Origin of the sequence: Streptomyces sp. NPDC047043 (assembly GCF_040644055.1) — a bacterium.
Classification (GTDB): domain Bacteria; phylum Actinomycetota; class Actinomycetes; order Streptomycetales; family Streptomycetaceae; genus Streptomyces.
In genome coordinates, this window is the sequence record NZ_JBEYVO010000053.1 from 1 (window position 1) to 54,471 (window position 54,471).

General features: G+C 71.4%; 58 protein-coding genes and 1 pseudogene (1 of these 59 only partly in view). 24 read left to right on the forward strand and 35 right to left on the reverse strand.

The window, feature by feature from the left end; genetic code table 11:
• Positions 1–284 precede the first annotated feature (284 nt).
• The 3 genes and pseudogenes from ABZ880_RS50520 to ABZ880_RS50530 form a co-directional block, all read right to left on the reverse strand.
• Positions 285–974: a hypothetical protein gene (locus tag ABZ880_RS50520; protein WP_361277877.1), complete on the reverse strand. Its 690-nt coding sequence runs from the start codon at positions 972–974 to the stop codon at positions 285–287.
• Positions 975–1,307: 333 nt separating this feature from the next.
• Positions 1,308–1,886: pseudogene (locus ABZ880_RS50525) on the reverse strand (dihydrofolate reductase family protein); the annotation flags it as partial.
• A 374-nt stretch (positions 1,887–2,260) separates the two neighbouring features.
• Positions 2,261–2,914, reverse strand: coding sequence for a type III effector protein (locus ABZ880_RS50530; protein ID WP_361277879.1), 654 nt, complete (start codon positions 2,912–2,914; stop codon positions 2,261–2,263).
• 128 nt (positions 2,915–3,042) lie between these two features.
• Between ABZ880_RS50530 and ABZ880_RS50535 the strand changes: the two genes are divergently transcribed.
• The 3 genes from ABZ880_RS50535 to ABZ880_RS50545 all read left to right on the forward strand — a co-directional run bounded on the left by ABZ880_RS50535 (position 3,043) and on the right by ABZ880_RS50545 (position 4,475).
• Positions 3,043–3,474, forward strand: coding sequence for an Hsp20/alpha crystallin family protein (locus ABZ880_RS50535; RefSeq protein WP_361277881.1), 432 nt, complete (start codon positions 3,043–3,045; stop codon positions 3,472–3,474).
• A 102-nt stretch (positions 3,475–3,576) separates the two neighbouring features.
• Entirely contained in the window at positions 3,577–3,972 is a 396-nt protein-coding gene (locus ABZ880_RS50540) for a DUF2267 domain-containing protein (protein ID WP_361277883.1), read from the forward strand.
• Between the two features lie 65 nt (positions 3,973–4,037).
• Positions 4,038–4,475 carry a DUF2267 domain-containing protein gene (locus ABZ880_RS50545; protein WP_361277885.1) on the forward strand — a complete coding sequence of 146 codons (438 nt, stop codon included), beginning with the start codon at positions 4,038–4,040 and terminating at the stop codon, positions 4,473–4,475.
• A gap of 123 nt (positions 4,476–4,598) precedes the next feature.
• On the opposite strand, the gene ABZ880_RS50550 is transcribed toward ABZ880_RS50545, so the two are convergent.
• Positions 4,599–5,072 carry an STAS domain-containing protein gene (locus tag ABZ880_RS50550; protein WP_361277887.1) on the reverse strand — a complete coding sequence of 158 codons (474 nt, stop codon included), beginning with the start codon at positions 5,070–5,072 and terminating at the stop codon, positions 4,599–4,601.
• A gap of 808 nt (positions 5,073–5,880) precedes the next feature.
• On the opposite strand from ABZ880_RS50550, the gene ABZ880_RS50555 reads away from it, so the two are divergent.
• The 7 genes from ABZ880_RS50555 (at position 5,881) to ABZ880_RS50585 (ending at position 13,655) form a co-directional block, all read left to right on the forward strand.
• Positions 5,881–6,231 (forward strand): metalloregulator ArsR/SmtB family transcription factor, encoded by a 351-nt coding sequence (locus tag ABZ880_RS50555; protein WP_361277889.1) that lies wholly within the window; start codon positions 5,881–5,883, stop codon positions 6,229–6,231.
• A gap of 180 nt (positions 6,232–6,411) precedes the next feature.
• A complete protein-coding gene (locus ABZ880_RS50560; RefSeq protein WP_361277891.1) occupies positions 6,412–6,894 on the forward strand; it encodes an oxidoreductase in 483 nt (160 codons plus the stop codon).
• The gene (locus ABZ880_RS50565) at positions 6,891–8,924 is read left to right on the forward strand and encodes a proton-conducting transporter membrane subunit (protein WP_361277893.1); all 2,034 of its coding nucleotides are present in this window, start codon (positions 6,891–6,893) and stop codon (positions 8,922–8,924) included. The genes ABZ880_RS50560 and ABZ880_RS50565 overlap by 4 nt, the downstream gene beginning before the upstream one ends.
• A gap of 10 nt (positions 8,925–8,934) precedes the next feature.
• The gene (locus ABZ880_RS50570) at positions 8,935–9,894 is read left to right on the forward strand and encodes an NADH-quinone oxidoreductase subunit H (protein WP_361277895.1); all 960 of its coding nucleotides are present in this window, start codon (positions 8,935–8,937) and stop codon (positions 9,892–9,894) included.
• Positions 9,891–10,571, forward strand: a complete 681-nt coding sequence (locus ABZ880_RS50575; protein WP_361277897.1) for a hypothetical protein — start codon at positions 9,891–9,893, stop codon at positions 10,569–10,571. The genes ABZ880_RS50570 and ABZ880_RS50575 overlap by 4 nt, the downstream gene beginning before the upstream one ends.
• Positions 10,571–12,169 (forward strand): proton-conducting transporter membrane subunit, encoded by a 1,599-nt coding sequence (locus ABZ880_RS50580; RefSeq protein WP_361277899.1) that lies wholly within the window; start codon positions 10,571–10,573, stop codon positions 12,167–12,169. Before ABZ880_RS50575 ends, ABZ880_RS50580 begins: the two co-directional genes overlap by 1 nt.
• 4 nt (positions 12,170–12,173) lie before the next feature.
• Complete coding sequence (locus tag ABZ880_RS50585) at positions 12,174–13,655, forward strand: NADH-quinone oxidoreductase subunit C (RefSeq protein ID WP_361277901.1); 1,482 nt, start codon at positions 12,174–12,176, stop codon at positions 13,653–13,655.
• 13 nt (positions 13,656–13,668) lie between these two features.
• Here ABZ880_RS50585 and ABZ880_RS50590 read toward each other — a convergent pair whose 3' ends face one another.
• The 9 genes from ABZ880_RS50590 to ABZ880_RS50630 form a co-directional block, all read right to left on the reverse strand.
• The gene (locus ABZ880_RS50590; RefSeq protein ID WP_361277999.1) at positions 13,669–14,214 is read right to left on the reverse strand and encodes a GNAT family N-acetyltransferase; all 546 of its coding nucleotides are present in this window, start codon (positions 14,212–14,214) and stop codon (positions 13,669–13,671) included.
• Between the two features lie 224 nt (positions 14,215–14,438).
• Complete coding sequence (locus ABZ880_RS50595; protein ID WP_361277903.1) at positions 14,439–14,732, reverse strand: hypothetical protein; 294 nt, start codon at positions 14,730–14,732, stop codon at positions 14,439–14,441.
• A 43-nt stretch (positions 14,733–14,775) separates the two neighbouring features.
• Positions 14,776–15,213: a pyridoxamine 5'-phosphate oxidase family protein gene (locus tag ABZ880_RS50600; RefSeq protein ID WP_361277905.1), complete on the reverse strand. Its 438-nt coding sequence runs from the start codon at positions 15,211–15,213 to the stop codon at positions 14,776–14,778.
• Complete coding sequence (locus ABZ880_RS50605) at positions 15,210–15,707, reverse strand: hypothetical protein (RefSeq protein ID WP_361277907.1); 498 nt, start codon at positions 15,705–15,707, stop codon at positions 15,210–15,212. Before ABZ880_RS50605 ends, ABZ880_RS50600 begins: the two co-directional genes overlap by 4 nt.
• 282 nt (positions 15,708–15,989) lie before the next feature.
• Positions 15,990–16,169 (reverse strand): DUF6126 family protein, encoded by a 180-nt coding sequence (locus ABZ880_RS50610; RefSeq protein WP_361277909.1) that lies wholly within the window; start codon positions 16,167–16,169, stop codon positions 15,990–15,992.
• Positions 16,170–16,225: 56 nt separating this feature from the next.
• Positions 16,226–16,699 (reverse strand): ATP-binding protein, encoded by a 474-nt coding sequence (locus tag ABZ880_RS50615; RefSeq protein ID WP_361277911.1) that lies wholly within the window; start codon positions 16,697–16,699, stop codon positions 16,226–16,228.
• Entirely contained in the window at positions 16,696–17,034 is a 339-nt protein-coding gene (locus ABZ880_RS50620; protein WP_361277913.1) for a metalloregulator ArsR/SmtB family transcription factor, read from the reverse strand. The genes ABZ880_RS50615 and ABZ880_RS50620 overlap by 4 nt, the downstream gene beginning before the upstream one ends.
• Positions 17,035–17,039: 5 nt before the next feature.
• Positions 17,040–17,222: a hypothetical protein gene (locus tag ABZ880_RS50625; RefSeq protein ID WP_361277915.1), complete on the reverse strand. Its 183-nt coding sequence runs from the start codon at positions 17,220–17,222 to the stop codon at positions 17,040–17,042.
• A 109-nt stretch (positions 17,223–17,331) separates the two neighbouring features.
• Positions 17,332–17,613, reverse strand: a complete 282-nt coding sequence (locus ABZ880_RS50630; protein WP_361277917.1) for a hypothetical protein — start codon at positions 17,611–17,613, stop codon at positions 17,332–17,334.
• Positions 17,614–18,368: 755 nt separating this feature from the next.
• Between ABZ880_RS50630 and ABZ880_RS50635 the strand changes: the two genes are divergently transcribed.
• Positions 18,369–18,674: an ANTAR domain-containing protein gene (locus ABZ880_RS50635; protein WP_361277919.1), complete on the forward strand. Its 306-nt coding sequence runs from the start codon at positions 18,369–18,371 to the stop codon at positions 18,672–18,674.
• A 6-nt stretch (positions 18,675–18,680) separates the two neighbouring features.
• On the opposite strand, the gene ABZ880_RS50640 is transcribed toward ABZ880_RS50635, so the two are convergent.
• The 4 genes from ABZ880_RS50640 to ABZ880_RS50655 are packed head-to-tail and all read right to left on the reverse strand — an operon-like array spanning position 18,681 to position 23,093.
• Entirely contained in the window at positions 18,681–19,652 is a 972-nt protein-coding gene (locus ABZ880_RS50640) for a PDR/VanB family oxidoreductase (protein ID WP_361277921.1), read from the reverse strand.
• 17 nt (positions 19,653–19,669) lie between these two features.
• Positions 19,670–20,860, reverse strand: coding sequence for an acetyl-CoA C-acyltransferase (locus ABZ880_RS50645; RefSeq protein ID WP_361277923.1), 1,191 nt, complete (start codon positions 20,858–20,860; stop codon positions 19,670–19,672).
• Between the two features lie 29 nt (positions 20,861–20,889).
• Positions 20,890–21,501, reverse strand: coding sequence for a histidine phosphatase family protein (locus ABZ880_RS50650; RefSeq protein WP_361277925.1), 612 nt, complete (start codon positions 21,499–21,501; stop codon positions 20,890–20,892).
• A 56-nt stretch (positions 21,502–21,557) separates the two neighbouring features.
• Positions 21,558–23,093, reverse strand: coding sequence for an AMP-binding protein (locus ABZ880_RS50655; protein WP_361277927.1), 1,536 nt, complete (start codon positions 23,091–23,093; stop codon positions 21,558–21,560).
• A 195-nt stretch (positions 23,094–23,288) separates the two neighbouring features.
• Between ABZ880_RS50655 and ABZ880_RS50660 the strand changes: the two genes are divergently transcribed.
• The 3 genes from ABZ880_RS50660 to ABZ880_RS50670 are packed head-to-tail and all read left to right on the forward strand — an operon-like array spanning position 23,289 to position 26,135.
• Complete coding sequence (locus tag ABZ880_RS50660; RefSeq protein WP_361277929.1) at positions 23,289–24,527, forward strand: acyl-CoA dehydrogenase family protein; 1,239 nt, start codon at positions 23,289–23,291, stop codon at positions 24,525–24,527.
• A gap of 42 nt (positions 24,528–24,569) precedes the next feature.
• Complete coding sequence (locus tag ABZ880_RS50665) at positions 24,570–25,334, forward strand: SDR family oxidoreductase (RefSeq protein ID WP_361277931.1); 765 nt, start codon at positions 24,570–24,572, stop codon at positions 25,332–25,334.
• Positions 25,335–25,337: 3 nt separating this feature from the next.
• Positions 25,338–26,135: a ThuA domain-containing protein gene (locus ABZ880_RS50670; RefSeq protein WP_361277933.1), complete on the forward strand. Its 798-nt coding sequence runs from the start codon at positions 25,338–25,340 to the stop codon at positions 26,133–26,135.
• Between the two features lie 35 nt (positions 26,136–26,170).
• On the opposite strand, the gene ABZ880_RS50675 is transcribed toward ABZ880_RS50670, so the two are convergent.
• From ABZ880_RS50675 to ABZ880_RS50690, 4 genes are all read right to left on the reverse strand, one after another.
• Positions 26,171–27,214 (reverse strand): NAD(P)-dependent alcohol dehydrogenase, encoded by a 1,044-nt coding sequence (locus ABZ880_RS50675; protein WP_361277935.1) that lies wholly within the window; start codon positions 27,212–27,214, stop codon positions 26,171–26,173.
• Positions 27,211–28,347 (reverse strand): ABC transporter permease, encoded by a 1,137-nt coding sequence (locus ABZ880_RS50680; protein WP_361277937.1) that lies wholly within the window; start codon positions 28,345–28,347, stop codon positions 27,211–27,213. The genes ABZ880_RS50675 and ABZ880_RS50680 overlap by 4 nt, the downstream gene beginning before the upstream one ends.
• 1 nt (position 28,348) lies before the next feature.
• A complete protein-coding gene (locus ABZ880_RS50685; RefSeq protein WP_361277939.1) occupies positions 28,349–29,926 on the reverse strand; it encodes a sugar ABC transporter ATP-binding protein in 1,578 nt (525 codons plus the stop codon).
• A 67-nt stretch (positions 29,927–29,993) separates the two neighbouring features.
• Positions 29,994–31,136: a substrate-binding domain-containing protein gene (locus tag ABZ880_RS50690; protein WP_361277941.1), complete on the reverse strand. Its 1,143-nt coding sequence runs from the start codon at positions 31,134–31,136 to the stop codon at positions 29,994–29,996.
• A 384-nt stretch (positions 31,137–31,520) separates the two neighbouring features.
• Here ABZ880_RS50690 and ABZ880_RS50695 point away from each other — a divergent pair, with 384 nt between their 5' ends.
• The 4 genes from ABZ880_RS50695 to ABZ880_RS50710 are packed head-to-tail and all read left to right on the forward strand — an operon-like array spanning position 31,521 to position 34,493.
• The gene (locus ABZ880_RS50695) at positions 31,521–32,930 is read left to right on the forward strand and encodes an aromatic ring-hydroxylating dioxygenase subunit alpha (RefSeq protein ID WP_361277943.1); all 1,410 of its coding nucleotides are present in this window, start codon (positions 31,521–31,523) and stop codon (positions 32,928–32,930) included.
• Positions 32,915–33,241 carry a 2Fe-2S iron-sulfur cluster-binding protein gene (locus ABZ880_RS50700; RefSeq protein WP_361277945.1) on the forward strand — a complete coding sequence of 109 codons (327 nt, stop codon included), beginning with the start codon at positions 32,915–32,917 and terminating at the stop codon, positions 33,239–33,241. Before ABZ880_RS50695 ends, ABZ880_RS50700 begins: the two co-directional genes overlap by 16 nt.
• A 6-nt stretch (positions 33,242–33,247) precedes the next feature.
• Positions 33,248–33,463 (forward strand): transposase, encoded by a 216-nt coding sequence (locus tag ABZ880_RS50705; RefSeq protein ID WP_361277947.1) that lies wholly within the window; start codon positions 33,248–33,250, stop codon positions 33,461–33,463.
• 4 nt (positions 33,464–33,467) lie between these two features.
• Complete coding sequence (locus ABZ880_RS50710) at positions 33,468–34,493, forward strand: NADP-dependent oxidoreductase (RefSeq protein WP_361277949.1); 1,026 nt, start codon at positions 33,468–33,470, stop codon at positions 34,491–34,493.
• 52 nt (positions 34,494–34,545) lie between these two features.
• On the opposite strand, the gene ABZ880_RS50715 is transcribed toward ABZ880_RS50710, so the two are convergent.
• The 4 genes from ABZ880_RS50715 to ABZ880_RS50730 form a co-directional block, all read right to left on the reverse strand.
• The gene (locus tag ABZ880_RS50715) at positions 34,546–34,860 is read right to left on the reverse strand and encodes a putative quinol monooxygenase (protein ID WP_361277951.1); all 315 of its coding nucleotides are present in this window, start codon (positions 34,858–34,860) and stop codon (positions 34,546–34,548) included.
• 72 nt (positions 34,861–34,932) lie between these two features.
• Complete coding sequence (locus tag ABZ880_RS50720; protein ID WP_361277953.1) at positions 34,933–36,669, reverse strand: PEP-utilizing enzyme; 1,737 nt, start codon at positions 36,667–36,669, stop codon at positions 34,933–34,935.
• A 35-nt stretch (positions 36,670–36,704) separates the two neighbouring features.
• Complete coding sequence (locus tag ABZ880_RS50725) at positions 36,705–37,496, reverse strand: SDR family oxidoreductase (protein ID WP_361277955.1); 792 nt, start codon at positions 37,494–37,496, stop codon at positions 36,705–36,707.
• 29 nt (positions 37,497–37,525) lie between these two features.
• On the reverse strand, positions 37,526–38,809 hold the full coding sequence (locus ABZ880_RS50730) for an aromatic ring-hydroxylating dioxygenase subunit alpha (protein ID WP_361277957.1): 1,284 nt from the start codon (positions 38,807–38,809) through the stop codon (positions 37,526–37,528).
• Between the two features lie 155 nt (positions 38,810–38,964).
• On the opposite strand from ABZ880_RS50730, the gene ABZ880_RS50735 reads away from it, so the two are divergent.
• The 4 genes from ABZ880_RS50735 (at position 38,965) to ABZ880_RS50750 (ending at position 43,004) form a co-directional block, all read left to right on the forward strand.
• Positions 38,965–39,420 (forward strand): VOC family protein, encoded by a 456-nt coding sequence (locus ABZ880_RS50735; RefSeq protein WP_361277959.1) that lies wholly within the window; start codon positions 38,965–38,967, stop codon positions 39,418–39,420.
• 97 nt (positions 39,421–39,517) lie between these two features.
• A complete protein-coding gene (locus tag ABZ880_RS50740) occupies positions 39,518–40,522 on the forward strand; it encodes a thiamine pyrophosphate-dependent dehydrogenase E1 component subunit alpha (RefSeq protein ID WP_361277961.1) in 1,005 nt (334 codons plus the stop codon).
• A gap of 5 nt (positions 40,523–40,527) precedes the next feature.
• On the forward strand, positions 40,528–41,541 hold the full coding sequence (locus ABZ880_RS50745; protein WP_361277963.1) for an alpha-ketoacid dehydrogenase subunit beta: 1,014 nt from the start codon (positions 40,528–40,530) through the stop codon (positions 41,539–41,541).
• Positions 41,538–43,004: a 2-oxo acid dehydrogenase subunit E2 gene (locus ABZ880_RS50750; protein WP_361277965.1), complete on the forward strand. Its 1,467-nt coding sequence runs from the start codon at positions 41,538–41,540 to the stop codon at positions 43,002–43,004. The genes ABZ880_RS50745 and ABZ880_RS50750 overlap by 4 nt, the downstream gene beginning before the upstream one ends.
• A gap of 22 nt (positions 43,005–43,026) precedes the next feature.
• On the opposite strand, the gene ABZ880_RS50755 is transcribed toward ABZ880_RS50750, so the two are convergent.
• Positions 43,027–43,632 (reverse strand): helix-turn-helix domain-containing protein, encoded by a 606-nt coding sequence (locus ABZ880_RS50755; protein WP_361277967.1) that lies wholly within the window; start codon positions 43,630–43,632, stop codon positions 43,027–43,029.
• A 143-nt stretch (positions 43,633–43,775) separates the two neighbouring features.
• On the opposite strand from ABZ880_RS50755, the gene ABZ880_RS50760 reads away from it, so the two are divergent.
• On the forward strand, positions 43,776–44,474 hold the full coding sequence (locus ABZ880_RS50760; RefSeq protein WP_361277969.1) for a TetR/AcrR family transcriptional regulator: 699 nt from the start codon (positions 43,776–43,778) through the stop codon (positions 44,472–44,474).
• 15 nt (positions 44,475–44,489) lie between these two features.
• Here the strand turns inward: ABZ880_RS50760 and ABZ880_RS50765 are convergent, their stop codons facing one another.
• From ABZ880_RS50765 to ABZ880_RS50795, 7 genes are all read right to left on the reverse strand, one after another.
• Positions 44,490–45,194, reverse strand: coding sequence for an SDR family NAD(P)-dependent oxidoreductase (locus ABZ880_RS50765; protein ID WP_361277971.1), 705 nt, complete (start codon positions 45,192–45,194; stop codon positions 44,490–44,492).
• A 17-nt stretch (positions 45,195–45,211) separates the two neighbouring features.
• Positions 45,212–46,366 carry a thiolase family protein gene (locus tag ABZ880_RS50770; RefSeq protein WP_361277973.1) on the reverse strand — a complete coding sequence of 385 codons (1,155 nt, stop codon included), beginning with the start codon at positions 46,364–46,366 and terminating at the stop codon, positions 45,212–45,214.
• Positions 46,363–46,896 carry an OB-fold domain-containing protein gene (locus tag ABZ880_RS50775; RefSeq protein WP_361277975.1) on the reverse strand — a complete coding sequence of 178 codons (534 nt, stop codon included), beginning with the start codon at positions 46,894–46,896 and terminating at the stop codon, positions 46,363–46,365. The genes ABZ880_RS50770 and ABZ880_RS50775 overlap by 4 nt, the downstream gene beginning before the upstream one ends.
• 20 nt (positions 46,897–46,916) lie before the next feature.
• Positions 46,917–48,041 carry an acyl-CoA dehydrogenase gene (locus ABZ880_RS50780; protein ID WP_361277977.1) on the reverse strand — a complete coding sequence of 375 codons (1,125 nt, stop codon included), beginning with the start codon at positions 48,039–48,041 and terminating at the stop codon, positions 46,917–46,919.
• On the reverse strand, positions 48,038–50,644 hold the full coding sequence (locus tag ABZ880_RS50785) for a putative PEP-binding protein (protein WP_361277979.1): 2,607 nt from the start codon (positions 50,642–50,644) through the stop codon (positions 48,038–48,040). Before ABZ880_RS50785 ends, ABZ880_RS50780 begins: the two co-directional genes overlap by 4 nt.
• Entirely contained in the window at positions 50,641–51,273 is a 633-nt protein-coding gene (locus tag ABZ880_RS50790) for a hypothetical protein (protein ID WP_361277981.1), read from the reverse strand. The genes ABZ880_RS50785 and ABZ880_RS50790 overlap by 4 nt, the downstream gene beginning before the upstream one ends.
• Before the next feature lie 71 nt (positions 51,274–51,344).
• Positions 51,345–52,133, reverse strand: coding sequence for an enoyl-CoA hydratase/isomerase family protein (locus ABZ880_RS50795; protein WP_361277983.1), 789 nt, complete (start codon positions 52,131–52,133; stop codon positions 51,345–51,347).
• Positions 52,134–52,253: 120 nt separating this feature from the next.
• On the opposite strand from ABZ880_RS50795, the gene ABZ880_RS50800 reads away from it, so the two are divergent.
• Complete coding sequence (locus ABZ880_RS50800) at positions 52,254–53,468, forward strand: acyl-CoA dehydrogenase family protein (protein ID WP_361277985.1); 1,215 nt, start codon at positions 52,254–52,256, stop codon at positions 53,466–53,468.
• 141 nt (positions 53,469–53,609) lie between these two features.
• Here ABZ880_RS50800 and ABZ880_RS50805 read toward each other — a convergent pair whose 3' ends face one another.
• Together ABZ880_RS50805 and ABZ880_RS50810 are read right to left on the reverse strand one after the other, a co-directional pair.
• Complete coding sequence (locus tag ABZ880_RS50805) at positions 53,610–54,002, reverse strand: hypothetical protein (protein ID WP_361277987.1); 393 nt, start codon at positions 54,000–54,002, stop codon at positions 53,610–53,612.
• Positions 54,003–54,197: 195 nt separating this feature from the next.
• Positions 54,198–54,471, reverse strand: the end of a protein-coding gene (locus ABZ880_RS50810; RefSeq protein ID WP_361277989.1) for an LLM class flavin-dependent oxidoreductase. Its footprint extends 749 nt past the window's final position; only the last 274 of its 1,023 coding nucleotides appear in the window; its start codon lies off the right edge, out of view; the stop codon is at positions 54,198–54,200.

The following is a 54,471-nucleotide window of genomic DNA, read 5'->3' on the forward strand; positions in this document are numbered from 1 at the left end:
CCCGGCGGCGGCCGCCCCGCGGGGCGCGCGATTCCCCACCCCCCCCCCTCCCGGGGGTGTCGCGGGCCGCCGCGCGCCGGGGGGGCCCCGCCCCCCCCCCGCCGCGGACCCTACTGCACCCGGTCACCCGGTACGGGTGCTGTACGAGCCGACCCCGGGACTGAGCGCGGTCCGCAACCGCGGGATCTGCGCGGCCAGCGGCCGCTACGTCGCCATCACCGACCCGACATCACCCCCGAACCCGGCTGGCTTGCAGCCCTGCCGACCATGCGAGCGTCCGGCGCTCACCGGGTGCCTGAGCGTCCATCCGCGCGCTGGAGGATGGCCTCGCTGAGCTGCCACCGGTCGGTGTCACGGCGGAAACGAGGCCCTCGCTGGGACTTGATGATCTCGGCAAGCCGCCGCAGCTGCGTCGCATCAAGATCGTCGATCATCAGTGCAGTGAGCAGCATCGCGTGGTACTGCTCGAATGGACTGTGTGAGTGCTCGATGGCCGCGACCGCGGCTTCAAAGTTCCGCAGCTCACGGTTGGCCTGCATCATGGCCAGGGCAGTAACGCGTTCCTCGTCGCTTCCCTCGCGTAGCCAGCGCAAGACTTCGGCTGGCTCGAACGGCTGGTCCTCTGAGAGACGGCGGGCTCGCGAAACAACCTCTTCCATGGCGCGGGTGCGTTCTGGACCCGGGCGCATCGAGCCACGCACCGACCTGTAGTCGGCAGCGATGGGTCCCGCGGCGTCCAGCAGAGCCTGTGCCTCCGCGCGCAGCCGACCAGCCGTGGTGGTGTCCCCCCGACGCTCGGACTCCTCTGCTAGCGCGAAGCGGTCCGCTGCGGCCGCGCGGAGCCGGAGCTTGGCTCCACCGAGTTCGAAGCTCTCGATGCGGTTTCCCAGCAGAGCGAGAACAAGCAAGACGCCGCCGAAGGCAAGCAGCACCCCCGTGCCCGTCCCATTCTGGGTCACGAATACCGCGAGCACTCCCGTTCCGAAGGACCCTGCGCCCAGTAGGCCCGTGAGCACACGCAGTGCGGGCGTGAACAGGGATGATGCTGAGGGAGGCTCCACCGACATCTCCTCACTTCGCTTTGGGTGGCAGGAAGCTATCGCGAACGGGCTGCCCCAGGTGGTGAGCGTAACGATGTCAGGGCGTCAACCATCCGTACTGGATCGCCCAGCCGAGGACCGGAAGTCGGCATGCCGAGGTGCACCGACGGTTGACGACGATGTCGACGCCGGCGCGCAGCAGGTTGGTGGCGAGGGTGTGGTCGAGGATGTGGGCGACAGGGCGAGGTGGCCCGCGTCGTCGGTCAAACGGCGCAGCCGATAGCGCAGGTGAAGCACCCGGTTGCCCTGAATCACCACGTCAGGATCCTCCAACAGGTGCTGCGTCTGGATCGACCCGAAGTAGCGCTTGCCGGACCCGAATACGACCGGTACGACGTCCATGCGCACCTCGTCGATCCGGCCCGCGGCAAGCACCTGGCCACCGACGTCGCCGGCGGCGACCTCGACGATGCGGTCACCCGCAAGCTCCTGTGCCTTGGCTACGGCTGCCTCGACGCCGTCGACGAAGTGAAACGGCGCCTCGGCATCCCAGCCCTCGGGCTCCGGCCGGTGTGTCACGACGACCACGTGGTCGATCCCGCCCGGAGGCTTCCCGTCCCAACCGTCCGTCAAGTCGAAGACGTGGCGGCCGACGATCGTGACTCCGATCTGGTCCCAGTACGGCCGGGTGTAGTCGTAGGACGTCTGCGACACCTTCAGCTTGCCGCTCTCGTCCAACGGGACGTCACCGCTGGACAACCAGTCGAACAGCGGTCCGGGCTGGTCATTCTCGTCCGCGATGAAGCCGTCCACCGACACCGAGCTGTACATGACCACCTTGCCCACGGGGCTCTCCTCTGCGTTGAGTGCCCCAAATTAGCGTGTCGTGAGCTGTCGCTCCTGTAAGAAGTCAATCGGCCGACAGCGGCCAGCCGTCCAGCGCATGGCCGGGATGTTCGAGCAGGAACCGCCGCCGCACTTCGACGTACCGGGTCGGCGTGAGCCATGTGAACGCCCGCCAAGGGGGCGCTGGTGGTGATGCGGGTGAGCGTGCTGGAGCTGGCGAGTGCGGCGTCGGTCAGTGCCGGGGGCACGCGGGGCGCGGGCGAGGGCTGGCGGCGCGGCCTTCGCTTGGGGTGTCCGGCCGATCGGCGCGGAATCGCCCTTGGCTACGTGAGACCGGAAGCCGCCGGATCACATGATCGATCCCGCATTCCGGTTCAGGTGAGAGGCCGGTTCGTGGCGGGGTTCGTAAGAGCATCGAGCTGCGCTGCGAGGTCGGGGTGGCCGGGGGTGAGGTGGGGGCGGGTGGCGTTGAGGGGGTGGATGAGGTCGGCGGGATCGTCGTGGGCGAGGGCCGCGTGGAGCCGGCTGAGCGGGTTGCGGGCTGCTGCGGGCAGGTCGGTGAGGGCGGTGATCTGGCCGGCGATGCGGCGCAGGTCGGCTGCGTTGCGGCGGGCCCAGGTGGCGGTGGTGCGTGCGGCGGCGCGGCGTTCGCGGGTGGCCTGGACGCGTTGTTCGCCGGTGGTTCCCGCGGGGCCGGGCCGGCCGCGCAGGTAACGGCGTTCGGCGGCCTGGCGGCTGGCGACGCCGAGGGGGTGGGCGAGGTCGGCCCAGCTGGCGCCCGCCTGGCGGGCGGTCTCGATCAGGCCGGTCTCCCATCCGGCGAGCTGCTCGCGGACCTGCCGCAGCAGCAGAAGCGAGGCCAGGGCCTGCTCCGGGCCGGCGTCGTGCGTCTGGGCAGTTGCGGGGGCCTCGTGCCGGGCGGCCTGCAGGGCGTCGTCTATGGCGTGCAGGGCCGCCGCGGCGGCGAGGAACGACGCCGGGCTCGGCGTGTCGGTGCTGGCCGGTGCCGGCTGGTCGGCCGGTGTCATGGGTACCTCCCTCAGATGGTCATCCTTTGGACGACACCAGGTTTGTCATCCATTCGATGACATGTTACAACGGTTTCAGTGAAGCGCATTGGCAGCAACTGCCCGAACCTTCCTGGAGGTGTTTCACCATGTTGATGCGCACCGACCCCTTCCGTGAGCTGGACCGGCTCGCCCAGCAGCTGATGGGACCGGGTACCTGGTCAAGGCCGTCCCCGATGCCGATGGACGCCTACCGCGAGGGCGACCAGTACGTGGTGGCCTTCGACATCCCCGGCGTCAGCGCGGACGCGATCGACATCGACGTCGAACGCAACATGCTGACCGTCAAGGCGGAGCGCCGGCCCGTGGCGAAGGCCGACGACGTGCAGATGGAGCTGTCGGAGCGGCCGCTGGGCGTCTTCTCCCGCCAGATCGTGCTGGCCGACACGCTGGACACCGAGCACATCCAGGCCGACTACGACGCAGGCGTGCTCACCCTGCGCATTCCGATCGCCGAGCGCGCCAAGCCCCGCAAGATCTCCATCGGCGTCGGAGCCGGCCCCAAGGAGATCTCCGGCTGAGTTCAGACCCGATGAGGGCTGAACAGCGGCGCAGGACGGGTACCTGATCTCCCCCCTCGCCCGTCCTGCGCCCCCGTGGCGCTGAGGAAAGGGGTGACGGCCGTGACCGTGCGACGGGAAGCGTTCCTCGCCCAGGTGAAGGAACGCGGCGAGTACGACACCCTGCAGGAAGCCGACCGCGCGGCCCGCGTGGTGCTCGCCCTGCTGGGTGCACACCTGGTCGGCGAGGTACGCGCCCGGCTGGCGGCGCGTCTGCCGGACGACTTCGCTTTGATCCTGCTCAACCCGCTGCAGAGCGCCGAACCGCTGCCCCCGGAGCGATTCGTGCGCGCGACCGCGGCCTGGATCGAAGGCGCGAGCGAACAGACCGCCGCCTGGGACGTCAGCGCCGTCCTGTCCACGGTCGCCGACGCCGTCGGCGACGGCCTCCTCAAGGAGATCCTGCTCCAGCTCCCCGCGGGCTACGACCTCCTCTTCGGCTGCCCTCAGCCCACCTGACCACCCACCCCCCGGTGACCGCACACCGGCCACCACGACCTGGTGACAGAAAGGCAACCACCGCAGTGATGTCCGACCACAGCGCACCGCTCGAGCAGCCCTACGGGAGGGCGTACGAGCACATGCTGGAGAAGGTCCGCTACGACGGCGCGTACCCCACTCGCGAGAAGGCCGAGGAAGCCGTCCGCCTCGTCCTCGCCGGGCTGGGGCGCCAGCTGACCGGCGACGAACGCGTCGAACTGGCCTCACGCCTCCCCATTGAGGCTGCACGCATTCTCACCGCCCAGATCCCCGACACTCGGCCGCTGGGTGGCTGGGCCTTCGTCAAGGACCTCGCCGCTCGCACCGGTGGCTCCCTGGGCACCACCCGCTGGGACACCGGATCCGTCTTCTCCGCCGTCGCGGCCTATGCCGGACCCGACCTCCTCACCCGCATCCTGCGCCAGCTCCCCCCGGGCTACGCGCTGCTGTTCGGCCGCGCCGAACTCACCCAAGCCGCATAGACGGGCCGCACCTGCGGCGCCGCAACACACCGGTGACCATGACGCCTGCACGGCTGCACAGACCGCGACACGTCACGGTCACCGGCATCACGCTGACGCCGCCGGGACCCACCACGTGGCCCGTCACCGGCGCTGAGTGAGCCGACGTTGGCAGCACCACTCACACGCAGTCCGAGGACCGCCAACAGGCTTACCGCACAAGGGCAACAGCACCGGGCCGGAAAATCCGTGAGGCATGGCGGGGGCCCGGACGATCTGGTCCGGGCCCCGATCACACGGAAGGCCCGTCCTGCCGAGCGCAGTGCCGTCACAGGCGTCCTGGGCACTGGCGTACCGCGGGAAACGCTCCAGCAGACCCGCGGCCCGGAACACCAGGTTCGGTCCCCGCCGCGGGTGGACGACGCGCACCCATCCGCCGCGCCCGCGGCAGTCGCGCCACGCCGCGCACAACGGGTCCAGGATGCTGCCGTCCATGAACGTCGCGCCGCTCAGGTCGACGATCAGGAACAGCCGGCCGGTGCCGTGGCGGGCGTCCTCCAGGTCACGTGTGAAGGCCGGCGCCGTCGTCAGGTCCAGTTCCCCGTCGGCCCGGACCATGCGGCACTCGTCGAACAGGTCAGGGTACGGGCCCATATGTGCCCATCTCCTCTGCCACCGGGGTGGCTTTCGACTTGCGCAGGGCCTCTGTTGCGCGGGTGGGACTTCACGGAGAGGGCCGGGGTCACGGGCGGCCGTACGGCCAACCTACTGCCGGGAGTGAGGAAGCGGGCCCCTTCGCCAGTTATTGACGGATTGTCAAAGGTGTCCTCCGGTGTCCTCCGGCGTCGCCCAAGTCCAGCCGTGTTGCGAGGGGTTCCAGTGATCACCGCGGCGGAGCCGTCGGCGGCTGGGCCGTGGATCAAGTGGCGCCCACCATTGGCCCACGCGATGATGGCCTGGAATCGTGGTCCTTGATGATTGCCTCAGGGTCTGCGTTGCAGGTAGGGGCGCAGGACTCTGTTTCTCCGCTGGTCGTGCTCCGGGTCCCTGGCCGGCCGTGCTGAGCGACCTCCGAACGACAGCTTGAGCATCCGGTCGTTGCCACAGCGGGGACAGCCGCCACCGGGAGCGACGGCGGTGGGGCGGCACTTGAGGCGGCATGCGGGGCACGTGAGCCAAGTGACACCTGTGCCGCGCCGCGGGGTGATCCTCACGCAAACCTCCTCACACGACCTCAGCAGTTGCTAATGTTAGCAATTCCTGAGGTCGTCATTGGTGGATTCGGCGGCTCGGTTCCTTCGCGCGGGTTCGGCGTGCCCGGTGCCGCACGCGAGGATGGCCGCATGGTGTTGACGAGTGGGTGGATGCGATGCGCCGAAGCCCGGCCGGTGGGGCCGTGCTGTTGTACCGGGGAGGCGACGGCACGATGAGTACGCCGCTGTACCAACTGAAGGCCGAGTTCTTCAAGACGATCGGCCACCCGGCCCGCATCCGGGTCCTGGAGCTGCTGAGCGAGCGCGAGCACGCGGTCGCCGAGATGCTGCCCGAGGTGGGCATCGAGGCCGCGCACCTCTCGCAGCAGCTCGCCGTCCTGCGCCGGGCGAACCTGGTGGTGACCCGCAAGGAGGGCTCGACCGTGTACTACTCGCTGACCAGCCCGCACATTGCGGAGCTGCTGCGGGTGGCCCGGACGATCCTGTCCGGAGTGCTGGCCGGGCAGGCCGAGCTGCTCGCCGACCTGCAGGCAGCACAGGGGGAGGCGAAGCCGCCGTCGTAGCGACGGCCCTTGATCGACGGCCGCCTCCCGACGAGTTGACAGCGCTCTGTGGTATCGGGAGGCGGCCGTCTTCACCAAGATGCGTCATCAGTGCAAAGCGTCGGGAAAGTGCCGTAACTCCGTCCGTGGGATGGCCTGTTGGTCACCTGCGGACAGTCCTCACCGGATCAGGGAGGGTTCATGGGCCTGCTGCGCAAGATCCGTACCACCGGGCGGGTGGCCGAGCCCGCTCCGCCGCGTCCGGAGGGCGATGTCCCGGCCCCGGCGCGCGAGCTCGGCGGGTCGGTACAGGTGCGGTGCGTGGACGCGGGCTCCTGCAACGGCTGCGAGATCGAGATCGCTGCGGCCTTCAACCCGGTCTACGACGCCGAGCGGTACGGCGCCCGGCTGGTGGCCTCGCCCCGGCACGCGGACGTGGCGCTGGTGACCGGGCCGGTGACCCGGAACATGGCCGAGCCGCTGCGCCGCACGGTCGCCGCGATGGGCGAGCCGCGGCTGGTGGTCGCGGTCGGCGACTGCGCGATCAACTGCGGGGAGTTCGCGGGCGGGTACGGCGTCGAGGGCGCCGTCGCCGACGTCGTACCGGTGGATCTGCAGGTCCCCGGGTGCCCGCCGGAGCCGCAGGAGATCGTCGCCGCGCTCAGGAGGGTGACCGGGCGGTGAGCGTGATCCCGGCTGCCCTCGCGACGGCCGCCGCGCTGGCCGTCGCGGGCGCGCTGGCCGGGTTCGGGCTGCCGTACCGAATCCGCGTCCCGGTCGTGGGCGTGCTGACGGCGGGGGTGGGGGTGGGCGGCGGCACAGCGGGTGTGGCCGCACTGGGCGGCAGCCGCTGGGCGGCCACCTTCCCCGGACTCCTGCCGCTGGCCGGAGCGCACGTGGCGGTCGACGCGCTGGCGGGTCTGTTCATGGCGGTGGCGGGGGCCGTCGTGGCCGCCGTCGCGGTGTACGGCATCGGCTACGCGAGTGGACACGGACCGCACGGGCTCGGCTCACGGACCGCACAGACGGTACTGCCGCTGTTCGCCCTCACCCTGGTTCTCGTACCGGTGGCGGCGTCGGTGTCCACATTCCTGGTGCTGTGGGAGCTGATGGCGCTCGCCTCACTGCTGCTGGTGCTCGCCGAGCACCGGGAGCGCGCCTCGGTGCGGCAGGCCGGTGTCTGGTACGCGGTGATGACCCACTTGGGCCTGATCCTTCTCCTGATCGGATTCTCCGTGTTCGCGGCGCAAGCGGGCGGAGAGACTTTCAGCGCGCTGCGGACCGGCGCGCAGGCCGTGTCGCCGGCGGCGCGCGGGCTGGTGTTCGTGCTGGTCGGGCTGGCGTTCACGTCGAAGGCGGGCGCGGTGCCGCTGCACGCCTGGCTGCCACGCGCCCATCCCGAGGCGCCCAGCCCCGTCTCGGCGTTGATGAGTGCCGCCATGGTCAACCTCGGCATCTACGGACTCGTCCGCACCGGCCTCGACCTGCTCGGCGGCGGACCGGCGTGGTGGTGGCTGGGGTTGATGGCGGTGGGTGGGGCCAGCGCGGTGTACGGCATCCTGCAGGCGGCCATGGCTTCCGACCTCAAGCGGCTGCTGGCCTACTCGACGAGCGAGAACATGGGCCTGGTTCTCATCGGTGTCGGCGCGTCCGGCCTGTTCACGTCCTACGGCGACCGGCCGCTCGCCACGCTCGCCCTGTCCGCGGCTCTGCTGCACGTAATCAACCACGCCGCGTTCAAGGCCCTGTTGTTCTGCGCCGCCGGATCGGTACTCAGGTCCACGGGCCTGCGGGACCTGGACCGGCTGGGCGGGCTGCGCCCGCGGATGCCGGTCACGGCAGGGCTGTTCGCGCTGGCCGCGCTCGGAGCGGTGGCGCTGCCGCCGGGCAACGGCTTCATCAGCGAGTGGCTCCTGCTCCAGTCCCTCATCCACGGCCTCCAGGTGCCGGGCGTGGCAGTGGCGGTCGTCCTGCCGCTGTCGGTGGCCCTGATCGCCCTGTCCGCCGGCATCGCCGCGGCGGCCTTCGTCAAGGCGCTCGGGGTCGGCTTCTTCGCCCGGCCACGTAGTGAACCGGCCGCCGCGGCCAAGGAGTCGCCGCCCCTCATGCTCGCCGGGATGGGCCTGCTGGCCGCCGCCTGCGCGGCGTTGGCGCTGGTGCCGGGGCTGCTGGGCGACGGGCTGGACCGGGCCGTGACCGCGACCGGGCTTCCGGGCAGCGGCGCTCTGTCCGGCGGCGGGCTCAGCGTGCGACTCACGGACATCTCCGCCTCGCTGTCCCCGCTGTGGGTGGTGGCCGCCCTCACCGCCGCGATCATGCTGGCCGTCGGGCTGCCCCGGCTCTACGGGCGCCGGCGGCGGCGGGTGAACGCGAGGCTGTGGGACTGCGGGGGTGGCGCGCCCACCCCGCGGATGGCCTACACGGCGACCTCGTTCGCCGAGCCGCTGCAGCGGGTCTTCGACGACGTCCTCGCCCCGGAGCAGGACCTGAACGTCACCCCGGTGCGCGAGTCGGCGTACCTGGTGGAGCGGGTGCGGTTTCAGCGCCGGGTGCCCGACCGGATCGAACACCGGCTGTACGAGCCGGTGTTGTCGGCCCTGGCGGGTTGGGGTCGGGCAGCTCGACGCATGGCGGGCGGAAGTGTGCACCTGTACCTCGGCTACGGCTTCGTCGGCCTGGTCGTCCTGCTGTTGGCATTGGCGGTGGGCTGGTGAGAGCAGAGCCATGAGTACTGCTGTCGGATACGCGGCCGTGGCCGGCCAGGTGTTCGTGGTCGGCGCCGGGGCACCGGTGCTGACCGGGTGGATGCGGCAGGTGCGGGCCCGGCTGGAGGGCCGGACCGGGGCCGGGGTGTTCCAGCCCTGGCGGGACGCCCGCAAGCTGCTGCGCAAGGAGCCGATCACGCCGATCGGGACCGGGCCCGCGTTCCGCGCGGCCCCCGCGCTGCTGGTCGCCACGAGCATGGTCGTGGCGGCGCTGGTGCCGCTGCTGTCCACCGACACCCCGGTCAGCGGGCATGCGGACCTGATCCTGGTAGTGGCGCTGATCGCGCTGGGCACCCTGGCTCTCGCGCTGGCCGGCCTGGACACCGGCACCGCGTTCGGCGGGATGGGCGCATCCCGGGAGATGACGGTGGCCTCCCTGGTGGAGCCGACACTCCTGCTGTCGGTGTTCGCGCTGTCGATACCGGCCGGGACGACCAACATCCCGTCCATCGTCCAGGGCGCCATCAACGAACCGGCGCGCCTCGCCTCCCCGGCCGGTTTGCTGGCGGTCGCCGCGCTCGCGGTGGCGGTGCTCGCGGAGACCGGGCGGATCCCGGTGGACAACCCCTCCACCCATCTCGAACTCACGATGATCCACGAGGCTATGGTGCTGGAGTACGCGGGCCCGGACCTGGCGCTGGTCGAACTCGGCGCCCAGATGCGGCTCACTCTGCTGCTCGGCCTGCTGTCCTCCCTCTTCGTGCCCTGGGGCATCGCCACCAGCACCTCCTGGGCCGCGCTCATCCTGGCGCTGGTGCTGTTCGCGGCGAAGCTCACCCTGCTGGGCGCAGCGCTGGCGGTGGCCGAGGTGTTCTGGGCCAAGGTCCGGCTGTTCCGGGTGCCCGAACTCCTCGCCGGTTCCTTCCTGCTGGCGCTGCTCGCGGTGACCGCCTCCTACTTCCTGAGCGGCACATCATGAGCGGCGGCCTGTACACCCAGCTCCTCGACCTGGCCTGCGGCGCCTTCCTGCTGGCGGCCGTGATCGTGCTGTGGATGCGCGAACTGGCCGCGATCGTGCGGGTGTTCGCCCTTCAGGGCGTCGCACTCGCCGCGATCGCCGTCCTGCTCGGCGCCCACGAACAGCGCTGGGACCTGGTCGCCGTGGGCCTCGGCATCGGCGCCCTCAGGGCGGGTGTCCTGCCGTACCTGATGCGCCGCGCCCTGACCGCGCTCGCCGCCGACCGCGCGCACAGCGAGGAGGCGCGAGAAACGCAGCCGCTGATCAACGTCGCCGCGTCGCTGCTGACCGCCGCCCTGCTGACCCTCCTGGCCTACGCAGTCGCCCGGCCCCTGACCGAACTGCACCCCACGCCCGCGACCCGTGCCCTGCCGGTCGGCCTCGCCGTCGTCTTGATCGGCTTCTTCGTCCTGGTCACCCGCAGGCGGGCCCTCGCTCAGGTGGTGGGCTTCCTGCTGCTGGACAACGGCATCACCGCCACCGCCTTCCTCGCCACCTCCGGCGTGCCGCTGATCGTCGAACTCGGCGTCTCCTTCGACGTGCTGCTGGCGGTGCTGGTGCTGCAGATCCTCACCACCCGAGTGCGGGAGACGTTCGGCACCACCGACATCGACGACCTGCGGGAGCTGCACGACTGATGAACGCCACTGCTTCCGCCGTGCTGCTGACCGCGCCCGCCGCCGTTCCGCTGCTGGTCGCGGGGGCGTACGCGCTGCCCGGACTGCGCACCCGCTCGACGGCCGCGGCGTTCGCTGCCGAGCTCACCGAGGCCCGACAGCGGGCATCCACGCAGGGCGCCGTCCTGGTCGCGGATGCCCCCCAGCCGAGCCAGGTGCCCGAGCGGCACGGGTGGGACTGGGCCGGTCTCGTCTCACCTGCCGTCATCCTCACGTGCGCGAGCCTGCTCGCCGCCGGCATCGTCGAGCACGGGCCAACAACGGCGTACTCCGGACTGCTGCGCGCGGACGCGCTGACCACCTGGATGCTCCTGGTGGTCGGCGCCGTCGCCCTGATCGCCTGCGGCTCGTCTCCCGCGTATCTCGCCGGTGAACGGGCCGCGCAGCGGGCCTCCGACCAGACCGGATGGCGCTACCACGTCCTCGTCCAGGCGTTCCTGGCCGCCATGTGCCTGGCCGTGGTGACCGCCAACCTCGGCGTGCTCTGGGTGGCCATCGAGGCCACCACCATCGTCACCGCCTTCCTGGTCGGCCACCGCCGCACCCGCACCTCCGTGGAGGCCGCCTGGAAGTACGTGGTGATCTGCTCGGCCGGCATCGCGCTGGCCTTCCTCGGCACCGTCCTGATCTACTACGCGGCCCGGCAGGCCGGCATCGCGGAGGCATGGGCGCTGGACTGGCCCACCCTCGTCGCCCGCGCCGACCGCCTCGACCCGGCGGTCACCCGGCTCGGCATCACCCTGATCGTCCTCGGCTTCGGCGCCAAGGCCGGCCTGATCCCGCTGCACGCCTGGCTGCCCGACGCCCACAGCCAGGCACCCGCACCGGTCTCCGCCCTCATGTCCGGGGTCCTGCTCTCCGTCGCCTTCGCCGCGATCCTGCGCTACCGCGTCGTCGCCGACGCCGCCCTCGGCGTCGGCTTCATCCGCGCCCTGCTCGCCGGGATCGCGCTACTCACCCTCGCTCTGGCGGCCGGACTGCTGCTCGCCCAACGCGACTACAAACGGATGCTGGCCTACTCGTCCATGGAGCACATGAGCCTGATCGCCCTGGCCGCCGCGATCGGCAGCCCGCTCGCCCTGTCCGCCGCGCTGCTGCACATCGCCGGCCACGGGCTCGCCAAATCGGTCGCCTTCTGCACCTCCGGCCGGATCCTGCAGCTCACCGGCACCGCGCGGATCGGGCGGGTACGGGGACTGCTGGCCCGGGCACCCGCGACGGCCGGGGCGTTCGGGCTGGCGGTGGTGGCGCTGATGGCGTTCCCGCCCTTCAGCCTCTTCGCCTCCGAACTGGGCATCGTCCGCGCCGGTTTCACCGCCGGGCCGGGGCTCGGCTGGGTCACCGCGGCGGCACTGCTGCTCGTCCTGGTCGCCTTCGCCGCGCTGGCCGCCCGCACGGCCCGGATGCTGCTCGGACCGGGAACCGGAACACCGGCCGAAGACCGCCCGTCCGCCGCATGGCCCCTGTGGCTGGGCCTGGCCGCCTGCGCCGCCCTGGGCATCACCCTCGGCCCGCTCACCGACCTGCTGCACGCCGCCGCCCAGGCGATCGGAGGCTGAAGCGATGCGCAAGATCTACCAGAGCAGCGCCATCACCCTGCCCCAGCACGCCCAGAACCTCCTCACGCAGGGGCACCGTCTCGCCCTGATCGCCGCGCACCTCGACGAGGCCGGGCCGCGCGTGGTGTACCTGTTCACCTCCGGCGCGCCCGATGCCCGCGTGGAGTTGCACATCCGCCTCGACCCGGACCGGCCGGAAGTACCGACACTGGCCCATCTCTCCTTCGCGGCGGGCCGGTTCGAGCGGGAGATGCGCGACCTGTTCGGCATCGTCCCGCTCGACCACCCGTTGCCCCGCCGCCTGGTCCGCCACTTCCACTGGCCGCGCGGCTGGTACCCGATGCGCCCCGACGCCGGACCTGCGCCGGCCTTCGGCGAGCAGGAGGGCCCGTACCCCTTCCTGGAGGTCGAGGGCGACGGCGTGTACGAGATCCCGGTCGGCCCGGTGCACGCCGGGCTGATCGAGCCGGGTCACTTCCGTTTCTCCGTGGTCGGCGAGACCATCCTCAAGCTCAAGGCCCGCCTCTGGTTCGTTCACAGAGGGGTGGAAAAGCTGTTCCAGGGACGCTCGGTGGCCGCCGGACTCCCGCTGGCCGAACGCATCAGCGGCGACACGGCAGTCGGCCACGCCCTCGCGTACTGCCTGGCCGTCGAGGAGGCCACCGGCACCGAGGTCCCGCCCGAGGCCCAGCGCGCCCGCGCGATGCTCCTCGAACTGGAGCGCGTCCACAACCACATCGCCGACCTCGGCATGCTCTGCAACGACGTCGGCCACGGCATCCTCAACGCCCACGCCCAGCGCGTCCGCGAACAACTCCTGCGTCTCAACAAGGACATCACCGGCCACCGGCTGCTGCGCGGCGGCGTCGTCCCCGGCGGTGCGGCCCTGCGCACGCTGCCCGATCCGGCCCGGCTGAAGGCGATCGGCGAGGACATCCGCGAGATCACCGACCTCGCCCTCGGCCACTCCACCGTCCGCGACCGCTTCACCGGAACGGCGATCCTGCACCCACCTGCCGCCCGGGAGATCGGCTGCCTCGGCTACGTCGCCCGCGCCAGCGGCATCCCCGACGACGCCCGCGTGACCCACCCCTTCACCGCATACGGTGCACAGCTCGACGTACCCGTCCACGACACCGGCGACGTCCTGGCCCGCTTCCTCGTCCGCGCCGAGGAGATCGACACCTCCCTCGCCCTGATCGAGCAGTTCGCCGACGGACTGCAGGCCCCCGGAGCGGTGCTCGCGCCCCCGCCGTTGCCCGGTGCGGGCCGCGGCAGCGGCGTGGGCCTGGTCGAGGGCTGGCGCGGCACCATCGCCACCCGCCTCGAACTCGCCCCCGACGGCACCCTGGCCCGGGTCAAGCCGGTCGACCCGTCCTTCTTCAACTGGCCTGCCCTGCCGGTGGCGTTGGCGGACACGATCGTCCCGGACTTCCCGCTGACCAACAAGAGCTTCAACCTCTCCTACGCGGGCAATGACCTCTGAACGCCGCAGAGCCTCAGTAGTCTCCCTCCACCAGGGAGTGCAGGTGCTCGTCGTGCCACCCGTCCTCGTGCAGCAGTGCGCTGCGCTGGGTGCCCTCGAAGGAGTAACCGGCCTTCTGCGCCACGCGGCAGGACGCCGGGTTCGCGGTCGAGTGGCACAGGCGCAGGCGGTGCAGGCCCAGCTCCTCGAGGGCCCACCGGCTCACGCGCCGGGTCGCCTCGACGACGACACCGCCGCCGCGCGCCGCGGGCAGCACCCAGTAGACGATCTCGGCGTTGCCGTCGGCGAGGTCGATGTCCCCCCACCCGATCAGGCCCGTTGCCTCGCCACCGTCCGCCCGGGCGATGGCCCAGATCGCCGCCTGCTCGTCCTGCCAGCGCCGGTGCATGCGCTCGATCCTCCGGCGTGCGTGCCCCGGTGATTCCACGACCAGACGGTTCCACTTCCGGATGGCGGCGTCCTGGCCGGCGGTCATGAGGACATCGGCGTCATCGACGCGCCACGGCCGCAGCTCCAAGCCATGGGACAGAGCGAGCACGGGTTGTGGATGCTGGGCCATCCGGCCTGCGGGAACGACCGGGGGCACGGGAGAGATCGAAACCATCGCGGCATCCTGCCAGAGCTCCGGGAGCTGCGAAACCCGATATCCGGGTATACCGCACACGCCTCACCCGCATCAGGAACGAGCGGCTCCCAGCAGACGACAGCCACTGCCGAACTCCGGCCGGCTGCTCACCACGTGCGCCATCAGCAGTGTCAGCTCCCGCCTGCAAAGTCGCTCGGTCACTCTGCACCGATGCCCGGCTGAATCTCCACCGTGAAGGCGGCATCATCAGGGCCGTCGCCTTCCTCGTCCCTCCAGACGAGCACACGCACATGCCTGTCGCCGGTGCCGCGAGTCTCCCAGTCGGTCACCAGATCGGTGACGACCAGGGCGGCGACATACTCGGCGCCTTCCCTCGGGGCATCGGTGGTGACGGTCCCTCGCCATCGCGCGAAGTGGCCGCCGTAGGGGCGCCAGCCCTGCGAGCCGTGCGGCTCGTCCACGCGGTACACCCAGTCCGTCTCGGTGCCCATGACCCCGATCTTGTCACTGAGGAGGTCTGATGATCCGGCCACGTCAGGAACGGGCGACTGCCACCAGCCGGTAGCCGTTGACGATCTCCGGCCGAATCCGTACTACGTGCCCCATCTCCGTGGCGACCCACGGCACGAGCAGACGCTCGTACCGAGTGAGCGCCGCCGGATCCACGACCCGGGTCGCCGTGCCGGTGACCACGACGCTCCACCCGGTCCGAGTCACCGGGTCGATCTCGTCGGCCTCGTACGCCACCACTTCGGACTGCAGCGCACGGACCAGCAGGGCCGACCCGCCGTGCGTGCGCACGATGATGTCGCCCTCCTCCACGACGTGGTTGACGGGGCGGATCGCGGGCAGTGCCTGATCGCTGAAGGCCACACGCCCCAGCTGCACGGTGCCCAGGAGCTTCAGGGCCTCGTCGCGGCTCAGCTCGACCATACGCGCGGACGAAGCAGACACAGGGAGCTTTGGGGTCATGGCGCCTCCTCGTCCGGTGCCATGCGGCCGGCTCCCTCCGGCCACACGACCTCGACGTCTATGCCGCTGCTGCGGGCGAAGGCCACGAGATGGGCCGTGGCGTCCTGATTGCTGGACGGGGAGCCGTCCCACACCGCGAGCAGCCGGGCGCAGGAGCGCAGCAGGCTCTCGTCCGCGCCGACACAGGCGCCGCGGTCGGACGGGTCGTATTCCAGCAGTCGCACCTGCTCGGAGAGCAGCAGCAGTTCGCCGGCCGCGCGGCGCTCGCACGACTCCAGCACCTCGGGTACGCCGTTGTTGGAAGGCAAGACGGTCACCAGCGCCATCCCTGCAGCACGAGCGGCCCTGCCGAAGGCGACCGGCAGCCCTCGCCCGGCACGCACCAGCCCTGCCTTGCCCGCCCGCGCGAACTCGGCCAGCCGCCAGTACAGCTCCTCCTCCAGCATCGCCAGCGTGGGCGCGGTGAGGTCGGGGTGTCCCACAACAGCGATCACCTCAGGCAGTCCTTTCTCTACGCCGAACCCGACCCGGCGCGTTCCCACAGGCCCCGGCCGATCAGATATGTATCGGTGATGGCAACTGCCCAATTGAAGAAGTCTTCAATCTGCGGGCCTGACGGCATCTGCCGCACCGTCACGCGGGAGACGGCGACGTGACGCAACCGCCTGTGCGGGCAGTAGATGGTTCCCTGAAGGGCAGGACGCGGGCCATAGGTCGACCGGGCCGACTTCGGGGCCGGTCAGCCCTTGTCAGGGGGAGCGTGCCATCACGTCTGGTCACTTGTGCGCGTGCTCGCCCAGATAGAAGAGCAGCCAAACAAAGCCGGCGAACAGATGCGTGCCGAAGATGTAGAAGCCCGCCCGGATCGCGACACCGCGCTCGATCCGCCACTCCCGATCCTTGGTCTTCGTTTTCCGCTCATTGCCCGCGGACTGGTCGGATGTCTGATCGGTCACCGTGCTGTCTCCCTGCTTCCCGTGATATCTCCCCCGCGCCGCCTGATGTCGATGTCCTAGGACGGCATGCTGAACCGCACGAGGATCACCTTGCCGTCATGGTCGACGGCAGGTTCCGCGCTGACGTCACCGTCGTAGTCGGCAGCCAGCTCGGCCACCATCCGCAGCCCCGCACCCATGCCCTCGTCGCTGAGATCCGGCAGCATCGGTTCCGCGTCCGCGACGCTGACGACCAGCTGCCCGGCCGCGACCGTGATCCCCACGTCCATCACCGGTGAGGAAGGCGCGTGCCGCAGCACGTTCACGACCAGCTCGCTGGTCACCAGCAGCACGGCATCCGCGAACGCGCAAGCCGGCGCAACACCGGCAGCGGGAAGGTGCTCGGCCACCGCCTCCCGGGCCCGCCGCACCGCCTCGGGTCCCAGCCGGAACGAGGCGATGTGCCGCTGCATCGCGGGCGGCACGTGCTCGATGGCCGCCACCGGTCTGGCGCGTCGCCACGGCAGCCGGAATCCACCGCTACCGCTCACCGCGCCGACCCCGTCGCCCGCAGCTCGTCCAGCAGGTCCTGCCGGCCGGTCAGCAGGCTGGCCAGGATCCGCCGGGCGGCGGAAAGCAGCTCGGCCACGTCACCCCCGGCCAGCTCGTACACCACCGTCGAACCCGTACGCGTGGCGCTCACGATGCCCGAGCGGCGCAGCACGGCCAGCTGCTGGGACAGACTCGACGGCTCGACCTCGATCGCGGTGAGCAGATCTCGCACCGGCTTCGGGCCGTCCTGCAACAGCTCCAGCACACGGATGCGCACCGGGTGCCCCAGCATCCGGAAGAACTCGGCCTTCGCCTCGTACAGCGGAACCGGCATGTCGATCACCCCTCGCCCGTCCCGGTCGCCTCGACGTCCAGCCCGTGCCGCCGCGCCAGCCGCACCGCGTCATCCAGCTCGTCCTCGGCCACCGCAACGGCATACGCGTCGTCGGCTCTCACCGCGGCCGCCAGACCTGCCCGCGCCGCGCGGACCCGCGCCAGCAGTGCCTCGGCGACTTCGTTCACTCCGACCTCCGGACGGTGGACCATCTATTGACCCCGGCAACTTACCAATTGAAGAACTCTTCAATTGTAGGGGCCGGTATCGGCGCCGTAAGGACCCTGAGGATGAGCATCAGGCCCACTGTTCCCACGCGGACGCCATGCCGCAGTGCAAGGTGACCTGCGGAACCGGCAGCAGGCAGGGGCGGATCCCCGCGGGAGCGCCGATGATGTGCAGCGAGACGCCACGGCCGAGCGCGGACACCGTACGCACATCCTCCGCGGTGACCGCGCCGGAGGCGCGCAGTGTGCGCAGGTCGAGGAAAATCTCAAAGCAGGCCGAACGGGCCCTCGCCATGGTCAAGGACTCGAGACGGCACTGGATCGAGTCCAGCGTCCTCAACACGGTCGCCATCGCCCTTCGAAGGCTGGCACGTCCGGACCTGGCCCTTCGGGCCGACAAGCAGGCCCTCGCCCTGGCCCGCAAGGCGACGTTCAGACGCGCCGAAAGCCTCCTGACTGGGTGTCGACAGCTTGTCACCAGATCGTGCGCAAACCGGACGGGATGCTTGCGGCTTGCGGACCGGATGGCGACATGGCCCCTGCACGCAACCCCGGCCCCCGGTTGCGGGAACGTCCCCTCACTGGGAAGCAGGGGGAGGACGCCGTCGTCCCGTCCCGGCCGGGGAACATGTCAACATACCCGTGCACGCCGCAACGCCTCGATCGCCACCCCCGTGCCAGGGCGGATGCCGCATCAGGGGAGGCATCCCATGCCCTACGTCGCTCTCCGAAAGCTCCTGGCCACCCTGGACCCGCCCTGGCCGCACGCGCACTCCACCGCCTGGGCCCGCCGCTGCGCAGCCCTGCTGAACATGGACGGCATCGCAGTCACTGTCGGACGGAATGACCCGGTGCTGCTGTGGTTCAGCGACCAGGGCGCCGCCCACCTCGACGACCTCCAGTTCACCCTCGGGGACGGCCCCAGTCGACGGGCCGCCAGGACCGGGACGCCCTGCCTGCTCCCCGACGTCACCGAGGGCCACGGGTACTGGTCCCCCTTCTGCACCAGCGCCCACATCCTCGGGGTGAACGCGGTGTTCGCCTTCCCGTTGGCCGCCGGGGCCTTCACCGTCGGGGCACACCGGTCACCGGCTCGAAGCTCGCCCATTGAACTCACGGGAACGGACCCTGGCGACAACCGTCGCCACAGGTGTCACCAGCCATCTGCTTGCCACCGATTGGAGTCCCGACGGGCCGATCGGCAACGCCCTGGAAACGGGCGGCCCTGGCAACCTCCATCGCGCCGAAGTACACCAGGCGATTGGGATCCTCAGTGTTCAGCTCGGACTGTCGATCGACCAGGCACGGGCACGACTACGGGCGCACGCCTTCGCTGCAGAGCAGCCCATCACGGAAACCGCGCGGCAGATCATCGCTGGCAGCCCTGTTGAGTCGTTGTCCGATCGGAGCTGACCGCCGTCATAGATCGAGGACGAGGCGGGGGCCGCACGAGCGGGAGACGCAGATGAGCATGGTGTCGCCGGCGGCTCGTTCGTCCTCGGACAGCAGCGAGTCGCGGTGGTCGGGTGTGCCGTCGAGCACGTCGGTCTCGCAGGTGCCGCAGGTGCCTTCCCGGCAGGAGAAGTCGACCGTTACGCCGGCCTCCTCCACGGTTTCGAGCACCGAACGGTCCGGTGCCACCGTGAGGATGAGCCCGGAACGGGCGAGCTCCAGCTCGAAGGCATCGGCAGGGCCGGTCTCGGCCGTCCGTACCGGGGCGAAGCGTTCGACGCCCAGCGTGCCGGGCGGCCAGGTCGCGCACTGCTCCTGCACCGCGCGCAGCAGGGGTTCGGGACCGCAGGCGTGGACCAGGGTGCCTTCCTCGGGCACGCCGAGGAACGTGGCAAGGTCCAGCAGGCCGTACTCGTCCTGCGGACGGACGAGTACTCGGTCCCCGTACGGGGTGAGACGGTCCAGGAACGCCATGGAGGTCCGGGTGCGGCCGCCGTACAGCAGGCGCCAGTCGGCTCCGGCGGCCTCGGCTGCCTCGACCATGGGCAGGATGGGCGTGATACCGACACCGCCGGCGATGAAGAGATGTCGTGCGGCCGGCCGCAGCGGGAAGTTGTTCCGCGGTCCGCGGACCCGTAGCTTGGCGCCTTCGTGCAGGTGGTCGTGGATGTGTGCGGAACCGCCCCGGCCTTTGGGCTCGCGCAGTACGGCGATCTGCCAGGCGTCGCGTTCGGCGGGGTGCCCGCACAGGGAGTACTGACGGATCAGGTCGCCACCGTCGTCGCCGTTCAGCAGTACGTCGATGTGGGCGCCCGGCGTCCAGGCGGGGAGCGCGCCCCCGTCCGGGTGGCGCAGGGTGAGGGAGACGACGCCGTCCGCGGCCCGGGTGCGGGTCTCGACGGTGAGAGTGGCGTCGACCGTGGGCTGTTGGTCGTTCATGGTGTTCAGCTCCGGGTTCAGGCCGGTGTCGGCACGTGCAGCAGTAGTGCGTCGCCCTGGCCGCCGCCCCCGCACAGAGCGGCCGCTCCGCTGCCGCCTCCGCGCCGTCGCAGTTCGGCCGCGAGGGTCAGGACCAGCCGGGCTCCGGTCATGCCGACCGGGTGTCCGAGCGCGATCGCTCCGCCGTTGACGTTCACCTTGTCCAGGGGGATGTCCAGTTCCCGTACGGAGGCCAGGGCCACCGAGGCGAACGCCTCGTTGATCTCGAACAGGTCCAGGTCGGCGGCCTTGAGCCGGCCGTCCCGGGACAGCGCGTCGCGGATCGCACCGGCCGGCTGGACGAGCAGCGAGGGGTCGGGGCCCGCGACCGTGCCGTAGGCACCGATCTCGGCGAGCGGCGTCAGCCCTTCTCTCCGGGCGCGTTCGGCGCTCATCATGACGACGGCCGCGGCGCCGTCGGAGAGTTGTGAGGCGTTGCCGGGGGTGATGGTGCCCGCGTCGGCGAAGGCGGGCTTCAAGCGTCCCAGGCTTTCGCCGGTGGTCCCGGGTCGTACGCCCTCGTCGGCGGCGACCACCGTCTCGCCCCGGCGCCCGGCCACGGCGACGGGGGTAATCTCCTCGGACAACGCACCCGACTCCTGGGCCTGGGCGGCCCTTTGATGGGAGAGCGCGCTGTATTCGTCCTGTTCGCCACGGGTCAGGTCGAAGGGCCGTTGGTAGTGCTCGGTCGCCGCGCCCATGGAGACGCCGTCGAAGGCGCAGACGAGGGCATCGCGGTCGAGGGCGTCCTCCGCCGCCGCCGAACCGTACTTCCAGCCGGTGCGGGCTGCGCGCAGCAGGTGCGGGGCGTTCGACATGGACTCCATGCCGCCGGCCACGACCACGTCGTGACGGCCCGAGGCGATCATCAGGTCGGCCAGGGCGATGGCGTGCAGTCCGGACGGGCAGAGCTTGTTGACGGTGCTCGCGGGCACGGAGAAGGGGATGCCGGCCTGGACCGCGGCCTGCCGTGCCGGGTTGGGGCCGGCGCCGGCCTGGACGACATGGCCCATGACGACGGCTTCCACGGCCGCCGGCTCCAGGTCTACGGCGGCCAGGGCCGCGCGGATGGCGTGGGCGCCGAGGTCGACCGCGGACAGGGAGCCGAGGGCGCCCAGCAGTTTGCCGATGGGCGTCCTGGCACCGGCGACGATGACGGATCCGGGCATGGCCGGGACCTCCTGGGGTGTGGGACGGGTCAGGCGGCCGTGTCGGCGTCCACGGCACGGTCGGCGATCAGGTGGGCCGTCTCGTTGACCGAGTGCAGGACGGTGCGACCGCCGCGCATGCGCCGCACCCGGCTGACGGACGTGTAGTCGGGGTGGAACCAGAACATGGTGGGCAGGCCCAGCACCGTCGCCAGATAGGTGTTGGTGATGCCGCCGTGGCACACGGCCGCGACCCGTCCACCGGGATGGGCGTCGAGGATGGTGTCCATGGCACGGACGGCACGGGCCCGAAAGGCGTCCCGGTCCAGGTCGGGCACGAAGTCCTCGAAGCGTCCCTCGGCGAGTGCCGCCGCCCGGGGATCGTCGGCGCCGATCTGCTCGGGTGGTGTGTAGGGCTGGGACACGTCCGTGTCCCACTCGCGCAGGTCGTCGAGGACGGTGGCGGTCATGCCGGTGAGCCGTTCCAGGGGCGCGGCGGTCTCGCGGGCCCGCCGATACGGGCTGACGTACAGGGCGTCGAGGTCCTCGTGTCCGAGCCAGGCGGCGAGATGTTCGGCCTGGGCGGTGCCCTCCGGGGACAGCCCCGGATCGAACACACCGGCCAGCGGGAGGCCGTGCCGGATGAGGAGGAGTTCGGTCATGGTGAACCTTCAGAGGGGTGAGCAGGCACAGGGGTGAGCGGGGACGGAGGTGCGGCTCAGCCGGCGATGGTCCGTTCGGAGGCCCAGTAGGGGCGGCGCATCGCGCGCTTGTCGAGCTTGCCCATCGCGTTGCGCAGCAGGTCGGGCACGAACTCGTACGACTTGGGGCACTTGTAGGCGGCGAGGCGCTCGCGGCAGAACCGGTCCAGTTCGTCGGCGGGCGGTTCGTCCGCGGCCACGATCAGCGCCCGCAGGGACTCGCCGAAGTCCGGGTCGGGCACGCCGATGACGGCGACCTCGGCGACCGCCGGGTGCTGTCGCAGTACGGCCTCGCTCTCGGCCGGGTAGAGGTTGACCCCGCCGGAGACCACCATGTCCGCGGCCCGGTCGGTGATGAAGATGTAGCCGTCCGCGTCGACGTAGCCGATGTCGCCGAGGGTGAAGACGCCGGGGGCGAGGTAGGCGGCCTTGGTCTTGTCCGGGTCGGCGTGGTAGCGGACGCCCTGGTCCTCCGGGGCCCGGAAGGCCAGCAGCCCGGGTTCGCCGGGCGGCAGTTGCCGACCGTCGTCATCGGTGACCAGGACCTCGAAGGGGGGACGCACGCGCCCGACCGAGCCTGGGTGGGCCAGCCACTCCTCGCTGCTGATGCGTGCCACGGTGCCCGCTTCGCTGGCGCCGTAGGACTCGGTCAGCACGGCACCGAACCAGTCAATCATGGCTCGCTTGACGTCCGGTGGACACGCGGAGCCGGTGTGGGAGACCTGCCGCAGGCTGGAGACGTCGTACCGGGCGCGGACCTCGTCCGGGAGGGCGAGGAGGCGTTGGAAGTGAGTGGGCACCATCACCGTCGAGGTGACCCGCCACTTGTTCACCCGGCTCAGGAACGTCTCCGCGTCGTATCTGCCGAGGACGACCACTGGCTGACCGGCCGCAAGGTGCCGCAGCGAGGTCAGCGGGGCGTTGTGCTGCAGGGGACCGCACACCAGGTGTGGTCCCGGCGGGAATCCGGGCCGGGCGGACATCGCGGCGAGGTAGGCGCAGCTGTCGGCGACCGGGTCGCTGACCCAGCGCACCTCAGTACCGCGTGCCCGTCCGGTGGTTCCGGAGGTGTAGACGAGCGGAGGCCGGGCGGGTCGGCCCTCGGGGAGGGTGTGCCCGGCGGGTGCGGCGGCCAGCCACCGCTCCCAGTCGAAGGCGTGGCCGAGCGCCGGGGTCCCGTGGAAGACCACCGGCAGGCCCAGTTCACGGGCCGCGTCGAGCGCGGCACCCGCGCCGACGGGTCCGGCGACGATCCCGGTCACGCCCGCGTCGATGATCTGCTCGACGAGTTCGCCCGAGGTGAGGTTCCGGGACGTGGCGACGGTCCCCACTCCGGCGCGCAGGCCGGCCAGATGAGTCACCAGCGTCGGGATCGCGTTGTCACCGAGGACGGCGATCCGGTCGTCGGGGCCGGGCGCGAACTCGAGGAGCCGGGCCGCCGCCCGCGCCACCTGGTCGGCGAGGCGGGACCAGGACAGCACGTCCAGGTCGTCCGCCAGGGCGGGCTCGTCGGGTGACTCCTGGGCGCGACGGTCGAGTGGCAGCAGCGACATGGCTCCTCCGGCGGCTCCTCGGGCCTCTCCCGATTTCAAGGGAGAGGACATGCTGAGACTGTAGCGTTTATCAAGAAAGTGCGGAACACTCTGATCCGGAGCGGAGTCATTACCGCTTGTTTCAGCGGGTGACGGGCGCATTGCCCCACACCCCGTTACTAAATCCACCGTCTGGTAAGTGTCCGAGGAGGAGCCATGTCCGAGCTGGATCCGGACGCATGGCGCAGGCAGGTCCGGCAGTGGCTGGCCACCGTGCTGGAACCGGCGCGGGCGCCGGACTCCGTCACCCAGGCCGCCGACCTCGCCGTGTTCCACAACCTGCCGGAGAGCGAGGAACGCCTGCTGCTGGACCGCTGCCGCGCCTACCAGCGAGCCCGGTTCGACGCCGGCTACCAGGCGCTCACCCTCCCCGCGGACAAGGGCGGCGCGGGTCTGACCGCCGCCCATGTGGCCGCCTTCGCCGAGGAGGAGTCGGCCTTCGAGGTACCGCCGTCGACCGAGCTGATCAGCGTCACCGTGCGCCTGGTCGCGATGGCCGTCTCCCTGTTCGGGACCGCCGAGCAGCGCCGCGACCACGCCCGCGCCTTCCTGCGCACCGACCTGCTCGCCTGCCAGCTCTTCAGCGAGCCCGGCGCAGGATCGGACCTCGCGGCCCTGCGCACCCGCGCCCGGCAGGAGGGTGACGAGTGGGTGATCGACGGTCAGAAGGTGTGGACCTCGGGCGCCCAGTTCGCCGACTACGGCCTGCTGCTCGCCCGCACCGACCCGGACGTCGTCAAACAGGCCGGCATCACCGCTTTCCTGGTACCGATGGACGCCAACGGAGTGGAGGTGCGCCCCATCCGTCAGATGAGCGGCGGCGCCTCCTTCAACGAGGTCTTCCTCAGCGGTGTACGCGTCCCGGACCGGCTCCGGATCGGGCGCCCCGGTCAGGGCTGGGAGGTCGCCACCACCACCCTCGCCTTCGAACGCACCGCCTCCGGCAGCGGCAACCGCCGCAAGGGCGGCACCTTCACCGACGTCCTCGCCCTCGCCCGCTCCCTCGGCCGCACCGGGGACCCGCTGGTCCGCCAGCGCCTCGCCGACCTGTACGTCCGAAGCGCCCTGCGCGCGGCGACCGTCGCACGCGTCGCCAGGACCAGCGCGGCCGGCGGCCGGCCGGGCCCGGAGGCGTCCTTGACCAAACTCATGGCCTCCGAACTGCTCACCCGCACAGGACAGGTCGCCGCCGAGCTGATGGGGGCGCGCATCAGCGCCGACACCGGGGAACCGGGCACCTTCGCCTGGACCGAGCATCTCCTCGGCGCCCCCGGCTACCGGCTGGCCGGAGGCACCGACCAGATCCAGCGCAACCTGATCGGCGAACGGGTGCTCAAGCTGCCGCCCGAGCCGCGGGTGGACCGGGTGCCGTTCTCGCAACTCCCCGGCAACTGAGGCACCGGGCCTCGTTTCGGCAATCACGAAGGAGTGACATCGATGGATCTGGGACTTACGGGCGCCAAGGCGCTGGTGACCGGTGCGAGCCGGGGCATAGGCCGGGCGATCGCCGCGACACTGGCGGCGGAGGGCTGCGCGCTGGCGCTGTGCGCCCGAGGTGAAGAAGGGCTGGCCAAGGCCGCCGCCGAGCTGCGCGCCGAGGGCGCCACGGTGTTCGAGGAAGCGGCCGACGTCACCGACCCGCAGGCCCTCGCCGGCTTCGTGGAGCGGGCGGCCGGCGCACTCGGCGGCCTGGACCTGCTGGTGTCCAACGTGTCGGCGGGCAATGTGAAAGGCCCCGAGTCCTGGGAAGCCAGCCTGCGCGGCGACCTGATCCCCTTCGCGGGACTCGTCGAGGCCGCCCTGCCCCATCTGGAGGCCTCCGACCGGGCCGCCGTCGTGGCCATCGGCACCACCAACGCCTCCGACACCGCGCGCCCGGCCGGAGCGAACTCCTACTCCGCGCTCAAGGCGGCCGTCGTCCAGCACGCCTCCGCCCTCGCGCACGCCCTCGCACCGAAGGGCATCCGCGTCAACACCGTCTCGCCCGGCCCGATCGACTTCCCCGGCGGCGCCTGGGAGACCATCCGCACCAGCCGCCCGGAGGTCTACGAAGAAGTGCTCGCCAAGCTTCCGATCGGCCGCTACGGCACCGCGCAGGACGTGGCCGCGGCGGTGGCGTTCCTGCTCGGGCGGACCGGCTCCTTCTGCGTCGGGGTCAACCTCGTGGTGGACGGCGGGCTGCTCACCCGCGTCCAGTACTGAGCCGTGGCGGGCCCGGCAGGCCGCCTGGATGCCGTACTCGTCTGCGGCGGCCGGTGGCACGACTTCGACCACGCGCGGCTGCGGCTGCTGGAACTGCTCGGTGAGCATCCGAGGGTGCGCACGACCGTCCACCAGGACTACGACTGCGTGGACGCCCTCGACCGGGCCGACCTGCTGATCACCTACACCTGTGACGTACGGCCCCGCCCGGCGCAGCGGGTCGCGCTGGCCCGGTTCGTCGAGCGGGGCGGTCACTGGCTCGCCCTGCACGGCACCAACGCGGTGATCGAGCCGTCGGCGTGCGGCGGTGCGCGGGAGTTCACGACTCCACGGCTCTTGGGGGAACTGCCTCAGGTACTCGGCAGCCAGTTTCTGGCCCACCCGCCGATCGAGCCGTACGAGGTGCGCGTGACCGATCCCGGCCATCCGCTGGTCGCCGGGATCGGCCCCTTCACGGTCACCGACGAGCTGTACGTGTGCGAGCTGCACGGGGAGTTGAAGGTGTTGCTGCACGCCGAGTACACAGGGCCCTGCCGTGGCTTCGCCGAGGGCGGCACGGCGGCCCTCGACAGCGCGCCCCGACCGGTGCTGTACCTCAAGCGGCACGGTCTCGGTGAGGTCTGCTACTTCACCCTCGGTCACTGCAGGGGCCGCTACGACATGCAGGACCTGGGCGTGGACGACACCGGGCGCGTGGACCGCGGCCCCTGGCAGACACCGGAGTTCCTGACGGTGCTGCGGCGTTGCGTGGAGCGCACGGTGACCGGCCGCAAGAGCGCACAGCAGCGGGCCGGCGCCTGAGTCGGGCTCGGGCGCCGGCCCTGTACGCGGGCGGCTCACGCGTGCGGCAGCACCACCGCGCGGCCCGTGATGTCACCTGCGTGCAGACGCTGGTAGGCAGCAGGCGCCTCGTCGAGCGTGAAGGTCTCGACGTGTGAGGAGACCAGACCCCGTCGCGCCAGCTCGACCACCTCCATGAGCTCCCGGCGACTGCCCCAGTAGGGGAACGAGGCGGAGACCTCGAACGGCAGCCCGCCGCCGAAGCCGACCGCCAGGGTGCCTCCGCCGAGGCCGACGACCGTCACATCGCCCTCCACCGCCACCGAGGCCGCGGCCACGGCGAGCGTCGCCTCGGCGCCCACGAAGTCCAGGACCACGTCCGCTCCGATCCCGCCGGTGAGCTCCCGCACCCGTGCGGCGGCCGCGCCGTCGGAGAGCAGCGTCTGGTGCGCGCCCACGGCGTGGGCCAGCTCCAGCTTCTCCTTGCTCACGTCGAGGGCGACCACCGTGGCCGGTGTCAGAGCGCGGAGCAACTGCACGGCCAGGTGACCCAGGCCGCCGACTCCGATCACCACCGCCGTGCTGCCCGGGACCAGCTTGGGCAGTGACTTCCTGATCGCGTGATAGGGCGTCAGCCCCGCGTCGGTGAGCGGGGCGGCCCGCACCGGGTCCAGTCCGTTCAGCGGCACCAGATGCCGGGGCGAGTCCACCAGCATGTACTCGGCGAGCGCGCCGGGGGAGCCGAGTCCCGGCGGCAGGATGCCGAGTCCGGCGGCGTGCGGGCAGCAGTTCTCCTTGCCCACCGCGCACTTGGGGCACTGACCGCAGCCCCAGGGGCCGTACACCGCCACCTCGTCGCCCTCCGCCACCGCGCTGACTCCGCTGCCCACCTCCGCGACGGTGCCGACACCCTCATGGCCGAGCGTCATCGGCAGCGGATAGGGGAACTGCTCCTCGGGCCACCCCATGACGGCGAGGTCGGAGTGGCACAGCCCCGCCGCGGTCACCTTCAACAGCACCTGGCCCGGCCCCGGTCGGGGCGCGGGAACCTCGACGACCTCGGGGGCCTGTCCGACCTTCCGGTACTGCACAGCCTTCATTTGGCGGTCTCCTTGTCGATGGTGGTCAAGGCGTCGTCCTCCGAGGCAGCCTCGGAGCCGACACGCGAGTGGCTTCCCCTCCGGCGGCGCAGAACGGCGGGCAGGGTGAGCCGGCCACCCGTCAGGACCAGTGCCACGATGAGGACGGAGCCGGTGAACAGGCTTGTGGCCCACTGCGCGCTGGTGGCGAGCCCCAGTCCCGTGATGCCGGTCCCGAGCAGGAGCACCGCGAGTACGGTGCCCCAGGCGTTGAAGCGGCCCGCACGCAACTGGGTGGCCCCGACGAAGGCGGCGGCGTAGGCCGACAGCAGGTACGGGGTGCCCGCGGTCGGCGATCCGGAACCGACCGAGGACGCGAAGACGACGCCGGCGAAACCGGAGAGCAGCGCGGAGGCCACCAGGGTCAGAAAGCGCAGCCGGTCGGTGCGCACGCCCTGCAGCCGGGCCGCGTCGGCGTTGAAGCCGGTCGCGTACAACCGGCGTCCGGTGGCGGTGTGTTCCAGCAGGAACCAGATGGTCAGCGCGGCGAGCAGCAGATACAGCACCGGCAGGGTGATGCCGCCCGCGTCGAGCTGGGCGATGCTCGCGAACGGTTTGGCGAGCAACTGCACGCCGGTGATGGAGCTGTCGTCGGTGACCATGGTGATCAGTGACTGGATCAGCGCGCCGGTGGCCAGGGTGGCGATGAACGAGTCGACGCGCAGGACCACGACCACGATGCCGTTGACGACTCCCACCAGCAGCGCGGCGGTCATCGCCAGGGCGACCGCCACCCCGGGACCCAGTCCGGCGGAGACCAGGAAACGGGCGGTCAGCACGCTGGTGAGCGACATGGTGTAGGCGACCGAGAGGTCGAAGACGCGTGCGGCCAGGGGCGGTACGACGCTCAGTGCCACCAGGCCGGCCACGGCGTTGCCGTTGAGTACCTGCTTGACCGTGATGGCGGTCGGGAACGTGTCCGGCGCCCAGACGGAGAAGATCACGACGATGACCAGCCATACGTACACGGCGCCGATGTTCCGGAACGACAGGGCCGCCACCGCTCGTCGCACCGGCGTGCCCCGCAGGAACGGCGCGGGCCTCTGCGCTGCGGACGGCGGGCGTTGCACCGCCCGGGTCGGGGTCGATGTCATGTCACTCGGTTCCTTCCATCGCGTGCACGAGCGCGCGTTCGGTGATGTCCCGGCCGCTGATCTCCCGTGCGATCTGGCCGTCCCGTACCACCAGGACGCGGGTGCACAGCGCGAGCAGGTCCTGGGTGTCGGAGGAGCAGACGATGACGCCCATGCCCTCCGCGGCCTGCCGCTCTATCAGGTCGTACAGCTGCAGGCGGGTGGCGATGTCCACGCCGGCCGTGGGTTCGCACAGCGCCAGGACGGGTGGGTGCTGGGCCAGACAGCGGGCCATGACGACCTTCTGCTGGTTGCCGCCGCTCAGGGTGGTGATCCGGGCGCCGGGGCCGGCTGTGCGCACCCCGACCCGTCGGATCCAGTCCTCGACCAGGGCGGACTCGCGACGCCGGTGCAAGCGCCCGACCTTGGCGCGCAGTCGCCGCAGGAGTGGGAGGGTGAGGTTCTCACCGACCGAGAAGTCGCCGATGACTCCCTCGGCTGCCCGGTCTGCCGGGACCATGGGCAGGCCCAGGGTGTCGGCGTCGCGTGCCTCGGTCCACTGCTCGGAGCGTTCCGGCAGCCGCAGCCGGCCGCTGACCGGTCCGGTGTGGGCCCCGCACACCAGGTACGGCACGATCTCGTGCCCGGAGCCGACCAGCCCGGTGATGCCCAGGCGCTCGCCGCGTGCCAGGTCGAGGTCGACTCCTCGCAGTGGCCCGGCCCGTAGGCCGCGTATCTGCAGTACGGAAGGGGCGGAAGCGGTGGAGGGTGCCGGACGGTGGTCCGTGTCGGGCGCGGTGTGCGTCTCCTCGCCCGCCATCAGTTCCGCCAGCGAGCGTGGGGTGAGTTCGGCGACCGGGCGGGTGGCGATGCGGCGTCCGCCGCGGATGACGGTGACCCGGTCGGCGAGCGCGAAGATCTCGTCCATGCGGTGGGAGACGTACAGGACGCCGGCGCCGCCGTCGCGGATCTCCCGCACGATGTCGAACAGACGGGCCACCTCGCCGGGCGGAAGCACGGCGGTGGGCTCGTCGAGCACCAGGACACCGCGGCCGCCCTCCCAGCCCTGGAGTGCGGCGGCGATGGCCACCACCGTGCGCTGGACGGGGGTCGCCTTCGCCAGGGGACGGTGTATGTCGATGTCGACGCCGAACCGCTGGACGAGGGCGGTCGTCCGCCTCGCCATCTGCGGCCAGTCGATGTTGCCCAGGGCGGTGCGGGCGAAGCCGTGACTGAGGGCGAGGTTGTCGATGGCGCTCAACTCGCCCACCAGGCCCAGTTCCTGGTGGACGAAGCGGAGCCGGTCATGGCGGGAGGTGGTGGCGTGGCCGAGGTCGAAGGGTTCGCCGTCGAGTTCGGCCACTGCTCCCGGCTCCGCGTGGTGGTACCCGGCGAGGATCTTGATGAGGGTGGACTTGCCGGAGCCGTTGGGTCCGATCAGGGCGTGGATCTCGCCGGGTGCGACCTCGAGGTCCACGTCGCTCAGTGCCTGGGTGCCGCCGAACCTCTTCGACAGCGCGGCCACCCGCAGGATCGGCCGGTCCTTCCGCCGCGCTTCACCGTCCGTGTCCTGCTGGGTTTTTGACGAGGTGTCAGTCACGGTCGGTCCTCCGTCCGCGGGCGGGAAGGGTGCCGCCGCCGGCTCGGGCCGGCGGCGGTCGGCCGGGTCAACTCAGGCCCCACAGCGCCTTGAACTGCTGCTGGTAGCTCTCGACGATCGGGAAGTCGCCGTCGGTGGAGGGCAGGTTGTCCTTGGTGACGAGCATGTTGGGCAGCGCGGCCTTCTGGTCCACGGCCATGGACTGGCCGGTGAAGTGCCTAGCCAGCGCGTCGACCTGGAGCCAGGCGGTCTCGTGGGAGTTGAGGGCCATCGCGCCGTCGGTGAGACCGCTCTGGATGTACTGGTAGTTCTGCGCGTCACCGACGTTGACGACGATGTGCTTGCCGGTGATGCCGGCGGTCTTCAGCGCGGCGGGCACGCCCACGTTGAGCAGGCCCAGGGAGAAGACGACATGGGTCACCTTCGGGTGTGAGCGCAGATAGGACACGACGCGGTCCGGCATGTCCTTGCCCACGGCAGTGATCGGCACGTCGACGTTGTCCAGTGCGCAACCGGCGCACCACTGCTTGTAGTTGGCGGCGAAGGAGTCCTTGACGGGCTTGAGGATCGTGTAGGCCGGCAGATCGAAGTAGACGGTGTCCGCCTTGGCGTCGCTGTTGGACACCACCCATGCGGCGAGCATCCGGCCCTGGACGCCGACGTCCTTGGGTCCGTTCTTCAGCAGGGAGATGCCGTCGCCCACCACGTCGTCGGCGTTGGACTGGATGACGGGGATGCCGGCCGCTTTCAGCTGTGCCAGCTGCTTGCTGTAGACGGCGCGCGGGAAACCGGAGGCGACCACGGCGTCGGGCCTGTCGCGCACGGCCTGCTCGTAGGCCGCCTGGACGGATTCCGGCGTGCCCTGGGTGGCGACCTGCTTGACCTTCCAGCCGAGTTGCCCGGCGGCTTCGGTGAAGAAGTCGGCGAGGTCCTTGCAGGACTGGACGCCGCAGAGGATGAAATCGATCTTCTTGTCCTTGGGGATGGGCTTGCCGACGGGCTGGGTGACGGAGATCGCGGTCGGGCGCTGCGCGTAGGTTTTGAGAGCCGTGCGGGCCGCCGTCAGGCCGGGGGAGCCGGGTGCCGCCGCCTGCGAGGTGCCGGCGGCCGGTGTGGTGCCGCTGCCGCACGCGGTCAGGGTGAGCAGGGCGGTGGCGGGGACGATCGCGGTGAGGGCGCGGCGGACCGCGCGACCGGGTCTGGAACTCATCGTTGAGAACTCCCGTGGTGTGGCGCCTGGGCTGCCGCGACCCGCGGCGCGGGGCGGAACGGCACGCGACAGGTATGAGGGGTGCGTCGATCGCCGGCGTGGGGTACGGCGCGGGCCGCCTGGGTGAGATCCCCGCGGCGCTGGCACCGGGCTGGCCCAAGACCGTCCCGGATCGGAGAAACTTATGAGGCACTACAGCCTCAAGTGGGTCGGAGTGTGACACGCCGGAGCGGCCTTGGGGAGGGGAAGCGTCGAGAAATTTCTGCACTCCCGGGCACATTCCGTGCTGACCTCGGGGAATGTCGTCGTCGTCCGCGGTCGGGAGTATTGCTCCACACCGCAACCCGTAACTACACTCGCTCTAAAGTTTCTGCCGGAGGAGAGATGATGGACGAAACGTCGGAGCTGGGTACCGCGCGGTGCCCCGGGCCCAGCGTCCAGGACTACCTCGACCAGGACAGCCGCCCGGTCCCGCCCGCCCTGAGGTTCGAGCGGAACGACCCCCTCGGCAGCGAGGACATCGACACCGCCCGCTTCACCTCCCGCGAGTGGGCCGAACGCGAGATGCGCCAGGTCTGGCGGCGCGTGTGGCAGTTCGCCTGTCTGGAGAGCGAGATTCCCGAGGTCGGCGACCACGAGGTCTACGAGATCGGCAACGACTCGCTCATCGTCGTGCGTACGGCCCCGGACGAGATCCGCGCCTTCGTCAACGTGTGCCTGCACCGCGGACGCAAACTGCGCACCAACGGCGGCAATGTGAGCGAGTTCCGCTGCTCCTTCCACGGCTTCGCCTGGAACCTCGACGGCACGATGCAGACCCCGCCCTGCGCCTGGGACTTCCCGCACGTCACCCCGGAGAAGTTCGCCCTCCCCGAGGCCCAGGTGGCCACCTGGCGCGGCTTCGTCTTCATCAACATGGACCCGTACGCGGAGTCCTTCGACAGCTACCGCGGCACCTTCGACGACTACTACATCTGGCCGCTGGAGAACCGCTACAAGTCGCTGCACATCGCCAAGGTGCTGCCCTGCAACTGGAAGGTCGCCCAGGACGCGTTCATCGAGTCCTTCCATGTGATCGCGACCCACCCGCAGATGCTGCCGTGGCTCGCCGACGCCAACTCGCAGTACGACGTGATGGCGGACCAGCCGAACTGGAACCGGATGATCAACATCCAGGGCGCGCCCAGCCCGCACGTGGCGGACTCCGTCACGGAGGAGGACGTCCTGGAGACCTTCTACGACTCGCGCGCCTTCTACGCCGCCGCCCAGGGACGTGACCTGGTCAGGCAGGAGGGCGACGACCTGCCGGCGATCCCGCCCGGCGGCACCGCCCGCCAGGTCCTCGCGGAGCGGATGCGCGCGCAGCTGGCGGCCACCTCGGCGCAGGACTTCTCGCAGACCCCGGACACCGAACTGCTGGACGCCATCAACTACTTGCTGTTCCCGAACTTCAACCCCTGGGGCGGCGCCAAGTCCAACATCATCTACCGGTTCCGGCCCAACGGCCTGGACCCCGACTCCTGCACCGCCGAGATCATCTTCATGTCCTCCCCGAAGCGGCCCGGCGAGATGCCGCCCCCGGCGAAGATCCGCTGGGTGCCCGAGGACATGCTCTTCGCCGACATCCCCGAACTGGGCGTGCTGGGGCCCGTCTTCGACCAGGACTGCGAGAACCTGCCCTACGTCCAGCAGGGCCTGAAGGCGATGCGCAAGCCGGGCATCACGCTCGCCAACTACCAGGAGAGCCGCATCCGCCACTTCAACCGGACGCTCGACCAGTGGATGGACAGGTGACCCACCGGGTGATGGTCAGACCTCTGGGCGCCGAACTCGACGTACTCGACGGCGAGGACCTGTTCACCGCCGCCCGGCGCCTCGGCTACCGCTGGCCCACCGTCTGCGGCGGCAAGGGCACCTGCCGCACCTGCTTCGTCCAGGTGGAGGAGGGCGCCGAGAACTGTTCCCCCGTGGGCCCGCTGGAACGCGAGGGCATCGAGGCCCTGCGCAGACCGGTGGACGGCCTGACCCGGCTCGCCTGCCGGCTCCGGGTCGAGGGCCCGGTGACCGTGACCAAGCGCGGCGTGCGCCGCCGAGTGCAGGAGTGAGACCCCATGTCCAAGCAAGTGATCCACCCGCTGACCGGGCATGTGTACCGGCTCACCGAGGACGGACTGGTCGAGGTGAGCGACCCGAAGACCGGGGCGCGGGGTGTCTTCGACTTCCAGGCCCGGTGGCAGTCGGGCGAACTGCGCCACGCCGACCTCCAGATGGCCGGGTGGGTCGGCCGGCTCGCCCAGCGGCGCACGGCGCCCCCGCAGGAGGGGTGACGCCGTGCCTCCGCGCACCACCCGGGTGGTCTGCCTCAGACGCCGGCCCGCGAAGGAACCGGTCCCCGGTGACTTCGCCGTCGAGGATCGCCCCCTGCCGTCCCTCGGCGCGGGACAGGTCCTCGTCCGCAACCTCTACATGAGCGTCGACCCGTCCATGCGCGGACGGCTGGAGACCACCGAGAAGCACTACACGCACAACTTCACCCCCGGCTCACCGCTGGACGGGAGGGCCCTCGGCGTCGTGGAGGAGAGCCGCTGTCCGGCCGTTCCGCCGGGTGCCTTCGTACGTCACCAGCTGGGCTGGCGGGAGCGGGTCGTGGTGAACGGGGCGGACACCGACGGGGCGGCGCGTATCGACCCGCGACTCGCCCCGCTGCCCACCTGGCTGGGGCTGCTCGGCCAGACCGGATTCACCGCGTACGTGGGCCTGACCCGGATCGCCGAGCTGCGCCCCGGCGACACCGTCTTCGTCTCGGCGGCGGCCGGCGCCGTCGGCACCGCAGCCGGCCAGTTCGCGCGGCTGCTGGGCGCGGATCGCGTCATCGGGACCGCCGGCGGCCCCGGCAAGTGCGCACTGCTGGTCGAGGAGTTCGGCTACGACGACGCCGCGGACTACCGTGCCGAACCGGTGCGCGACGCGCTGGCCCGGATGGCACCCGACGGCATCGACGTGTACTTCGACAACGTCGGCGGTGAACAGCTCGCCGCGGCCCTGCACGCGCTGCGGACCGGTGGCCGGGTGGCCCTGTGCGGCATGATGTCGCAGTTCGGCGGCGAGCGGCGGACCGTGGACATCAACCATTTGATCCAGGCGGTCCTCAAGCGGCTGACGCTGTCCGGGTTCATCGTCCGCGACCACGACGACCTGCGGCCGGAGTTCGAGCACCGGGTCGCGGGCTGGCTCGCCGAAGGCCGCATCACTGCGCGCGAGACGGTCGTGGACGGCCTGGAGAACGCACCGGGGGCGCTGCTGTCCCTGCTGGGCGGCGGCAATGTCGGCAAGATGCTGGTGCGGCTGGCCGACTGACGCATGGAACACCTGAAACGGCGCTCCCCTGGCGAGGGGGCGCCGTTTCGTTTCAGCGCATGGGGTGTGACGCGGCGACCGTGTGGGCCGTCAGGGAGACCCCGACCCGGACCAGCCCCGCCACGGCTGCGCGGAAGTCCTTGATGTGCGGGGTGGCGAAGTGCTCGTCGAGGGCCTGCCGGGAGGTCCAGTGCTCGAACACCCGGATGCGCCGCTCGTCACCGGCATCGGCGGTCATGGCGTAGTCCAGGCAGCCGGGTTCCGCCTCACGGGTGCGCCGGCCCAGCTCGACGAGGGCCTTCAACATGGCGGCGCGGTCGCCGGGTTGGTAGTCCATCCAGCCGGCGACGATGACTTCCTCTGCCATGGCGTGTTCCCTTCGTGGTCATGGGCGTGGGCCCGCCGTCCCGTCAGGGGGAGCGGCGGGCCCACGCGTTGCTCAGAGGCCGAGTGCGGCCGGCACGCTGTCCACGGTGACCGTGCCCTTGTCGCCGTCCACCGTGATCACCATGCCGTCCCGCAGCCGCCGCGTCCCGTTCTCGACGGAGATCACGGCCGGGATGCCCAGCTCACGGCAGACCACCACGGCGTGGCTGTTGAGTGCGCCCACGTCCACGACGGCCGCTCCGGCCACCAGGAACAGCGGGGTCCAGGCCGCGTCCGTGATCGGCGCGACCAGCACCTCACCGGGCTCCAGCGCCTCGCACGAGGCCGGGTCGGTGACCACTCGTACCCGGCCGGTGTACGTGCCGTGGCTGCCTCCCACGCCGCCGAGGACATCGCCCTCGACGGCCGCCGGGGTCCGTTCCTCGGCGCGCCGCGGCCAGGTGCCGACCTCGGTCTGCGCGTCGTCGGCGACGAAGAACGGCGGCTCCAGGTCGTACAGACCCGCGTACTCCTCCAGCCGCTGGGCGATCACCGGGCCGAAGGACGCGGGGGCGGCGACATAGTCGTCCAGTTCGGTGTCCAGCAGCATCATCACGTCCTCGGGCCGGGCGAACAGCCCCGCCCCGACGCCGCGGCGACCGAGTTCCCGTACGGCCATGCGGATCTCGTTGACGACCGTGACGCAGTTGGCCTTGGTGCGCTCGCGGGCCGGGATCCACACCTGGGAGGCGTGCATGCCGGCGTCGAACAGGGGCTGCGTCTCCTCGGGCAGCGCGGCCCGGATCTCCCGCGCCGTCCGCTCGCGCCCCTCCGTCAGCCGCGTGTGGCGGGCGGCGGGGGAGGCGTCGTCGGGACTGTGCCGGATCCGGTCGACCAGGGTCAGCGCCTGCACAGGCGCCGCCTCCCAGGACAGCGCGTGGATGTCCCACTCGTTGGGGCCGCGGTCGCCGGACTCCGCCAGGAACTCCTCGAAGGAGTCACGGAACGCCTTCACATCCCCGGTCGCGGTCTCGAGCGCCCGCTCCACCGCGGCCGGACCCCGGTCGAACAGGGTGCTCAGTTCGGCCGAGGCCGCCACCTGGCGGGACAGCGTCCACAGTCCGGTCGAGGGGGAGGCGGAGTCGACGTCGCCGAGAGCGCCGATCAGATCCAGCAGGGCGCCGGGGCGGTCCACGCTCGCGCACAGCGGGCCGAGGATCGCCGGTCCGACCGAGGCGGGCAGTGACGACTCGACGTGGCGCTGGAAGGTCGTCTCCACCTCGTCCAGCAACGACCGTGCGTGGGCGACGAGTTCGGCGTCGGACAGCAGCGTCAGGTCGGGGCGTGCGCGGCGCAGGGCGCGCAGCCGGTCCCGGTCGGCGTCGGCCTCGGGGAAGCCGGCCTGGCCGAGCATCCGCTGAAGGGTCGCGCCCGCCTTGCCGGTCAGCTCCTCGTCCTGGTCGTCCGGGTGCGCCACGTACACCGGTGTGTCGGAGCGCTGACCGACGAAGGCCGCGTCGATCTGGTCCGCCGTCTGGCCCATCCGGATGCCGAACAGCCGCATGTGGGACAGGTTGAGGTAGAAGTGGCCGCCGAACATGCCGACGAACGGCGGCCGGGGACCGGCCACCTCCTCGTCGCGGTAGATGCCGAACCCGACGAAGCCGCGCCGCCAGCCCTGCAGACCGCGCCCCCAGACCAGGGTCCAGCCCAGCGGGCTGGCGGGGTCCGGCAGGGTCTCGCCCGCGTTGGCCCGGGTGTAGTGCGGCAGCCGCTCACTGCGCTGCCAGTCCGTGATCCAGCTCTTCATGACCGAGGTCTCCCGCTCGCTGTCCGTGCCCGCGCCTACCACTGCGCCGTTCCGCCGTCGACGCTGATCAGCGCGCCGGTGATGCCCGCCCCGGCCTCGCTCGCGAGCAACGAGGCGACGGCCGCGATCTGCCCCACCGTGGTGATCTTCTTCGTCGCGGCGTGCTCGGCGAAGCGGCTGAGCCATTCCTCGTAACTGATGCCCTCGGCCTCGGCGGCGGCCGGCCCGGCGGCACGCATGAGGTCGGTGTCGACGGCGCCGGGACAGATGGCGTTGCAGGTGACGCCCTGGGTGCCGTACTCGAAGGCGGTCGCCTTGGTCAGTCCGTGGATGGCGTGCTTGTTGGTGATGTAGTGGCTGATGGCCGGCTTGTTGGCCTGCTTGCCCTCCACCGAGGAGATGTTGATGATCCGGCCCCAGCCGCCCGCGAGCATCTTCGGCAGGGCCCGGCGGGTGCCGTAGAAGTAGGCGTTGAGGTTGAAGGCCAGGGCGTGGTTCCAGGCCTCGTCGCTGAGCTCGTGCACGGGGGCGAAGCCCTGGGTGCCGCCCGCGTTGTTGACCCAGATGTCAAGCCGCCCGAACCGCTCGGCGGCGAAGTCGGCGAGGGACTCGATGTCCTCCTGGCTGCTTGCGTCACAGGGGTGGAAGACGGCCCGCTCCCCGGCGTCCAGCTCCTCCAGGGCCTGCTTGCCCTTGATCTCGCTGCGGCCGCTGATGACGACCGTGGCGCCGTCGGCCAGGAAGGCCTCGGCGATGGCGCGGCCGATGCTTCGCGTGCTGCCCGTGATCACCGCGACACGTCCGTCGAGGCTGCCCGTAGCCACCATGGAGTTCTCCTGCGCTTGTTGTGGGTCGGTCACCTGGCGGCTTCGTCCAGGTGCTGGTGAACGGTGCGGTGGAAGTGCTGGAGGCCGGGCTCGTTGCGCCCGAAGACGAAGTCGGTTCCCGCTGCGGCGAGGGCCTTCAGCCCCTGCTGGACTCCGTACGTCGTCGCGTAGTCCTCGTCGCGGACCACCTCGTGAAACCAGGCGCCGAACCGGTCGGCGGCCTGGCGTTCCTCCTCGGTGACCGCCGGCTCCCGCAGCAGGATGATCTGCTGGGTCACCGATTCGGTCGCCGTCCGGGGGAGCACCAGGGACACGGCGATCTTCTGGCGCCAGCCGCCGGCGATCGCGAGTCCCGGGAAGAGCCAGTAGATGGGCCCGACACAGTCTCCGGGGTCACGCTGGTCCGGCGGCAGCTCGCTCGCCTGCGCGATGGGGCGCAGCGCGGGTGCGATGCGCTGGTGGGGGCCCCAGGTGTCGTGGGCCATCATGTTCGAGAGGTTCGTCTCGAAGACCGTCTTCGGATGGAGTGAGGCGAAGTGGTACGTCTCCAGATACCCGTCGAGGGTGACCTTCCAGTTGGGGCTGGTCAGCTCGCTGGTGGCGTAGTGGTGGCACTCCGCCAGGCGAAGGCCTTCCAGCAGCGGCTGCAGATCGCCCAGCCAGTCGTCCAGGTCGGGCTCGGCCGCCGGGTCCAGCGACACGAAGACGATCCCCGCGCGCTCCCCGGCCGGGAGCCGCACCAGGCCTCGTCCCTCACGCGGAACCTCGCCGAAGGTCTTCTCCGCGTACACGCCCCGCAACTCCCCGGCCAGGTCGTACGACCAGGAGTGGTAGGGGCAGGTGAGCCGCTTGGACACGCCGCAGCCGGCTTCGAGGAGCCGGGCGCCCCGGTGCCGGCAGGCGTTGATCATCGCGTGCACGGCACCCTGCCGGTCGCGTGTGATCAGCACCGGAACGCCGAGCACGTCGATCGCCTTGTAGGTGTTCGGCCCGGGCAGCTCGCACGACATCGCGAGCGGCAGCGGGACGCTGCGGTGGACGGCGTCCGTCTCGCGCTGCCAGCGGTCGGCGTCGAGGTAGTTGGCCACGGGTTCCGCCCACTGGCCGTCCGCCTCGTGCGTCGTGTTGGCGCGATAATGCGCCATCACCCGTTCGACGAGTTCGGCCGCCTCCCGCCGCATCGTCACGGACGCGGCGTCGGTGGACCGGTCCTGGCTGATCCACGACGAGTATTCGGGGGTGGAGGGGGCGGAGGCCGGTGACCTGCGCTCGGTCGCTGTTTCCCGAATCTCCGGTGAACTGGTCTGGACCACGATGTCCTCACAATCCTCCCAGCCGCGAGCCGGTGACCGGCTTCGGAACGCGACAGCTGGGCTGTGTCCGAAACTGCAACAGGACTTAGTGTGGTCTGTCAATAGAAAGTGTGGAAGTTGGCGCTCGGTGTGCCATGGGGGTGGGGGTGATGGTCATGACGCGACCGTTCGAGGTGGGTGTGGTGGTGCGCGACCTCGGGCTGATGGAGCGCTTCTACCGCGACGTGATCGGCTGCCGCGCCGAGCGCCGCTCGCGCGTGCCGGCGTCCGTCGGAGGTCCGGCGGGGCTGGGCGGCGAGCTGACGGTCGCCTGGCTGCGGGTGCCCTCCGGAGGGTGCGTCAAGTTGATCCTGTCCCGGTCGGCGCCGGTGTCGGCGGGCGTGGCGCCCTGGTCCGCCGGGCGGCCGGGACTGTCGTATCTCACCTTCCATGTCGATGACATGGACCCGGTCGTTGCGGCGCTGCGGGGCGCGGGCGCCCGGCCCCTGTCGGACCCGGTCGTCGTCCGCGCGGGCGCTCGGCGGATCAGCTTCTGGGCGGATCCGGAGGGCAACGTCGTGGAGTTGGTGGACGAGCGGAGCGACGAGCCGGGTCCGAGGCGTAGTAATTAGAGACGCTGTTCAGTAAGGTGCCTGAATGCCGGTTACTGTAGACCGACACAAGTAACTCTGATTGCTTGGCAACCTCCCTCGGGCGAAGGGGCGGACGATGGCTCAACGAGCGTCAACGGCGTCGAAGAAATCCCCGCAGGTCAGTACCGCGGTCATCAGGGATCTGCACGAACGCATGGTGCGCATCCGGCTGTTCGAGACCGAGGCGGGAAAACTCATGGAGGCCGGCAAGCTGCCCGGCTTCCTGCACCTGTACGTCGGCCAGGAAGCCGTCGCCGCCGGCGTGATGACGGCCCTGCGCGACGACGACCAGATCACCTCCACCCACCGCGGCCACGGACACGCCGTGGCCAAGGGCGTCGGCTTCCGCGCGATGTACGCCGAACTCTACGGCCGGATCACCGGCGCCTGCCTCGGCCGCGGCGGCAGCATGCACATCAACGACCTCACCCGCGGCATGCTCGGCGCCAACGGCATCGTCGGCGCCGGCGTCCCGATCGCCGTGGGCGCCGCCTTCGCCGCCCGCTACAAGGGCCAGGACAGCGTCGCCGTGACCTTCTTCGGCGACGGATCCACCAACATCGGCGCCTTCCACGAGGGCGCCAACATGGCCGCCATCCTCGGCCTGCCCGTGGTCTTCGTCTGCGAGAACAACGGCTACGCCGAGTTCACCCCGCAATCCGCCCACATGCTGCTCACCGACGTCGCCGACCGGGCCGCCGCCTACGGCATGCCCAGCGTGATCGTCGACGGCATGGACGCGATCGCCGTCCACCGCGCCGCCACCGACGCCGTCGCACGCGCCAGATCCGGAGCGGGCCCCATGATGATCGAAGCCAAGACCTACCGCTACTTCGACCACCAGGGCGTCAAGGGCCTGCGCCACCCCTACCGCTCGGACGAGGAAGTCGCCGCGTGGAAGGCCCGCGACCCCATCGACCTGATCGAGACCCGCGCGATCGCCGACGGCACCGCCACCCGCACGGAACTCGACGACGTATGGCAGCGCACGCGCGACGAGATCGCCGAAGCCATCGCATACGCCGAGGCGAGCCCGCTGCCCGACCCCGCCGACCTGCTGCTGAACGTCTACTCGGGATGACCGCCATGACCACCACCACCGAGGCGGCGGCCGTCGCCACGCGCAAACTCACCTACGTCAAGGCCTTCAACGAGGGGCTCGCCCAGGCCATGCGCGAGGACGAGAACGTCTTCGTCGCCGGGGAGGACGTGGCCGGATACGGCGGCGTCTTCCGCATGTTCGACAACCTGCTCGACGAGTTCGGCCCCCGCCGCATGATCGACACCCCGATCTCCGAAGCCGCCCTCGTCGGCCTCGGCGTGGGCGCCGCCGCCCGGGGCCTGCGCCCCGTCGTCGACCTGATGTTCATGGACTTCATCGGCGTCTGCCTCGACCAGATCGTCAACCAGGCGGCGAAGATGAAGTACATGTTCGGCGGCGCGCTGTCCGTGCCGCTCACCATCACGACCGCCTCCGGAGCGGGCCTCGGCGCGGCGGCCCAGCACAGCCAGAGCCTGGAGGCGTGGCTGGCCCATGTGCCCGGCCTCAAGGTGGTGATGCCGTGCGACGCGTACACCGCCAAGGGCCTGACGGTCTCGGCCATCCGGGACGACAACCCCACCGTCGTCATGCTCAACAAGGTGCTGCTCGGCAGCACCGGCGAGGTGCCCGAGGAGATCTACGGCATCCCCCTGGGGCAGGCGCACACCGCGCGGCAGGGCTCCGACGTCACCGTGATCGCCCTGGGCCGCATGGTGGGGGAGGCCCTCGCGGCAGCCGACGAACTCGCCGCCGAAGGCGTCGAGATCGAGGTGATCGACCCTCGCACCGTGCAGCCCCTGGACACCGAGACGATGTTCGCCTCCGTCCGCCGCACCAACCGGGTGCTCGTGGTGCACGAGGCCGTCACCTTCGGCGGGCTCGGCGCGGAGATCGCCGCCCAGATCCAGGACGTGGTCTTCGACTACCTCGACGCACCGGTCCTGCGCATCGGCGCCCCCTTCTCACCCGTGCCCTTCTCGCCGGTCCTGGAGAAGGCGTACGTGCCCGACCGCGCCCGCATCGCCCAGGGGTGCCGGCGCCTTCTCGAAAGGTCGTGACCGACGTGGCGGTCGAGGTTCTGCTGCCGAAGATCGGCCTGACCATGCAGGAAGGCACCATCGACGAATGGCTGGTGCCCGTCGGCGCGGCCGTCGCCGAGGGCGACTCACTGCTCAGGCTGGCCACCGACAAGGTCGACGTGGATGTCGAGGCGGAGGCCGCAGGCCTCTTCCACCCGGTGGTCGCGGCCGGGGCCACGGTGCCGGCCGGCACCCTCATCGGCTGGCTGCTGGCCGAGGGCGAACAGCCACCGGAGGCGCCGGGCGCGCCGACGCCCACCGGGTCCGGGACGGACCGGGACACGGCTGCCATGGCTGCGGCGGGTGGCCGCGGTGCGGGCACGGGCGCCCCGGCCGAGCTCGACGGTACTGGTGCGGCATCCGCCCCCGTCGGCACCAATGGCCGGCTCCTGTCCTCGCCGTATGCCCGGCAGGTCGCCGCGGCCGTCGGCGTCGACCTCACCGCCGTGCGCGGCACGGGTCCGGGCGGCCGTATCGTCTCCGAGGACGTGGAGGAGTTCTTCGCGGCCCTCCCCGACGACCACGGCATCCCCGCCGACCGCGGCATCCCCGCCGAGCCGGCCCCGCAGGACGGCACCCCCTCCTCCCCCTTGGTCCGCAAGCTGGCGAAGGAACGCGGCATCGACTTGTCGGAGGTCAACGGCACGGGTCCGGGCGGCCGTATCCGCCGCTCCGACCTCGACGCAGCCCCTCATGCCTCTACTGCCCCCATCGCCGCTACTGCTCCCGTTCGCCGGAACGCGGCTCCTCAGCCCGGCGACGTCCTCCCCCTCACAGGGATGCGCGGCACCATCGCCCGCAGGATGCACGCCAGCCTCCAGGAGATGGCACAGCTGACGCACGGCTACGAGGTGCGGATGGACGCCGTGGTCTCCCTGCGGGAGCGGCTCAAGCAGGAGTGGGCCGACGGCGAACTGCCGGTGCCCAGCCTGGGCGACTTCGTGCTGAAGGCCGCGGCCCTGGCCCTGCGCGAGCACCCGCTGCTCAACGCGACGGTCCTGGACGACGGCATCCATCTGCTCGACGGCATCCACCTGGGCTTCGCGGTGGCCGTACCGGGCGGCCTCATGGTCCCCGTCATCGAGGACGCGGCAGCGCTGCCGCTGCACGAGATCGCCCGCCGGTCGAAGCAACTGGCGCAGGCCGTGCGCGAGGGACGGATCTCCCTCGCGCAGCTGGAAGGGGCGACCTTCACCGTCACCTCGCTCGGCGGCTACGGCGTCGACTTCTTCACCCCGGTGATCAATCCCGGCAATGTCGGGATCCTCGGAGTGGGCAGGCTCAGGGACGGCGTCGAGTGGGCGGACGACCGGCCGCTGCGGACCCGGGTGCTCACCCTGAGCCTCACCTTCGACCACCGTGCCGTCGACGGCGCACCCGCCGCCGAATATCTGCGCACCGTCGGGGACTTGCTGAGCAAGCCGCTGCGTCTGCTCGTGTAAACCTGCTGGTGTGAACCGAGGCCTACCGGGCCGGGTCGGCGATCCGCTCCGCGAGATCGCCGACCTCGCGGACGAACGAGCGGTGCCCCAGCGACCGGTAGACGTCATCGCCCCGGACCTGCGAGGTGGCCGCGGTCTCCAGCAGCGCCAGCAGGCCCAGGCCGTTCACCGCCGCCTCCGCGTCGGAGACCGACCCGCGGGCCTTGCGGACCAGCCGCACCAGCTCCTCCAGCAATTGCGTACGGCTCTCCTGGCGCAGTGCCTCGGCCTCCTGGCTCATACCGGCCGACGACACGAAGAACACGGTGGCGGCGGACCGGTTTTCGGCCATCCACGCCAGCAGGGCGGTGATCGCCGCTCCGGTGTGCGAGCCCGGCTCATGGGCCTCCGTGATCGCCTGCAGCTGCTCGCGCAGCGCCGCGGCGAACGCCCGCATGGCCTCGGCCAGGACCTGGTCCTTGGAGGAGAAGTGGTAGTAGACGGCGGCCGACGTCATCTCCGCGCGAGAGGCGATGTCGGCCACCGTCACCTCGTCCGGCGGCTGGGTGGCGAACAACTCGGTGGCCGCCTCGATCACCCACTGCTTGCGCGAGGGACGGTGAGCGGCGCGGGTTCCGGATGTCGTCATGGTGTCAAGTATGCCGGGGCCTGAGTGCGTCGGAGGCCTGTGTGCAGCAGGAATTATGCGGTCGAAGGGCTGGAGTTACTGGATACAATGGTCAGTACCAGAGATCACGGGTGCGGACCGACGGCAGCGGGGCAGGGAGCAGGATGGCCACCACCAAGAACGGCAAGCAGCCCGCCCACCGGCCCTCGCGGCGGCAGCACATCATCGCCGCCGCCGTACGAGTCTTCGGCCGCAACGGATTCGCGGAGACCAGCATCCAGGACATCGCGGATGAGGCCGAGGTGGTTCCCACAGCCGTCTACTACCACTTCGACGGCAAGGAGGAGCTGCTCGAACTCGCCATGCGCCGGGTCTTCGACCAGCTGAACGCGGTCGTGGAGGCGGCCCGGCCGGAGTCCGAGCCGGGTGACGCCGAGGGCCTGGTCCGCGTCATCGACGCCGTGTGGGAGTGGGTGGAGCGCAACCCCGACGAGGCCCGGCTGTACCAGGTCCAGGTCGCCTCCGCCAACGGCAGCGTGAAGGTGCTGCGGGACGAGTTCGAGCAGCGCCACATCCAACGTGGCTACGACTACCTGCCCGAGGGCAGCACCCGCAGCCCCCGCGCGGCGAAGGCCCGGCACGCGGGACAGGCACTCGCGGTCCGCACGCTGATCAGCACGACGATGCTGGTCACCGCGTTGCGGGCGGAGGGAGGACCGCTGTCCGGGCTGCCCTCCCGGGCGGTTCTGCAGGCGGTCAGGGAGCTGGCGCTGCGCATTGTCGCCGCTGAGGAGACGTCGGCGGGGCAGCAGAGGCCCGCAGAGCAGCAGGGGCCGGAGAAGAAGGTCGCGTCGCGGACCTGAGAGGGTTCACCAGGGTCACCAGGGCAGTGGCCTGCGGTCGGCGAACAGCCCGCCCGTCGTCTCGTCGCCGTCGGGAAGGGTCGCCAGCCAGACCGGGGTGTCCGCACCCTCCGCGGGCCCGCGCGGGGCGGACGGGCCGCCCATGCCGCTGCGGGTCCAGCCGGGATCGGCGGCGTTGACCAGGACGCCCGTGCCGGTGAGTTCGGCCGCGAGCATGCGGGTGAGGGCGTTGAGTGCCGTCTTGGAGATCCGGTAGGCGGGGTGCCGGCCGGAGTCCATCAGGGCCAGTGAGCCGTAGGAGCTGGTGACGTTCACGACCCGGCCGAAGCCTGCCTCCACCATGCCCGGCACGACGGCCTGCGCCACGCGCCAGGCGCCGGTGAGGTTGGTGTCCAGGGTGGCGCGCAGGATGTCCTCGTCGAGATGCGGGGGCCGCAGGTCCCCGTCCAGGGACACACCCGCGTTGTTCACCAGGACGTCGATCCCGCCGGTGAGCTCCCGTGCCTCCCGGACCGCCGCGACGACGCTCTTGGCGCTGGTCACATCCAGGACCAGCGGCAGGGCCGCCGGGCCGACGGTGCGGCACGCCTCCTCGGCGGCCGTCCGCTCGCGCGCCCCGACCAGGACGCGCAGTCCCCGGCCCGCGAGCTGCCGGCCGATCTCCAGGCCGAGTCCGCGTGCCCCGCCGGTCACCAGCGCGGTTCTGTCACTGTGCCGCATGGCTTGTTCGCCGCCTCTCACACTGTCAGGACTGAGCAGGCGCTGATCCCGGGCGCCCCGTAGACATGGGTGAAGCCCACTCGGGGGGCGCCCGGTACCTGCGCACCGGGCGCCCGGCCCTGCAACTGCCGTACGACCTCGTGGAACTGACGCAGTCCGGAGGCGCCGACGGGCTCCCCGCCGGCCAGACAGCCGCCGTCGGTGTTGACCGGTATCCGGCCCGTGGGTTCGGTGTCCCCGGCGGCCAGCAGTTCCTCCTGTTCGCCGTGCCCGCACAGTCCGGTCTCCGCGAGGTGGACCAGCTCCGAGCCGCTGTCCGTGTCCTGCAACTGGGCGACCTGCACGTCTGCGGGCCGTACGCCCGCCGTGCGGAAGGCCGCCTGAGCGGCGTCGACGCTGGGGCTGCGGTGGGGTCCCGGCGGCAGCCAGGGAGAGAACACCTCGAACGAACCGAACCGCCGGGTTCGGAAGGCCAACGACGCCAGCCTGACCGGGCGTTCGCACAGGTCGAACGCGCGGTCGCCGAGCGCCAGGACCAGGGCCGCCGCGCCCTGTCCGGGCGAACAGAACATGTACTGGGTGAGCGGCGGGCTGACCTCGGCGGAGTCCAGGATCTCCCGCTGCGTCAGCGGTTTGCGCCGCCACGCCAGGGGGTGCCGGGCGCCGTTGCTGAAGGCCCGCTCGGCCACCATCGCCAGCGCCCGCTCGGATATTCCGTGCTCGTGCAGGTACCGCTGGGTCTTGAGCGCGAAGAACTGGGTGGTCAGCATCATGCCGGTCTCGGCGTACCAGTCGCCCAGGCCGTAGCGGGCCGCGGAGACGTGGAACGCTCCGCGTTCGTGCTTGTCGAAGCCCACCGCCAGTCCCAGGGAGGCCTGGCCCGCGCGCAGCGCGTTGGCCACCGTGAGGACCGTGGAGGCGCCGGTCGCGCAGCCGTTTTGCACGTTGACGAAGGGCACTCCGGTCAGACCCAGACGGCCCACCAGGGTGTCGGGCTTGCCGGACACGTCGGAGCCGCCGGCCGCGTAGCCGATGTCCTCCCAGGCGACACCCGCGTCGGCGAGCGCCGCGCGCACTGCCCCCTCGGCCATCTCCATGCCGGTGACGCTCTCGTCGCGGCCGAAGGGATGCATCCCGCATCCGACCACGTACACCTCGTCGCGTCGGCTCATCGCTCCCCGGCCCATTGCTCCCCGGCCCATCGCTCCTCGTCCCGATCCGGGCGGAACGCGAAGGTCACCACCTTGGTTCCGTCCTCGCTGTCGTAGGCGGGCACCAGGGTGAGCCGGACCGGCAGGCCGATCCGGATCTCCTCGCGGGGCACCGCCAGCCGCGCTTGGACCAGCACTTCGCCGAGGTCCACGTAGCCCACGTGGTACGGCCGGTAGCCGTCGGCCGGCGGCCGGTATGGCGGTTTCGGCGGGAACGCCTGGAGCGTCCACGACCACACCCGGCCCCTGACCGGCAGCACCTGCTCGGACATCACCCCGTCCGCGCACCTGGGGCACGAGTCCTGCCGGGGGAAGACGACGGTGTGGCACGCGGAGCAGCGGGCGCCCACGAGCCTCGGTGGATCCCCGTCGTCGAGCCCGACGTCATCAAGCCCACCGTCGTCGACTTGACGGTCGCCGTGCTGACGGTCGCCGTGCTCACGGTCGTTCGGGTTCTCGAACAGGGACTCGTCGATGAGCCTGGTGGTCATGTTCCGGCCCTCCTTCCACGTCACCAGCCCAGAAGGGCGGCCAGTCGTTCCCGGTGGTGTGCGGCGCCGCCCAGCAGCACCGCGTCGGACTGCGCGCGCCGGAAGTACAGGTGCGCGTCGTGCTCCCAGGTGAAGCCCATGCCGCCGTGGAGCTGCACGCATTCGGCGGCGACGGAGACGAACGCCTCGCCGCACCACGCCTGTGCCACGGCCGCCGCCTCGGCCAGCGCCCGCGGTGAGCCCTCCGCCCGGACCGCGCGCACCACGGCCGAGCGTGCGGCCTCGACCTGGAGCAGCATGTCGGCGCAGGCGTGCTTGATGGCCTGGAAGCCGCCGATGGCCCTGCCGAACTGGGTGCGGTCGCGCACATGGGCCACCGTCGTGTCCAAGGCGGCCTGGGCTCCGCCCAGTTGCTCGGCGGCCAGGGCCACCAGGGCCACGTCCAGTGCGCGGGAGACGACGTCCGCGCCCTCGCCGCCCGCGGTCAGGGCCCGGGCCCGTGCGCCGTCGAAGGTGACGATCGCCTGCCCGCGGCTGAGGTCCAGGGTGGGCACCCGGCGCACCGTGACGCCCGGCTCGCGCGGATCGGCCAGGAAGAGGTCCACACCGTCGGCCCCGGTCGCGGCGACCACGAGTGTCTCGGCGTCGGCGCCGTCGAGGACGAACGGCGCGGTGCCGTCCAGGAGGGGGACGCTGCCCTGCCAGGAGACGGCCACGGGCACGGCGTCGGCTTGCCACGTCCCGTCGGGTGCGACCACGGCCAGGGCGTGTACGACGCCCTCCGCCAGCTGGCCCAGCGCCGTGTCGGCCGTGCCGCAGCCTGCCAGTACCTGTCCGGCCAGCACGGTGGAGGACAGCAGCGGCACCGGCGCCAGGACTCGGCCCAACTCCTCGCAGACGGCGGCGATCCCGGCGAGGCCGCCGATGCCTCCCGCCGATGCGGGCAGGCCGAGCGCGGCGAGGCCGACCTGCCGGCCGAGGGTGTCCCACAACCCGGCGTCGATGCCGGGGGCCTCCTCGGACAGGCGGCGTACCGCGGCGGTGCCGCCGGCGTTCGCGCACACCGTGCGGACGGTGTCGCGGAGGTCTTCCAGCTCGGTGTCCGACAGGGCCGTGCCGTCGGTCTCGGTCACGGTGCGGGTCATCGTGTGTTCCCGCTGGTGTCGTCGTGTGTGCGCAGCGCGCTGTGCGCGGCCGCCATCCGGGCCACGGGGACGCGGTGCGCGGAACACGAGACGTAGTCGAGGCCGAGGCCGTCGCAGAACGCGATCGACTCCGGGTCGCCGCCGTGCTCACCGCACACGCCCAGCTTGATGCCGGGCCGTACGCTGCGGGCCCGCTCGGCCGCCAGGCCGACCAGGGCACCCACCCCGTGCGGGTCGAGCCGGGCGAAGGGGCTGGCGGTCAGGAACCCGCGTTCCTGGTACGAGGCGAGCACCTGGCGTTCGACGTCGTCCCGGGAGAACCCGTAGGTGAGCTGGGTGAGGTCGTTGGTGCCGAAGGAGAAGAACTCGGCGTGCTCGGCGAGTTCCCCGGCCAGCAGCGCGGCGCGCGGGGTCTCGATCATGGTGCCGAGCCGGTAGGGGACCGCCACTCCGGTGCGGGCGGCGACCGCGTCGGCGGCGTCGCGTACGTAGGCGGCCACGGCGGCGAGTTCCTCGGGCAGGCTGATGAGCGGGATCATCACTTCCAGCTCGGGCCGGACCCCGGTGGCGGCGACATCGGCCCAGGCGGTGAAGAGCGCCTCGGCCTGCGCCGGATAGAGCCGTTCGTGCAGCAGGGCCAGCCGTACCCCGCGCAGGCCGAGCATCGGGTTCGCCTCGCGCAGGGCGGCGGCCCGCTGTTCCTCGGCCGCGTCCAGGGCCTCGCCGGGGGCGGGCAGGAACTCGTGCAGCGGGGCGTCCAGCAGGCGCACGGTCACCGGGCGGTTGCCCACGGCTGCCAGCAGCGCGGTGAAGTCCTCGTGCTGGGCGCGCTCCAGGGCCACCAGGGCCTCGTCACGGGCGGTGGGGTCGGCGGCCAGGAGCACCCGGCGGATCAGCGGAAGGCGCTCGCCGAGGAACTGGTGTTCCGTACGGCACAGCCCCACCCCCTGCGCGCCCAGCGCGAGGGCCGTCTCCACTTCGGCTGCCGTGTCGGCGTTGACCCGTACGCCCAGTCGGCGTATGCCGTCCGCCCAGGTCAGCAGGGTGGACAGGTCGGGCGGCGGTCCGGCGACGCTGACGCTCAGCGTGCCCGCGTAGACGGCGCCGGTACGGCCGTCCAGCGAGATCGGCTCACCCTCGCGCACCACGCGCTCCCCGAAGCGGACCGTCCCGGCCGCCCGGTCCAGGCGCAGCCCCTCGGCGCCGCACACGGCGGGCTTGCCGGCGCCCCGCGCGACCACGGCGGCGTGCGAGGCGATTCCGCCGCTGCCGGTCAGCACGGCGACGGAGGCCAGCATGCCGGGCACGTCCGCCGGGGTCGTCTCGGCGGCCACCAGCACGACCCGGGTGCCGTCCGCGGCCAGTTCGAGGGCCCTCTCACTGGAGAGCACCACCGTCCCGGTCGCCGCTCCCGGTGACGCGGGCAGGCCCCTGACGAGGAGTTCCTCCCCACCGGTCAGCCGCAGTTGGGGGTGGAGCAGTTCCTGCACCTGGGCGGGGGTGATCCGCCGGACGGCCTCCTCCTGGCCGAGCGCCCCGTCCCGGGCGAGGTCCGCGGCCAGACACACCGACGCCCGCAGCGGCGGGCGGAGTTGGGCGGAGGCGGCGAGCAGGGAGATCTCGTCGTCGCGTACCTCGAAGTCGACCAACACCGGTGCGCGCAGGTGCCGCTCCAGGGTGAGCAGGGAGTGTTCCAGCAGCGCGGTGCCGCCCGCGAGCCGGTCCAGCGGCTCACCGGAGTGCGGCGGCGGGGCGCTGCGGCGCACCCCGCGGAAGAAGGACCCCTGCGGGGACAGGCGCCCGGTCTCGGGATCGCGGCTGACGGCCGTGCCGTAGCCGGAGTGGTCCGCCGGGCCGATGCGCAGGGCCTGCACATGCAGGGCGAGGGCCAGGTCGGCGGGGAGCCGCTGGGCCCTGCGGGAGCGTCGCGCACGCGGCGAGTCCCACCGGGCGAGCAGGGCACGGGCGGCAAGCGCCAGCTGCTGCGCCGGGTCGTCGGGGAAGGGCCGGGAGCCGTGCTCCGCCACCAGGCAGAGCAGCACCTTGACGCGTTCTGCAGGCTGGGGCGTGTCCAGGAGGGCGTCGTCGAGCAGCGCACCGGGAACGTCCAGGGCGTGTTCGGCGATCACACGTACGGTGGCGGCCCACACCTCGTACAACGCGTCCGCTTGCCCGATCACGGCGCACAGGTCGTCGGCCGTGGCCGGTGCCACGCCGAGACAGGCCAGGTCCGGCGGCAGTCCGGCGATCTCGGCCGGCGCGCTCGCCGACAGGCGCAGCAGCAGCGGCCGGGCCACGTCCCCGATGCGCCGTCCCGAGAGCTGTTCGACGAGCTCGACGGCGGCTTCGGCGGTGGCCGCTTCGCACAGGGACGCTGCGGCTGCGGCGGGCACGGTGAGGCCCGGTACGACCGGCAGACCGAGGGCCACCAGCCCGTCCATCGCCGCGCCGTGCGCGCCCAGCTCGTCGGCGTCCAGGCCCCGGATGCGGCCTTGCCCGTAGGGCACCAGGGTCCGTCCGGGAGGCCCGGGGCTATCAGAGGCCGAGGTCAGGGGCGCCTTGGACGGTGCGGACAGGCCCGCCTCGCGGTCGGTGACGCTCACCCCCGCCCCCTGGTGACGAGTTCCTCTTCACGGGCCTCGTCCTCGGCCCGGCTGATGCCCAGCACGAGCAGCAGCTCCTGGTGCAGCCGCATCCACACGGTGTGGTACGAGTCGCACAGCGGCGAGGCCAGCCACTGAGGCGCGCCGTCGTCGAAGCGGTCGAGGGCGTCCTCCAGGTCCGTGAGGTACCGCCCACTGCCCGCGAGCACCCGGTCCAGCCTGCGCAGCACGGGCTGGATGGCCTCGTGCACGTCCTCCAGCGCCTCGCGCACCCCGGCGTCGTAGACGTCGTCCAAATGGTCGTTAGCGGTGCCGTCCGGGCGGCACTGCCATGCCGTGCACACGTCCCGGATCTTCCGGTTGACCGGCAGAAACGCCTCGTACGCCGCGGTGATCAGCTGCTCCTGCTCGGAGCCGGCGGGAACCCGCAGCAACCGCGCGACGGCGGACTTGGCCCGCTCGGTCGGCAGCACCACCGGCCCCTTCACCGTCGCCAGCCCGGCGTCGACCAGCGGCCGGTGTTCGGCGGCCGGACGGCCGCGCCACATGCCACGCAGAACGAGGTCGACGACGGCTTCGGTGAGGGGCTCGTCGGACGCGTCCGGAAGGTCCACGGCAGCAGATTGCATCGCCACACCTTTTGCTCGGTTCTGTGTTGCCCGGAGGTTACGCCCCGACAGGCTGGTTAGTGAAGAGGGACTCAAGAAACACTTTTCGCCGCGAGGAACGACGTCATGCGGTCCTGTGCGTCCCGGCCGGCCGCGAGGGCGGCGATGGAGCGCGCTTCTTCGGCGAGGTGGCGGCGCAGATCGTCACCGGTGCCGAGGCGCAGCAGCCCCTTCGCGGCGCGCAGTGCGCCGCCCGCGCCGGCGGCCAGATCGGCCGCCATCCGGTGAGCGATGTCGTCCAGTTCGGCGTCGGCCACGGACCGGGAGACCAAGCCCCATCGTTCGGCGTCGTCGCCGGTCACAACCCGGTTGGTGAGGATCAGGTCCGCCGCCCTGCGAGGGCCCACCAGGCGCGGCAGGAACCAGGACGCCCCGCAGTCCGGTGTCAGCCCGATCGCCGTGTACGCGAGCCGGAACCGCGCGGACCGGGCCGCCAGGACGATGTCACCCACCAGAGCGAGGCCGATCCCGCCGCCCGCGGCCGCTCCGCGCACGGCGGTCACCAACGGCACCGGCAGCTCGTACAGGACCTGTATCGCGGCGTGTGCGGCGTCGGCCACGGCGTGGACGTAGGCGCCGGTCCCCGTGCCGCGGCCGGCGAACGCGCGCAGGTCACCGCCCACACAGAAGCTGCCGCCCGTCGTCCGCAGCAGGACCGCGCCGCCCGGGTCCGCGGCCACCTCCAAGGCCGTGTCCCGAAGGGCCTCGGCCGTTGCGAGATCCAGGGCGTTGCCGCGGCCGGGATCGTCCAGCCTCAGCTCGACGACGCCGTCGGGATGGCGGACCGTGCGGACCGGGCCGGTGCTCGCGGTCGGGCTCATGAGTGTCTCTCCCGTCGTCTTCCCGTCGCCGGGGACTTCCGGGCAAGATACTAAACACGCTATACAGTTTCTAGGAGGCGACGGCTGCCGACGTCCGTGCGCCCGCCGGCAGGAGGTCCCGTGCCCATCCAGTTCGATGTCGATCCGACTGTCGCTCAACTTGCCGAAGCCACATCGGAGTTCGTGCGCGAGGTGGCCGTCCCGGCCGAGCGTGAATGCGGCGGATCCGTGCACGACGCCCCCGAGGCGGTGCGGGAGAGGCTGCAGAAAGCCGCCCGTGACGCGGGTGTGTTTGCCCCGCACGCACCGAAGCGCTGGGGCGGCCACGGCCTCGACCTGCGCGGCCAGGCGGTGGTGTTCGAAGCCGCGGGCTATTCCCTGCTCGGACCGCTGGCACTCAACTGCGCCGCCCCGGACGAAGGCAACATGCACCTACTGGAGAAGGTCGCCACCGAAGAGCAGAAGCAGACGTATCTGCGCCCCCTCGCCGCGGGCGAAACACGGTCCTGCTTCGCCATGACCGAACCCGCTCCGGGAGCGGGCGCCGATCCCCGCCTGCTGCGGACCACCGCGACCCGGGTACCGGGCGGCTGGCGCATCGACGGGCGCAAGTGGTTCATCACCGGTGCCCAGGGATCCGCCTTCACCATCGTCATGGCCCGCACCTCCGGCGGCCCCGGCGACCGGGGCGGCGCCACCATGTTCCTGGTGGACGCCGATACCCCCGGCATGCGCCTCGTCCGGACGATCGAGACCCTCGACGAGTCGCTCTTCGCCGGGCACAGCGAGATCGTCTTCGACGGGTGCGTCGTGGGGGAGGAGCAGCGGCTGGGAGCGGTGGACCGCGGCTTCGAGGCCGCCCAGGTACGGCTCGCTCCCGCCCGGCTGACCCACTGCATGCGCTGGCTCGGAGCCGCCCGCCGCGCCCAGGACATCGCACTGGAGCGGGCCGGGAGCCGGATGGCCTTCGGCTCGGCGCTGGCAGACCTCGGCATGGTCCAGCAGATGCTGGCCGACTCCGAGATCGACATCGAGGCGAGCCGCGCCCTGATCCTGCGTACGGCCTGGGAGCTGGACACCGGATCCGGAGCCGCCTCCCAGCTCTCCTCGGTGTCCAAGACCTTCGTGGCAGAGGCGGTGAACCGGGTCGTCGACCGGGCGGTGCAGATCTGCGGAGCCCTCGGCGTCTCGGCCGCCGACGCCCCACTGGCCCGTCTGTTCCGGGAAGTACGCCCCTTCCGGATCTACGACGGCCCATCGGAGACCCACCGCTTCGCCATAGCACGCCGCGCGGTGAGACCGTACCGACAGCTCACGGGTGCCGCCGATTCCTAACGAAGATGTCAAGGGGCAGGGTGACGGGCGGTATGCGGTCGTAGCACCGCACCGCCTATCCGCCGGTGAGAACCAGGGGGTACGGGGAACCGAGCGCGATGACATCCGCCAACAGCCGCGTGTGCAGCTCCGGCATGTCCCTCACGCGGCGGCCCGAGTGCGGGAGGCGAGCCGGGGGAAGGCGTCTTCCCATACAGTGCGCACGGTGCGGCCGACGAGGGTGCGCAGGACCGGCCACAGCTCAAGAAGCAGGTCCTGGGTGAGGCAGCGGGGCAGATCGTCGCGCAGGCCCTCGTGCAGCACGGTGCGGTACAGGCCCATGCGCCGGCGCGGCTTTCCCAGGTCGTATGAGGTCATCCCGGACCAGGCCATGTGCAGTGGCAGATCCACGACACCGTGGGCCGGGCCGCGCAACTGCTGCAGCGAGGGCGGCAGACGGCTGCGGAACTTCTCCCGGTACAGCGCGAAGTCCTCGGCGTCCGCGTCCGGACTCTGACCCGGGGCGGGTGCGGGGTGCTGCGGGCTGGAGGGCATGACGCCATCATGGCCGCCGCGGCGCTGGCGAGAATCGTCTGCGTCTCCGCCTGAACCTGTGCCCGGCTTGACCCAACGTCAATCGGACGTCAAGGGGGACGGCCGGCCCGTTCCGTGACGCATGCCGGCGGTGTCGACGTATCAGGCGTGCGGGCGCCGGGCTCACCTCATGCCGTGCACGACCTCCCGCCGTGTTCAGCGCCAGCCCAGGGCCGGAGCGACGTGGGTCAGGATGGTCTCGATCACGTGGGTGTTGTAGGCGACTCCGAGCTGGTTGGGCACCGTGAGGAGCAGCGTGTCGGCGGCGGCGACTGCTTCGTCCTCGGCGAGCTGCTTGACCAGGACGTCGGGTTCGGCGGCGTAGGAACGGCCGAAGATGGCGCGGGTGTTGGCGTCGATGTAGCCGATCTGGTCCTTGGAGTTGCCCTCACGGCCGAAGTAGGCGCGGTCACGGTCGTCGACCAGCGCG

Coding starts and splice junctions, on each gene's coding strand:
- ABZ880_RS50770 (WP_361277973.1), bottom strand. CDS start 46,366: ATGAGCCGACGCGACGAGGTGTACGTGGTCGGATGCGGGATGCATCCC.
- ABZ880_RS50805 (WP_361277987.1), bottom strand. CDS start 54,002: ATGCCCTCCAGCCCGCAGCACCCCGCACCCGCCCCGGGTCAGAGTCCG.
- ABZ880_RS50600 (WP_361277905.1), bottom strand. CDS start 15,213: ATGACCCCAAAGCTCCCTGTGTCTGCTTCGTCCGCGCGTATGGTCGAG.
- ABZ880_RS50630 (WP_361277917.1), bottom strand. CDS start 17,613: ATGGCGACCGTGTTGAGGACGCTGGACTCGATCCAGTGCCGTCTCGAG.
- ABZ880_RS50725 (WP_361277955.1), bottom strand. CDS start 37,496: ATGGTGGCTACGGGCAGCCTCGACGGACGTGTCGCGGTGATCACGGGC.
- ABZ880_RS50680 (WP_361277937.1), bottom strand. CDS start 28,347: ATGACATCGACCCCGACCCGGGCGGTGCAACGCCCGCCGTCCGCAGCG.
- ABZ880_RS50650 (WP_361277925.1), bottom strand. CDS start 21,501: ATGACCGAACTCCTCCTCATCCGGCACGGCCTCCCGCTGGCCGGTGTG.
- ABZ880_RS50720 (WP_361277953.1), bottom strand. CDS start 36,669: ATGAAGAGCTGGATCACGGACTGGCAGCGCAGTGAGCGGCTGCCGCAC.
- ABZ880_RS50735 (WP_361277959.1), top strand. CDS start 38,965: ATGACGCGACCGTTCGAGGTGGGTGTGGTGGTGCGCGACCTCGGGCTG.
- ABZ880_RS50590 (WP_361277999.1), bottom strand. CDS start 14,214: ATGGCCCAGCATCCACAACCCGTGCTCGCTCTGTCCCATGGCTTGGAG.
- ABZ880_RS50705 (WP_361277947.1), top strand. CDS start 33,248: ATGTCCAAGCAAGTGATCCACCCGCTGACCGGGCATGTGTACCGGCTC.
- ABZ880_RS50530 (WP_361277879.1), bottom strand. CDS start 2,914: ATGACACCGGCCGACCAGCCGGCACCGGCCAGCACCGACACGCCGAGC.
- ABZ880_RS50550 (WP_361277887.1), bottom strand. CDS start 5,072: ATGGTCCGGGCCGACGGGGAACTGGACCTGACGACGGCGCCGGCCTTC.
- ABZ880_RS50595 (WP_361277903.1), bottom strand. CDS start 14,732: ATGGGCACCGAGACGGACTGGGTGTACCGCGTGGACGAGCCGCACGGC.
- ABZ880_RS50795 (WP_361277983.1), bottom strand. CDS start 52,133: ATGAGCCCGACCGCGAGCACCGGCCCGGTCCGCACGGTCCGCCATCCC.
- ABZ880_RS50740 (WP_361277961.1), top strand. CDS start 39,518: ATGGCTCAACGAGCGTCAACGGCGTCGAAGAAATCCCCGCAGGTCAGT.
- ABZ880_RS50655 (WP_361277927.1), bottom strand. CDS start 23,093: ATGTCGCTGCTGCCACTCGACCGTCGCGCCCAGGAGTCACCCGACGAG.
- ABZ880_RS50690 (WP_361277941.1), bottom strand. CDS start 31,136: ATGAGTTCCAGACCCGGTCGCGCGGTCCGCCGCGCCCTCACCGCGATC.
- ABZ880_RS50645 (WP_361277923.1), bottom strand. CDS start 20,860: ATGCCCGGATCCGTCATCGTCGCCGGTGCCAGGACGCCCATCGGCAAA.
- ABZ880_RS50790 (WP_361277981.1), bottom strand. CDS start 51,273: ATGCAATCTGCTGCCGTGGACCTTCCGGACGCGTCCGACGAGCCCCTC.
- ABZ880_RS50580 (WP_361277899.1), top strand. CDS start 10,571: ATGAACGCCACTGCTTCCGCCGTGCTGCTGACCGCGCCCGCCGCCGTT.
- ABZ880_RS50675 (WP_361277935.1), bottom strand. CDS start 27,214: ATGAAGGCTGTGCAGTACCGGAAGGTCGGACAGGCCCCCGAGGTCGTC.
- ABZ880_RS50560 (WP_361277891.1), top strand. CDS start 6,412: ATGGGCCTGCTGCGCAAGATCCGTACCACCGGGCGGGTGGCCGAGCCC.
- ABZ880_RS50765 (WP_361277971.1), bottom strand. CDS start 45,194: ATGCGGCACAGTGACAGAACCGCGCTGGTGACCGGCGGGGCACGCGGA.
- ABZ880_RS50715 (WP_361277951.1), bottom strand. CDS start 34,860: ATGGCAGAGGAAGTCATCGTCGCCGGCTGGATGGACTACCAACCCGGC.
- ABZ880_RS50745 (WP_361277963.1), top strand. CDS start 40,528: ATGACCACCACCACCGAGGCGGCGGCCGTCGCCACGCGCAAACTCACC.
- ABZ880_RS50585 (WP_361277901.1), top strand. CDS start 12,174: ATGCGCAAGATCTACCAGAGCAGCGCCATCACCCTGCCCCAGCACGCC.
- ABZ880_RS50665 (WP_361277931.1), top strand. CDS start 24,570: ATGGATCTGGGACTTACGGGCGCCAAGGCGCTGGTGACCGGTGCGAGC.
- ABZ880_RS50570 (WP_361277895.1), top strand. CDS start 8,935: ATGAGTACTGCTGTCGGATACGCGGCCGTGGCCGGCCAGGTGTTCGTG.
- ABZ880_RS50535 (WP_361277881.1), top strand. CDS start 3,043: ATGTTGATGCGCACCGACCCCTTCCGTGAGCTGGACCGGCTCGCCCAG.
- ABZ880_RS50660 (WP_361277929.1), top strand. CDS start 23,289: ATGTCCGAGCTGGATCCGGACGCATGGCGCAGGCAGGTCCGGCAGTGG.
- ABZ880_RS50760 (WP_361277969.1), top strand. CDS start 43,776: ATGGCCACCACCAAGAACGGCAAGCAGCCCGCCCACCGGCCCTCGCGG.
- ABZ880_RS50780 (WP_361277977.1), bottom strand. CDS start 48,041: ATGACCCGCACCGTGACCGAGACCGACGGCACGGCCCTGTCGGACACC.
- ABZ880_RS50640 (WP_361277921.1), bottom strand. CDS start 19,652: ATGAACGACCAACAGCCCACGGTCGACGCCACTCTCACCGTCGAGACC.
- ABZ880_RS50575 (WP_361277897.1), top strand. CDS start 9,891: ATGAGCGGCGGCCTGTACACCCAGCTCCTCGACCTGGCCTGCGGCGCC.
- ABZ880_RS50775 (WP_361277975.1), bottom strand. CDS start 46,896: ATGACCACCAGGCTCATCGACGAGTCCCTGTTCGAGAACCCGAACGAC.
- ABZ880_RS50695 (WP_361277943.1), top strand. CDS start 31,521: ATGATGGACGAAACGTCGGAGCTGGGTACCGCGCGGTGCCCCGGGCCC.
- ABZ880_RS50620 (WP_361277913.1), bottom strand. CDS start 17,034: ATGCCGGTTCCGCTGTACGAGGCGAAGGCCGAGTTCTTCCGGATGCTG.
- ABZ880_RS50755 (WP_361277967.1), bottom strand. CDS start 43,632: ATGACGACATCCGGAACCCGCGCCGCTCACCGTCCCTCGCGCAAGCAG.
- ABZ880_RS50555 (WP_361277889.1), top strand. CDS start 5,881: ATGAGTACGCCGCTGTACCAACTGAAGGCCGAGTTCTTCAAGACGATC.